This is a genomic window from Phenylobacterium sp. LjRoot219, from assembly GCF_964252995.1.
Lineage (GTDB): Bacteria > Pseudomonadota > Alphaproteobacteria > Caulobacterales > Caulobacteraceae > Phenylobacterium.
Genome location: NZ_CAXUQI020000001.1, coordinates 1,597,546 through 1,652,868, shown reverse-complemented (window position 1 = coordinate 1,652,868; position 55,323 = coordinate 1,597,546). Strand labels below are relative to the sequence as shown.

53 protein-coding genes and 1 pseudogene (1 of these 54 only partly in view) are annotated in these 55,323 nt (G+C 70.5%); 22 read left to right on the top strand and 32 right to left on the bottom strand.

What is annotated here, in order from left to right; genetic code table 11:
- From ACSQ14_RS08175 to ACSQ14_RS08165, 3 genes are all read right to left on the bottom strand, one after another.
- Window positions 1-49, bottom strand: the start of a protein-coding gene (locus ACSQ14_RS08175) for a hypothetical protein (protein ID WP_436011518.1). Its footprint begins 149 nt before the window's first position; only the first 49 of its 198 coding nucleotides appear in the window; its start codon is at window positions 47-49; its stop codon lies beyond the left edge, outside the window.
- Window positions 50-113: 64 nt separating this feature from the next.
- Window positions 114-299, bottom strand: coding sequence for a hypothetical protein (locus ACSQ14_RS08170; protein ID WP_436011516.1), 186 nt, complete (start codon window positions 297-299; stop codon window positions 114-116).
- A 29-nt stretch (window positions 300-328) separates the two neighbouring features.
- Window positions 329-1,330 (bottom strand): helix-turn-helix transcriptional regulator, encoded by a 1,002-nt coding sequence (locus ACSQ14_RS08165; RefSeq protein WP_436011514.1) that lies wholly within the window; start codon window positions 1,328-1,330, stop codon window positions 329-331.
- 73 nt (window positions 1,331-1,403) lie between these two features.
- Here ACSQ14_RS08165 and ACSQ14_RS08160 point away from each other — a divergent pair, with 73 nt between their 5' ends.
- Window positions 1,404-1,715 carry a hypothetical protein gene (locus tag ACSQ14_RS08160; RefSeq protein ID WP_436011512.1) on the top strand — a complete coding sequence of 104 codons (312 nt, stop codon included), beginning with the start codon at window positions 1,404-1,406 and terminating at the stop codon, window positions 1,713-1,715.
- A gap of 160 nt (window positions 1,716-1,875) precedes the next feature.
- On the opposite strand, the gene ACSQ14_RS08155 is transcribed toward ACSQ14_RS08160, so the two are convergent.
- The 10 genes from ACSQ14_RS08155 to fabD form a co-directional block, all read right to left on the bottom strand.
- Window positions 1,876-3,291 carry a Mur ligase family protein gene (locus tag ACSQ14_RS08155; RefSeq protein WP_436011510.1) on the bottom strand — a complete coding sequence of 472 codons (1,416 nt, stop codon included), beginning with the start codon at window positions 3,289-3,291 and terminating at the stop codon, window positions 1,876-1,878.
- Window positions 3,292-3,459: 168 nt separating this feature from the next.
- Window positions 3,460-4,854 (bottom strand): aromatic ring-hydroxylating oxygenase subunit alpha, encoded by a 1,395-nt coding sequence (locus tag ACSQ14_RS08150; protein ID WP_436011508.1) that lies wholly within the window; start codon window positions 4,852-4,854, stop codon window positions 3,460-3,462.
- 90 nt (window positions 4,855-4,944) lie between these two features.
- Window positions 4,945-5,478 (bottom strand): MarR family winged helix-turn-helix transcriptional regulator, encoded by a 534-nt coding sequence (locus tag ACSQ14_RS08145; RefSeq protein WP_436011506.1) that lies wholly within the window; start codon window positions 5,476-5,478, stop codon window positions 4,945-4,947.
- Between the two features lie 64 nt (window positions 5,479-5,542).
- Window positions 5,543-6,193 carry a guanylate kinase gene (gene gmk / locus ACSQ14_RS08140; RefSeq protein ID WP_436011504.1) on the bottom strand — a complete coding sequence of 217 codons (651 nt, stop codon included), beginning with the start codon at window positions 6,191-6,193 and terminating at the stop codon, window positions 5,543-5,545.
- 9 nt (window positions 6,194-6,202) lie between these two features.
- Window positions 6,203-7,084, bottom strand: coding sequence for a YicC/YloC family endoribonuclease (locus tag ACSQ14_RS08135; RefSeq protein WP_436011502.1), 882 nt, complete (start codon window positions 7,082-7,084; stop codon window positions 6,203-6,205).
- A complete protein-coding gene (gene mltG, locus ACSQ14_RS08130) occupies window positions 7,084-8,148 on the bottom strand; it encodes an endolytic transglycosylase MltG (protein WP_436011500.1) in 1,065 nt (354 codons plus the stop codon). The genes ACSQ14_RS08135 and mltG overlap by 1 nt, the downstream gene beginning before the upstream one ends.
- On the bottom strand, window positions 8,145-9,428 hold the full coding sequence (fabF, locus tag ACSQ14_RS08125; protein WP_436011498.1) for a beta-ketoacyl-ACP synthase II: 1,284 nt from the start codon (window positions 9,426-9,428) through the stop codon (window positions 8,145-8,147). The genes mltG and fabF overlap by 4 nt, the downstream gene beginning before the upstream one ends.
- An 87-nt stretch (window positions 9,429-9,515) precedes the next feature.
- The gene (locus ACSQ14_RS08120) at window positions 9,516-9,755 is read right to left on the bottom strand and encodes an acyl carrier protein (RefSeq protein ID WP_012522113.1); all 240 of its coding nucleotides are present in this window, start codon (window positions 9,753-9,755) and stop codon (window positions 9,516-9,518) included.
- A gap of 123 nt (window positions 9,756-9,878) precedes the next feature.
- Window positions 9,879-10,619 carry a 3-oxoacyl-[acyl-carrier-protein] reductase gene (fabG, locus tag ACSQ14_RS08115; protein WP_436011495.1) on the bottom strand — a complete coding sequence of 247 codons (741 nt, stop codon included), beginning with the start codon at window positions 10,617-10,619 and terminating at the stop codon, window positions 9,879-9,881.
- A gap of 10 nt (window positions 10,620-10,629) precedes the next feature.
- Window positions 10,630-11,577, bottom strand: a complete 948-nt coding sequence (gene fabD, locus ACSQ14_RS08110; RefSeq protein ID WP_436011493.1) for an ACP S-malonyltransferase — start codon at window positions 11,575-11,577, stop codon at window positions 10,630-10,632.
- A 177-nt stretch (window positions 11,578-11,754) separates the two neighbouring features.
- Here fabD and ACSQ14_RS08105 point away from each other — a divergent pair, with 177 nt between their 5' ends.
- The 4 genes from ACSQ14_RS08105 (at window position 11,755) to rplI (ending at window position 13,915) form a co-directional block, all read left to right on the top strand.
- Window positions 11,755-12,318 (top strand): peroxiredoxin, encoded by a 564-nt coding sequence (locus tag ACSQ14_RS08105; RefSeq protein ID WP_436011491.1) that lies wholly within the window; start codon window positions 11,755-11,757, stop codon window positions 12,316-12,318.
- A 342-nt stretch (window positions 12,319-12,660) separates the two neighbouring features.
- Window positions 12,661-13,044 (top strand): 30S ribosomal protein S6, encoded by a 384-nt coding sequence (rpsF, locus tag ACSQ14_RS08100; protein ID WP_436011489.1) that lies wholly within the window; start codon window positions 12,661-12,663, stop codon window positions 13,042-13,044.
- Entirely contained in the window at window positions 13,045-13,320 is a 276-nt protein-coding gene (rpsR, locus tag ACSQ14_RS08095; protein WP_436011487.1) for a 30S ribosomal protein S18, read from the top strand. It begins immediately after the preceding gene.
- 13 nt (window positions 13,321-13,333) lie between these two features.
- Window positions 13,334-13,915: a 50S ribosomal protein L9 gene (gene rplI / locus ACSQ14_RS08090; protein WP_436011485.1), complete on the top strand. Its 582-nt coding sequence runs from the start codon at window positions 13,334-13,336 to the stop codon at window positions 13,913-13,915.
- Window positions 13,916-14,120: 205 nt separating this feature from the next.
- Here the strand turns inward: rplI and ACSQ14_RS08085 are convergent, their stop codons facing one another.
- Window positions 14,121-15,569: an NAD(P)H-hydrate dehydratase gene (locus ACSQ14_RS08085; protein ID WP_436011483.1), complete on the bottom strand. Its 1,449-nt coding sequence runs from the start codon at window positions 15,567-15,569 to the stop codon at window positions 14,121-14,123.
- A gap of 468 nt (window positions 15,570-16,037) precedes the next feature.
- On the opposite strand from ACSQ14_RS08085, the gene ACSQ14_RS08080 reads away from it, so the two are divergent.
- From ACSQ14_RS08080 to ACSQ14_RS08045, 8 genes are all read left to right on the top strand, one after another.
- Window positions 16,038-16,376, top strand: coding sequence for a P-II family nitrogen regulator (locus ACSQ14_RS08080; RefSeq protein WP_436011481.1), 339 nt, complete (start codon window positions 16,038-16,040; stop codon window positions 16,374-16,376).
- Between the two features lie 40 nt (window positions 16,377-16,416).
- Entirely contained in the window at window positions 16,417-17,826 is a 1,410-nt protein-coding gene (gene glnA, locus ACSQ14_RS08075) for a type I glutamate--ammonia ligase (RefSeq protein ID WP_436011479.1), read from the top strand.
- A 125-nt stretch (window positions 17,827-17,951) separates the two neighbouring features.
- Entirely contained in the window at window positions 17,952-19,877 is a 1,926-nt protein-coding gene (locus tag ACSQ14_RS08070) for a M61 family metallopeptidase (protein WP_436011477.1), read from the top strand.
- Between the two features lie 80 nt (window positions 19,878-19,957).
- Window positions 19,958-22,015, top strand: a complete 2,058-nt coding sequence (parE, locus tag ACSQ14_RS08065; RefSeq protein WP_436011475.1) for a DNA topoisomerase IV subunit B — start codon at window positions 19,958-19,960, stop codon at window positions 22,013-22,015.
- Between the two features lie 187 nt (window positions 22,016-22,202).
- Window positions 22,203-22,622 (top strand): hypothetical protein, encoded by a 420-nt coding sequence (locus tag ACSQ14_RS08060; protein WP_436011473.1) that lies wholly within the window; start codon window positions 22,203-22,205, stop codon window positions 22,620-22,622.
- A 175-nt stretch (window positions 22,623-22,797) separates the two neighbouring features.
- Entirely contained in the window at window positions 22,798-24,387 is a 1,590-nt protein-coding gene (locus ACSQ14_RS08055) for a DEAD/DEAH box helicase (protein WP_436011471.1), read from the top strand.
- A 98-nt stretch (window positions 24,388-24,485) separates the two neighbouring features.
- Window positions 24,486-25,541, top strand: coding sequence for a GGDEF domain-containing protein (locus ACSQ14_RS08050; protein WP_436011469.1), 1,056 nt, complete (start codon window positions 24,486-24,488; stop codon window positions 25,539-25,541).
- A gap of 38 nt (window positions 25,542-25,579) precedes the next feature.
- Window positions 25,580-26,281, top strand: coding sequence for an MBL fold metallo-hydrolase (locus tag ACSQ14_RS08045; protein ID WP_436011467.1), 702 nt, complete (start codon window positions 25,580-25,582; stop codon window positions 26,279-26,281).
- 117 nt (window positions 26,282-26,398) lie between these two features.
- On the opposite strand, the gene ACSQ14_RS08040 is transcribed toward ACSQ14_RS08045, so the two are convergent.
- The 13 genes from ACSQ14_RS08040 to ACSQ14_RS07980 all read right to left on the bottom strand — a co-directional run bounded on the left by ACSQ14_RS08040 (window position 26,399) and on the right by ACSQ14_RS07980 (window position 39,771).
- Window positions 26,399-29,584: an efflux RND transporter permease subunit gene (locus ACSQ14_RS08040; RefSeq protein ID WP_436011465.1), complete on the bottom strand. Its 3,186-nt coding sequence runs from the start codon at window positions 29,582-29,584 to the stop codon at window positions 26,399-26,401.
- A 1-nt stretch (window position 29,585) separates the two neighbouring features.
- Entirely contained in the window at window positions 29,586-30,143 is a 558-nt protein-coding gene (locus tag ACSQ14_RS08035) for an efflux RND transporter periplasmic adaptor subunit (RefSeq protein ID WP_436011463.1), read from the bottom strand.
- Between the two features lie 590 nt (window positions 30,144-30,733).
- The gene (locus ACSQ14_RS08030; protein WP_436011461.1) at window positions 30,734-31,975 is read right to left on the bottom strand and encodes a TolC family protein; all 1,242 of its coding nucleotides are present in this window, start codon (window positions 31,973-31,975) and stop codon (window positions 30,734-30,736) included.
- A 53-nt stretch (window positions 31,976-32,028) separates the two neighbouring features.
- Complete coding sequence (locus ACSQ14_RS08025; RefSeq protein WP_436011459.1) at window positions 32,029-32,427, bottom strand: hypothetical protein; 399 nt, start codon at window positions 32,425-32,427, stop codon at window positions 32,029-32,031.
- A 140-nt stretch (window positions 32,428-32,567) separates the two neighbouring features.
- Complete coding sequence (locus ACSQ14_RS08020; protein ID WP_436011457.1) at window positions 32,568-32,963, bottom strand: HesB/IscA family protein; 396 nt, start codon at window positions 32,961-32,963, stop codon at window positions 32,568-32,570.
- 5 nt (window positions 32,964-32,968) lie between these two features.
- On the bottom strand, window positions 32,969-33,334 hold the full coding sequence (locus ACSQ14_RS08015; protein ID WP_436011455.1) for an SUF system Fe-S cluster assembly protein: 366 nt from the start codon (window positions 33,332-33,334) through the stop codon (window positions 32,969-32,971).
- A gap of 5 nt (window positions 33,335-33,339) precedes the next feature.
- Window positions 33,340-34,554: a cysteine desulfurase gene (locus ACSQ14_RS08010; protein WP_436015383.1), complete on the bottom strand. Its 1,215-nt coding sequence runs from the start codon at window positions 34,552-34,554 to the stop codon at window positions 33,340-33,342.
- Window positions 34,555-34,563: 9 nt separating this feature from the next.
- Window positions 34,564-35,586, bottom strand: a complete 1,023-nt coding sequence (sufD, locus tag ACSQ14_RS08005; protein WP_436011453.1) for a Fe-S cluster assembly protein SufD — start codon at window positions 35,584-35,586, stop codon at window positions 34,564-34,566.
- Window positions 35,583-36,329 (bottom strand): Fe-S cluster assembly ATPase SufC, encoded by a 747-nt coding sequence (sufC, locus tag ACSQ14_RS08000; protein WP_436011451.1) that lies wholly within the window; start codon window positions 36,327-36,329, stop codon window positions 35,583-35,585. Before sufC ends, sufD begins: the two co-directional genes overlap by 4 nt.
- A gap of 12 nt (window positions 36,330-36,341) precedes the next feature.
- The gene (locus ACSQ14_RS07995; RefSeq protein WP_436011449.1) at window positions 36,342-36,704 is read right to left on the bottom strand and encodes a hypothetical protein; all 363 of its coding nucleotides are present in this window, start codon (window positions 36,702-36,704) and stop codon (window positions 36,342-36,344) included.
- The gene (gene sufB, locus ACSQ14_RS07990) at window positions 36,704-38,173 is read right to left on the bottom strand and encodes a Fe-S cluster assembly protein SufB (RefSeq protein ID WP_436011447.1); all 1,470 of its coding nucleotides are present in this window, start codon (window positions 38,171-38,173) and stop codon (window positions 36,704-36,706) included. Before sufB ends, ACSQ14_RS07995 begins: the two co-directional genes overlap by 1 nt.
- 6 nt (window positions 38,174-38,179) lie before the next feature.
- Window positions 38,180-39,340, bottom strand: a complete 1,161-nt coding sequence (locus ACSQ14_RS07985) for a cysteine desulfurase family protein (protein ID WP_436011445.1) — start codon at window positions 39,338-39,340, stop codon at window positions 38,180-38,182.
- On the bottom strand, window positions 39,337-39,771 hold the full coding sequence (locus tag ACSQ14_RS07980; RefSeq protein WP_436011443.1) for an Rrf2 family transcriptional regulator: 435 nt from the start codon (window positions 39,769-39,771) through the stop codon (window positions 39,337-39,339). The genes ACSQ14_RS07985 and ACSQ14_RS07980 overlap by 4 nt, the downstream gene beginning before the upstream one ends.
- Before the next feature lie 160 nt (window positions 39,772-39,931).
- On the opposite strand from ACSQ14_RS07980, the gene ACSQ14_RS07975 reads away from it, so the two are divergent.
- The 4 genes and pseudogenes from ACSQ14_RS07975 to ACSQ14_RS07960 all read left to right on the top strand — a co-directional run bounded on the left by ACSQ14_RS07975 (window position 39,932) and on the right by ACSQ14_RS07960 (window position 42,014).
- Window positions 39,932-40,582 carry an alpha/beta hydrolase gene (locus ACSQ14_RS07975; protein ID WP_436011441.1) on the top strand — a complete coding sequence of 217 codons (651 nt, stop codon included), beginning with the start codon at window positions 39,932-39,934 and terminating at the stop codon, window positions 40,580-40,582.
- Window positions 40,583-40,596: 14 nt separating this feature from the next.
- A pseudogene (locus ACSQ14_RS07970) lies at window positions 40,597-40,702 on the top strand (hypothetical protein); the annotation flags it as partial.
- A 6-nt stretch (window positions 40,703-40,708) separates the two neighbouring features.
- The gene (locus ACSQ14_RS07965; protein ID WP_436011439.1) at window positions 40,709-41,083 is read left to right on the top strand and encodes a YybH family protein; all 375 of its coding nucleotides are present in this window, start codon (window positions 40,709-40,711) and stop codon (window positions 41,081-41,083) included.
- 133 nt (window positions 41,084-41,216) lie between these two features.
- Window positions 41,217-42,014: a TauD/TfdA dioxygenase family protein gene (locus ACSQ14_RS07960; protein WP_436011437.1), complete on the top strand. Its 798-nt coding sequence runs from the start codon at window positions 41,217-41,219 to the stop codon at window positions 42,012-42,014.
- Between the two features lie 167 nt (window positions 42,015-42,181).
- Here the strand turns inward: ACSQ14_RS07960 and ACSQ14_RS07955 are convergent, their stop codons facing one another.
- Window positions 42,182-43,171 carry a M23 family metallopeptidase gene (locus ACSQ14_RS07955; RefSeq protein WP_436011435.1) on the bottom strand — a complete coding sequence of 330 codons (990 nt, stop codon included), beginning with the start codon at window positions 43,169-43,171 and terminating at the stop codon, window positions 42,182-42,184.
- A gap of 100 nt (window positions 43,172-43,271) precedes the next feature.
- Here ACSQ14_RS07955 and ACSQ14_RS07950 point away from each other — a divergent pair, with 100 nt between their 5' ends.
- Entirely contained in the window at window positions 43,272-44,288 is a 1,017-nt protein-coding gene (locus tag ACSQ14_RS07950) for a mechanosensitive ion channel family protein (RefSeq protein ID WP_436011433.1), read from the top strand.
- Here the strand turns inward: ACSQ14_RS07950 and ACSQ14_RS07945 are convergent.
- Window positions 44,285-45,394, bottom strand: coding sequence for an anhydro-N-acetylmuramic acid kinase (locus ACSQ14_RS07945; RefSeq protein ID WP_436011431.1), 1,110 nt, complete (start codon window positions 45,392-45,394; stop codon window positions 44,285-44,287). The two genes, ACSQ14_RS07950 and ACSQ14_RS07945, sit on opposite strands and share 4 nt — an antisense overlap.
- 176 nt (window positions 45,395-45,570) lie before the next feature.
- Here ACSQ14_RS07945 and tyrS point away from each other — a divergent pair, with 176 nt between their 5' ends.
- The 4 genes from tyrS to ACSQ14_RS07925 all read left to right on the top strand — a co-directional run bounded on the left by tyrS (window position 45,571) and on the right by ACSQ14_RS07925 (window position 50,094).
- Window positions 45,571-46,893 carry a tyrosine--tRNA ligase gene (tyrS, locus tag ACSQ14_RS07940; RefSeq protein WP_436011429.1) on the top strand — a complete coding sequence of 441 codons (1,323 nt, stop codon included), beginning with the start codon at window positions 45,571-45,573 and terminating at the stop codon, window positions 46,891-46,893.
- A gap of 34 nt (window positions 46,894-46,927) precedes the next feature.
- On the top strand, window positions 46,928-48,268 hold the full coding sequence (locus ACSQ14_RS07935) for a hypothetical protein (RefSeq protein WP_436011427.1): 1,341 nt from the start codon (window positions 46,928-46,930) through the stop codon (window positions 48,266-48,268).
- Window positions 48,269-48,297: 29 nt separating this feature from the next.
- Entirely contained in the window at window positions 48,298-48,759 is a 462-nt protein-coding gene (locus ACSQ14_RS07930) for a peroxiredoxin (protein WP_436011425.1), read from the top strand.
- Between the two features lie 204 nt (window positions 48,760-48,963).
- Complete coding sequence (locus ACSQ14_RS07925; RefSeq protein ID WP_436011423.1) at window positions 48,964-50,094, top strand: M23 family metallopeptidase; 1,131 nt, start codon at window positions 48,964-48,966, stop codon at window positions 50,092-50,094.
- Between the two features lie 137 nt (window positions 50,095-50,231).
- On the opposite strand, the gene prfB is transcribed toward ACSQ14_RS07925, so the two are convergent.
- The 3 genes from prfB to ACSQ14_RS07910 all read right to left on the bottom strand — a co-directional run bounded on the left by prfB (window position 50,232) and on the right by ACSQ14_RS07910 (window position 55,231).
- The gene (gene prfB / locus ACSQ14_RS07920) at window positions 50,232-51,353 is read right to left on the bottom strand and encodes a peptide chain release factor 2 (RefSeq protein WP_436011421.1); all 1,122 of its coding nucleotides are present in this window, start codon (window positions 51,351-51,353) and stop codon (window positions 50,232-50,234) included.
- A 63-nt stretch (window positions 51,354-51,416) separates the two neighbouring features.
- The gene (locus ACSQ14_RS07915) at window positions 51,417-53,807 is read right to left on the bottom strand and encodes a penicillin-binding protein 1A (protein WP_436011419.1); all 2,391 of its coding nucleotides are present in this window, start codon (window positions 53,805-53,807) and stop codon (window positions 51,417-51,419) included.
- Window positions 53,808-54,061: 254 nt separating this feature from the next.
- Complete coding sequence (locus ACSQ14_RS07910; RefSeq protein WP_436011417.1) at window positions 54,062-55,231, bottom strand: N-acetylmuramoyl-L-alanine amidase family protein; 1,170 nt, start codon at window positions 55,229-55,231, stop codon at window positions 54,062-54,064.
- Window positions 55,232-55,323 lie beyond the last annotated feature (92 nt).

The following is a 55,323-nucleotide window of genomic DNA, read 5'->3' as shown; positions in this document are numbered from 1 at the left end:
ACAACCCCGCCAGCGCGGCGGCGCCCAGAGAGACGAGGCTCGTCGACATGTGGCCCTCCGGACCGCAGGCGGCGCAGCAGGCTGACCCTTCCGTCCGCTCCGGCCACGAAGGGTCACCGGCTCAGGCCGGCGCCGCAATCGGGGCGATCCCTGAGGATCTGCAGGGCGAGCCGCGGGCGGATCAGGAACAGCCCGGCCCAGAGGGCGTAAGCGGCGAGCTTGCGCACCCGCCGGTCGAGGCGGCGGCGCGGGCGGATCTCGGTCTCGAACAGCTGGGCGTAGTCGGCGCAGGCGGTCATGGGGATCTCCTCGTTCACGAGGAGAAGGCTTAGGTCTCCGCTGCGACAGAATCGGACGCATGCGCGCGGCGAGCGGTCTCCAGCTCGTCCAGCAGGGTCCGGCGCAGGAGGTCGGGCGCCACCACCCGCACCTTGTCGCCCCAGGTGAACAGGTGCCAGGCGAGCTCGCGCATGCCGCTGGCGCGGAAGCGCACGATCACCGAGCCGTCGCTCATCGCCTCGACCTTCTGGTTGGCGTGGAAGCGCCAGCGCAGCGCGTCCTCCGCCCCCTCCGGCGTGACCGCCAGCACCACGTCCTGCACCGCGTCGTGATAGATGCCGAAGCTCTCGTCGGCGTAATCCTGCAGCGAGAAGCCCGCAGGCACCGCCGCCGGCGCGGCCAGCACCTCGACGTCGTGCACGCGGTCGAGCCGCCAGTTGCGCGGGCCGGACTCCGCGTCTTCCTGGGCGACCAGATAGTTGGCGCGGCCGAACAACAGGCCGAACGGCGCGACCTCGCGCACCCGCCCGGGCGTCGAGCCGCCCTCGTAGCGGAAGCGCAGCCGCGACATCGACTTCAGCCCCTCGCGCACCGCCGACAGCACCGTCTCGTCCTCGAACGGCCTGGGGCCTGCGTTGACCGCGATGGTCTCGGCCTGCAGCAGCGCCTCCAGGTCCGGCGCGAGCCGTCGGCGCGCGGCGGCGCGCGTGGCGGCCAGCACCTTCTGCTCCAGGCTCCTGAGCGCCCCGGCCCGCGCCTGGGCGCCCTGCGCCGCCAGCATCTCGGCGGCGGCCTTCACCGCCGCCAGCTCCTCGGCGGTCGGGGCCTGGAACAGGCCGTCGAGGCCCGCAGGGATGCGGAAGCGGCGGGTTGGCGGGTCGTCCACCTCCTCGAGCTGCGGGAACACCTCGCGCACCGCGTCGCGCATCCGCTCGACCGTGCGCCGGCCGACACCGAGCCGCTCGGCCATCTCATCCAGGGTCAGCCCCTCGGCGGTGCTGGCGAGCAGCCGCGCAAGCTCCAGCAGGCGGCCAGCTTTTTCGTGGCGCATCAGGCATACGTCCGTTTTTGTCGCATCCAGGGATCAGAACCCAAGCAGCCCCGCTCTGCAACGGAGATCCCCGATGCGCCGCCGTTTTTCCGCCTCCCGCTCGTTCGCCCCGAAGACCGCCCGGGTCGTCCGCGCCGCGATGGCGCCCGCGCCCCTGCCCGGCTGCGTCGTCGACGCGGTGCTGCGCTATCACGACGAGGTGCAGGACCAGGGCTGCGGCCGCTCGCTGCTGCGGCTCAGCGCGCGCCGCCTGCGCGACGCCGAGGTCGAAGCCGCGCTCGGCGAACTGGCCTCCCGCGCCGCCGGCGTCTCGATCCTGTGGAACGAGCGCGAAGGCGAGATCATCCGCGTGCTGGAAGCCGCCGCGCCGCGGCTGGCGGCGTAACTCGGCGCCATAGGCGCTCCCCCTCAGGGGGAGCTGTCGCGAAGCGACTGAGGGGGTTTCCGCTCAGAAGCTTGGGTCTCGCCACACTGAAACGTCTGAGTGGAATCCCCTCCGGCCCCTCCGGGCCACCTCCCCCTGAGGGGGAGGATCTGGTGACCGTTTAAGCCGCAGCTTCCTGCCGGCCGTAGAGGTCATCGAACACCCGCGGCAGCAGGTCCGGCAGGCCCAGCAGCGGGCCCGACGACAGCAGCAGCACGACCTCGTCGCCGCGCAGGCCGCTGAGCCGGCCGATGGTCTGGTCGGCGGAGCGCACGGCGGCGACCGGGATGCCGGTCGCGGCGGCGCGCTCGAGGATCTCGGCGTAGCTCGACTGGTTGTGGCTGTCGGCCCCGTGGCTCGGCGGCGGCACGATCAGCACCTTGGCCGCGCCAGCGAACACGGTGTCGTACCAGGACAGCGCGTCGCGGCTGCGCCAGGAGAAGGTGTGCGGCTCGAACACCACCACCAGCGGCCGGTCGGGATAGTGCAGCAGCATCGCCTCGATGGCGGAGCGGGCCTTCTCGTAGGACGAGCCGAAGCCCTCGATCACCGGGATCTGGCTGTCGAGCGTCAGCCGGTCCAGCCGCCGGCGGATGCCGCCGAAGCTCGCCACCGCGGCGGCCAGCGCGCGCTCAGTGACGAGGCCGCGCTCCAGCAGGTAGGCGGCGACGCCGACGATGTTCTCGATGTTGTGCTCGCCCAGCAGGCCGGTCGCCAGCGCCAGCTTGCCGCCGTCCGGCGCCACCAGAGTGAAGCGGGTGGTCTCGCCATAGACGATGTTCTCGGCGCGCCAGCCGTCGAGCGCCTCGGTGTCGTACCAGACCACCTTGGCCCGGGTCTCCGCGGCGATCGCCCGGATCGCCGGATGGTCCTTGGCGACGAGCAGCCCGTCGGCGGGCGTCAACCGCAGCAGTTCGCGGAACGGCGCCTCGTAGTCTGCGAAGGTCGGGAAGACGTTGACGTGGTCGTGCACCAGCGAGGTCAGCAGCACGTCGCGCGGATGGTAGAGCACGAACTTCGAGCGATGATCGGCCGGGCCGACGATGTACTCGTCGCCCTCCAGCACCACCTCGGGGGCCTGGCCCCAGTGGCCGGTCGCCGGCAGCGACGGCGAGATGGCGCCGATCATCCAGCCGGCGTCGTGGCCGGCCGCGCGCAGGATGTGCGCCATCAGCGCCGAGCAGGTCGACTTGCCGAACGAGCCGGCGACGACGGTATTGCGGCGGCCTTCGGTGGTCTCGCCGACCAGTTCCGGGAAGGTGGTGATGCGCACGCCGCGCCGGCGCGCCTCGGCGACCTCCGGATTGGCCTCGCCGCCCAGCTTGGCGCTGGCCCCCAGCACCAGCAGGTCGAGCCCGTCCGGCAGGTTGGCGGCGTCGAACCGGCGATGGAACGGAAAGCCCAGGCCTTCGACGTAGGTCGACATCGGCGGGAACACGTCCTCGTCCGAGCCCGACACCTCGTGGCCCGCGTCGCGCATCATCAGGGCCGCTGCGCTCATGCCTGCGCCGGCGATCCCGGTGAAATGGATGCGCATCCGGCGATCCTCCCTGACCTGACAAAACCCTGACTAGCGGAACCGCGGCCGGCGTGCAGCGCGACACGCCGCCGCCGGCCTCCGCGCGCGAGGCGGCATCAGACCATGAACATGGTTTCCAGCGGGTTGCCGACGGCGACGCGGAGCACGTCCGCGCCGCCGTCAGGCTCACAGGCCCAGGTTGTGGATCGGGCCGTCGAAATTGCCGCCGAGCAGGTGGGTCGCCTTGGCCAGCTTGGCGGGCGCAGCGCCCTTCAGATAGCCGTCGATGATCTGATGGTAGTTGCCGATCAGCCCTTCGATCTCCTTCGACAGGCGCATGAACTCGAAGCCGTCGGCGTGCAGGCCAAGCTGCTGATCAGGGATGTTCGAGTAGTCCTGACGCGGGATCGGCGGGAACTCGTCGCTGTCGTACGGCAGCACCACCGGGTCCATCACCGGCGGCGGCTCCTGGCCCTCCGGGAACTGGGTCAGCGACCAGATCTCGAACAGGCAGCTTTCCGGGCCGAGCGGACGGATTCGGTAGGCCGAGAAGCTGGAGAGGAACGGCAGCAGGAAGTAGTGCGGGAAGAGGAACTCCACGGCATTGACCGGATCGCTGACCGCCAAGGCGAGGAGATCGGGCGTGGACTCACCTCGGGCGCGGCCGTCCTGGACGACCTGATGGGCGACCATGCCGTACCAGGCCTTCATCGCCTCCATCGGATCCTCCGGCAGGTCGACGTCCAGCAGCTTGCGGGCGGTCTCGACGTCCTTGGCATGGCACATCCCGGCCATGCCTTCGCTGAGCAGTTCCATGCCTCGGAACTGCGCCTGGATGTTCTCGCGGATGGTGGCGCGCGGATCGAGCGTGCGCCCCAAGCCGCCGGTGTCCTGGCCGTACCTCGAATTGGTCAGAGCGGGGTTCGCGTGATGCAGCTGCGGATGGGTGCGCATCACATGGTAGCCCTCCATGAAGGCCTCCATCGCAACCTTCCAGTTGGCCGGCAGCACCGTGGCGTAGCACCACTCCGCACGCGTCTGGTCGAGGCCGTACTTCTCCAGCCGCTCGGCCAGGGGCCCGATGCTCTCGCGGAACGACGGCGCGTCGTCGTCGTGGTTGATGAAGGCGCAGCCGCCCCACAGCTCCACTCGGCACGGGGCCAGCGCCAGGTCGGCCTGGTCCAGCTGGTGCTCGCTGAACATGTGCTTGCCGTAGACGAAGGTGTTCTTGCCCTCGATGTTCCAGCGCCAGCCGTGGAACGGACAGGTGAAGCCCTGGGTCTCACAGCTGCCGTGGCCCTTGGCCAGTTGCACGCCGCGGTGGCGACAGGCGTTGTGGAAGGCCTTCACCCCGTCCTTGGTGCGGACGACGATCACCGACTTGCCGAGGTTCGAGTATTCGATCCAGTCGCCGACTTCGGGGACCTGCTCCAGCCGGCAGGCCATCTGCCAGACGTGCGGCCACAGCCGCTCGCACTCCAGCCGGTAGAATGCCTCGTCGTAGTAGCGCGGTGCGGGGATGCGTTCCGGGTCGACCACCGGGAACGGCGTCGGGCTGACGAGAGAGTTCCCCTCGGCCATCTGTATCCTCCCTCAACATGTTCTCGTTGATGAGAGGCTAGTCCCCGGCCTCAGCCGCGCAAAGACCAAGTTGTTTTAGGGGCTTAACAACTAGCGGGGCGCGGCGACGAAGTCGCGATCCATCAGGTCGTGCAGATCGCCGAGGATGCGTGCGACCGCCGCGCGATCCTCGGCGGCGAGCCGGCGGTGCCAGCGCGCGACCTGCCCGTCGCGGCTGATGTCGGCGATCGCCGCGTCGACCGTCGCCACGCCGTCGGCCGACACCGTGAGGCCGAAGGCGCGCCGGTCGGAGGGGTCCGGTTCTCGATGAAGCAGGCCCGCCCGTTCGAGCCTTGCGACACGCGTGGTCAGCACCGCATTGGAGACGCGCAACATGTGGGCGAGGTCGGTCGCCCGGAGCGATTGCGGATGCCTGACGCGCAATCCGCCGAGCAGCATCAGGTCGGCCATGGAAAGCCCATGCCGCCGGGCGATCCGGTCGAGATCGGTGGCGACGAGATGACCGAGGCTGAGGAGATGCCACATGGTCGCCGAGTGGCTGACGTCCACGTCGGGCGCGATCTCGGCGTAGGTGGCGCGGCCGGATTCGGCCTCCTCGGCAGGACGTAGCTTCTTCATGGCCATCAGGGCTCTGCGGGCGCGCTGGGGTCGCTCGGCCCAAGCATACGCCCAAGGCCCGCCCCCGCGACTAGGCCTTCTCCGCCAGCAGCCCCTCGACGAAGGGCTCCGCCCAGCTCTGCCGGTCCCGCTTGAGGCGCTCGGCGTGGTAGATGTGGGCGAGGTCGGCGTAGGCGTGGTCGTAGTCGAGGTTGACGATCACGTAGTCGTAGGCGCGCCACTGGGCGATCTCGCCATAGGCGCGCTCCAGCCGGCCCTCGATGACCTTCTGGCTGTCCTGGGCGCGGGCGTGCAGCCGCCGGGCCAGCTCCTGCATCGACGGCGGCAGGATGAACACCCGCACCGCGTCGGCCGGCAGCTTGCCCGCCACCTGCTCGGCGCCCTGCCAGTCGATGTCGAACAGCACGTCCTTGCCCTCGTCGAGCGCAGCCGCGACCGACGCGCGCGGCGTGCCGTAGCGATTGCCGTGGACATGCGCCCACTCGAGGAACTCGTCGCGCTCGACCATGCCGTCGAACTCGTCCGGGGTGACGAAGAAGTACTCGCGCCCGTGCTCTTCGCCCGGCCGCGGCTTGCGGGTCGTCGCCGAGACCGACAGCGCCAGGTCGGCGTGGTCGGCCACCAGCCGCCGCGACAGCGAGGTCTTGCCCGCGCCCGAGGGCGAGGAGACGATCAGCAGGAGGCCCCGGCGCTTGCGCGGATGTTCCAGGTGAACGCTCATGCCGCCGTCCTACTCCACATTCTGAACCTGCTCACGGAACTGCTCGATCACGGCTTTGAGGTCGAGGCCCACCGCGGTCAAGCCGGACAGCGCCGACTTCGAGCACAAGGTGTTGGCCTCACGCATGAACTCCTGGGTCAGGAAGTCCAGCCGGCGCCCCACCGCCGCGTCCGCCGCCAGCAGGCTGCGGGCGGCGTCGATGTGCCCGCCCAGCCGGTCGAGTTCCTCGCGCACGTCGGCCTTCACGGCCAGCGCCGCGGCCTCCTGGACGACGCGGTCCTCGCTGACCGCCTCGCCGGCGAGTTCGGCCATCCGCCGCTGGAAGCGCTCCTTGATCGCCGTCGGCTGGCCGGCGGCGAGGTCCTGCGCCTGGCCGACCAGTTGCTCGATCCGGTCGACCAGCCCGCCCAGCACGCCGCCCAGGGCGACGCCCTCTTCGCGCCGCGCCGTCAGCAGGCCGTCGAGCGCCAGGACGATCGAGGCGACGATGGCGGCCTCCAGCGCCGCCTGGGCCTCCGGGTCCTCGACCGCGTCGGCGGCCTCGATCACGCCGCGCAGCGACAGCAGGCCGTCGAGCCGCGGGGCCGTGGCCATGCCGGTCGCCACATAGGGCGCGCCGGCGGCCAGATAGCGCTCCAGCTGCTCGACGTTGACCTTGACCGCGGCGGCGGTCTCGGCGCGCTTGGCCTGGACGCCGATGGTCACCTGGCCGCGCTGGAAGCGCGACTGCGACCCCTCGCGCGCGGCGCGCTCGAGCCCTTCCAGCCCCGGCGGGCCGCGGAAGCGGATTTCGAGGTTGCGGCCGTTCACCGAGCGGGCTTCGACGGCCCAGCTCCACGGGCCCGCAGCGCCTTCCGCCCGGCCGAAGCCGGTCATGCCTGAGATCGCCATCAGCCTCCCCTTCCCTGCGCGCCGGCGACGGCGGCGGCGCCCGCCTCCGCCGCCAGACGCTGGCGCTCGATCTCGCGCCAGCGGGCGACGTTCTTCAAGTGCTCGTCATAGGTCCTGGCGAAGGCGTGGCCCCCGCCGCCGTCGGCGACGAAGAACAGGTCCTCGGTCTTCGGCGGATTGAGCACCGCCTCGATCGCCGCGCGGCCCGGATTGGCGATCGGCGTCGGCGGCAGGCCGGCGATCCGATAGGTGTTGTAGGGCGTCTCGGCGGCCAGCTCCGCGCGGGTGATGCCGCGGCCCAGCGCCCGGCCCTTGGAGATGCCGTAGATGGTGGTCGGATCGCTCTCCAGCCGCATGCCGGCCCGCAGCCGGTTGACGTAGACCGCGGCGATCCGCGGCCGCTCGGCCGCGACGGCGGTTTCCTTTTCGACGATCGAGGCCAGCGTCAGCGCCTCGGCCTGGGTGGCGAACGGCAGGCCGGGCTGGCGCGCCGGCCACAGCTTGGCCATCAGTTCGTCCTGAGCCTCGGCCATGCGCGCGAGCACCGCGACCCGGCTTTCGCCGCGGCGGACCTCATAGGTCTCCGGCAGCAGCGAGCCTTCCGGCGGCGCGACCGCCAGGCCAGTCAGCACCGGCGAGCGGCCCACCGCTTCGGCGGCCATCTCGCTGGTCCAGCCTTCCGGCACGGTGACCAGGTGGCGCACCACCCGGCCGGCGCGCAGGTCGGCGAGCACCTTGCGCATCGAGGCGCCGGAGGCGAACTCGTACTCGCCGGCCTTCAGGGTGCTTCCGCCCAGCTTGGCGGCGAACATGAACACCGGCTTCGAGCGGATCACGCCGGCCTCGGCCAGCTGATCGGCGATGCCGGCGACGCCGGAGCCCTTCTTCAGCTCGACGGCGGTGACCGCCGCCGGCGCCTCAGGGCCCGGCCCGGCGTAGGTCCAGATCGCCCAGCCGGCGGCGAGCACCGCCAGCAGGAGAATCAGCAGGCCCAGACCCGGTCGGCGCGCGCGCTTCGGCGGCTTGGCCGGCGCCCGTCGACCGGAGCGGCGCTTGGCCGTCACGCGACTTTCTTGAAGACCACGGAGGCGTTGGTGCCGCCGAAGCCGAAGGAGTTGGACAGGGCCACCTCGATCTTCATCGGCTTGGCCTCATGCGGGACGAGGTCGATCTCGGTCTCGACGGAGGGGTTGTCGAGGTTGATCGTCGGCGGGGCGATCTGGTCGCGGATCGCCAGGCAGGTGAAGGCCGCCTCGATGGCGCCAGCGGCGCCCAGCAGGTGGCCGGTGGCCCCCTTGGTCGAGCTCATCACCATGTTGGCGGCGGCGTTGCCGAGCAGCCGCTCGACCGCGCGCAGCTCGATCTCGTCGCCGAGCGGCGTCGAGGTGCCGTGGGCGTTGATGTAGTCGATATCCGACGCCTGGATGCCGGCGTCCTTGATCGCCGCGCGCATCGCGCGGTAGCCGCCGTCGCCGTCCTCGGCCGGAGCGGTGATGTGGTAGGCGTCGCCGGCCATGCCGTAGCCCACGACCTCGGCGTAGATCTTCGCGCCGCGGGCCTTGGCGTGCTCGTACTCCTCGAGCACCAGGACGCCCGCGCCCTCGCCCATGACGAAGCCGTCGCGGTCCTTGTCGTAGGGCCGGCTGGCCTTCTGCGGCTCGTCGTTGAACGCGGTGGAGAGCGCGCGACAGGCGATGAAGCCGGCGATGCCGACCGGCACCACCGCCGATTCCGCCCCGCCGGCGACCATCACGTCGGCGTCGCCGTACTTGATGATGCGGGCGGCGTCGCCGATCGCGTGCGCGCCGGTGGCGCAGGCGGTGACCACCGAGTGGTTCGGCCCCTTGAAGCTGTGGCGGATCGAGACCTGGCCGCTGGCCAGGTTGATCAGCGCCGACGGGATGAAGAACGGCGACACCCGGCGGGGGCCCTTCTCCTTCAGTTCGATAGCGGTGTCGGCGATGGGGCCAAGCCCGCCGATGCCGGAGCCGATCATCACGCCGGTGCGCTCGCGACCCTCGTCGTCTTCGGGGGCCCAGCCGGAATCACGCACCGCCTCGTCGGCCGCGGCGATCGCATAGAGGATGAAATCGTCGACCCGCCGGCGGTCTTTCGCCGACATGGTCTGGTCGGGATCGAACGAGCCCGCCACGTCCGGACCGCCGCCGCCGCGACCGTCGACCCGCGGCACTTCGCAGGCGACTCGGCAGGCGTAGTCCGTGGTGTCGAATGCGGTGATGTTCCCCGCGCCGGACTTCCCGGCGAGGATCTGCTTCCAGCTGTGCTCGGTCCCCTGCCCCAGTGGGGTGACCAGACCGATCCCAGTGACGACGACACGACGCATGCGCACACCTCAAACGAAAGCCGCCGCGGCCAGGGAGTTTAATCCCAGCGTCGCGGCGGCCAAAAGCTTCAGAGAATCAGTGCGCTCTTAGGCGCCCAGGCGCTCCTGGATGAACTTCACCGCGTCGCCGACGGTCTGGATGTGTTCGGCGGCGTCGTCGGGGATTTCGATGTCGAATTCCTCTTCGAAGGCCATGACCAGCTCGACGTTGTCGAGGCTGTCGGCGCCGAGGTCGTCGATGAAGCTCGCCTTCTCGGTGACCTTCTCCGGATCGGCGTCGAGGTGTTCGATGACGATCTTACGGACGCGCTCTAGAACGTCGGACATTCGGTAGGTCCCTCAAGGCTTGGTAGTGCAGTTGCATCGGCGACAGCGACGGTGAAGTCAACTGCCGCGGTGAATTCGCGGTTTCGGCCGCCGGGTAGCATGTTCCTCTGAGGTTAGCGAGCCTCAGATCATGGCCATCCCACCGTTGATGTGCAGCGTCTGGCCGGTGACGTAACCGCCCTCGGCGCTGGCGAGATAAACGCAGGCCGCGGCGACGTCGCCGCCGCGGCCCAGACGCCCCGTCGGAATCGTCGACAGGATGCCCGCTTTCTGCTGCTCGTTGAGCGCGTCGGTCATCGGACTCTCGATGAATCCGGGCGCCACGCAATTCACGGTGATTCCCCGGCTGGCGACCTCCTGGGCGAGCGCCTTGGAGAAGCCGATCATGCCGGCCTTGGAGGCCGCGTAGTTGGTCTGGCCGGGGTTGCCGGTGACGCCGACCACCGAGGTGATGCCGATGATCCGCCCGTAGCGGCGCTTCATCATCCCCTTCATGGCGGCGCGCGAGAGCCGGAAGTAGCTCTCCAGGTTGACCTTGATCACCTGCTCCCAGTCGTCGTCCTTCATGCGCATCAGAAGGCCGTCCTTGGTGATGCCGGCGTTGGCCACCAGGATGTCCAGCGGTTGGCCGGCGGCGGCCTCGGCCGCCCCGATCAGCCCGTCGACAGCGGCGGGATCGGAGAGATTGGCCGGGACCGTCGAGGTCCGCTCGCCGAGCTGGGCGGCGAGCTCCTGCAGCACCGCCTCGCGCGTGCCGGACAGCACGACATGGGCGCCTTGCGCGTGCAGCGCGCGGGCGATCTCGGCCCCGATGCCGCCGGTGGCCCCGGTGACGAGGGCGGTCTTGCCGGTCAGGTCAAACATGGGCGCGTCCTTAGATAGTCTTGGCGAAGGCTTCGAGGTCGGCCGGCGCGTTCAGCGCCAGCGCCTCGGCGTCGGGGGCCAGGCGCTTGACCATGCCGGTCAGCACCTTGCCGGCCCCGGCCTCGGCGAAGCGGGTCACCCCGCCCTCGCTGCTGGCCATCCACTGCACGCTCTCGCGCCAGCGGACGCGGCCGGTCACCTGCTCGACCAGCAGGCGGCGGATCTGTTCCGGGTCGTGCACCGGGCGGGCGGTGACGTTGGCCACCACCGGCGCGCGCGGCGCGACGATCAGCGCTGCGGCCAGCGCCTCGGCCATCTCGTCGGCGGCCGGCTGCATCAGCGGGCAATGGAAGGGGGCGGAGACGTTCAGCGGGATCGCCCGCGCGCCCAGCTCCTTGGCCTTCTCGATCGCCTTGTCCACCGCGGCCTTGTCGCCGGAGATGACGACATTGCCGGCGTTGTTGTCGTTGGCGACGACGCAGACGCCGAACTCGGCGCCCGCCGCGGCGGCCTGTTCGGCCAGCGCCACGTCGGTCTTCGGCCCGATCAGCGAGGCCATGGCCCCGGCCCCCACCGGCACGGCGCGCTGCATCGCCTGGCCGCGCAGCTTCAGCAGCCGGGCGGTGTCGGCCAGGCTGATCGCGCCAGCGGCGGCGAGTGCGGAATATTCCCCGAGGCTGTGGCCGGCGACGAAGGCGGCCTTGTCGATCGCGACGCCGAACTCCCGGTCCAGCACCCGCATGACCGCGACGCTGACCGCCATCAAGGCCGGCTGGGCGTTTTCGGTCAGGGTCAGCTGGTCTTCCGGCCCCTCGCGCATCAGCTTGGACAGGTTCTGGCCGAGCGCGTCGTCGACCTCCTGAAAGACCTCGCGGGCGCTGGCGAAGGCCACCGCCAGGTCCTGGCCCATGCCCACGGCCTGGCTACCCTGGCCGGGGAAGAGGAAGGCAAGGCTCATGTCGCGCGCTCCGCTTCGACGAATCCGAAGCGGCGAGGGTTAGGGAATTTGTTTCACACTCGCAAGGCAGGGCGATTTCCTAGGGCCCGGTCCGGGCCGTGACGGACGACTGCAACTGAACCTGTCGCGCGCGTCGCGTAGCGCTATAGTTCCCGCCGCACCGAAGTGAGGATCGCCATGAAGACGCGCGTCGCCGCCGCAGCCGCCGCAGCCCTGATCGCCGCCGCCGCCCCGGCCTGGGCCGACCTGCAGCCAGGGGCCAAGGCGCCGGACTTCCAGGCCCAGGCCTACATGGCCGGCAAGCCCTTCACCTACCAGCTGTCGAACGCGCTGAAGAAGGGGCCGGTGGTGGTCTACTTCTTCCCCTCGGCGCACACCAAGGGCTGCAACATCGAGGCGCGGCTGTTCTCCGAGGCGATCGAGCAGTTCAAGGCGCAGAAGGCCACGGTGATCGGCGTCACCGCCGGCAAGGTCGCCGAGCTGGCCGAGTTCTCGAAGGAGGGCGAGCACTGCGCCGGCAAGTTCCCGGTCGCCGCCGACCCCGGCGCGAAGATCGCCAAGCAGTACGACACCCGCCTCCAGATGGCCGGGGTGAAGATGCCGGGCGAGTTGTCGGGCCGCACCTCCTACGTCATCGCGCCCGACGGCAAGGTGGTGTTCGCCTACTCCGACCTCGCGCCCAACGACCACGTGACCAAGACGCTCGACGCGGTGACCGCCTGGCGGGCGAAGCACCCGTAAGCTGGGCCCAGCCCCCCTATCCATCCGTCACGGCCCGGCTTGTCCGGGCCGCCCAGCCCAAGGCGCCGGCCTTCAACTGTCGCGGGACGACCTCCGGCTGGGTCGCCCGGACAAGCCGGGCGATGACGGAATTTGCCAGACGCGGGCCGGCGCGACCCCGCGCGGCCGAAAACCCTTGCTCCAGCAAGGCTTTTCCACTAAAGGCCCGCCTCTTCACGGAATGCGGTCTCACGCGGAACGCGAATGGGCCGGGAAACCCCCGGCCGCCGCGCTGAGAGCCATCGTATCTGACGGACCTTCCGCCGCCGGACGCGCCGCATTCCAGACCGGAAGAAGGAAACTATGGCTCTATACGAACACGTGGTCATTTCGCGGCAGGATATCTCGCCGCAACAGGCCGAAGCGCTTAACGACCAACTCAAGGCTCTGATCGAGCAAGGCGGCGGCGCCGTCGCGAAGATCGAGTACTGGGGTCTGCGCAACCTGACCTACCGGATCAAGAAGAACCGCAAGGGTCACTACTCGCTGCTCGCCATCGACGCTCCCGCGGATGCGGTGAAGGAAATGGAACGCCAGCTGTCGATCAATGAAGACGTGCTGCGCTACCTGACCGTTCGCGTCGAGGAACTCGACCTCGAGCTCTCCCCGATCCTCGCCCGCCGCGATCGCGACCGCGATCGTCCGCGTGACGACAGCTTCCAATCTTCCGAAAGGGAGGCTCGCTAGATGACCGACGAAACCTCCGCGGCTCCGGCTCCCGCCGCCGCTTCGGGCGGCCAACGCCGTCCCTTCTTCCGCCGCCGCAAGGTGTGCCCGTTCTCCGGCGCCAACGCCCCGAAGATCGACTACAAGGACGTGAAGCTCCTGCAGCGCTACGTCTCTGAGCGCGGCAAGATCGTCCCGTCCCGCATCACCGCGGTGTCGGCCAAGAAGCAGCGTGAGCTGGCCAAGGCCATCAAGCGCGCCCGCTTCCTGGCGCTGCTCCCCTACGTCGTGAAGTAAGGGAGCTAGGCACATGAAAGTCATTCTGCTCGAACGGCTCGAAGGCTGGGGCGGCCTGGGCGACGTGGTCACCGTCAAAGACGGCTACGCGCGCAACTTCCTCCTGCCGCGCCAAAAGGCGCTCCGCGCCAACAACGCGAACCTGAAGGTTTTCGAAGCTCAGCGCGCTGAGATCGAAGCCCGCAACGCCAAGGCCAAGGAAGCGGCGGGCCGCGCCGGCGAAAAGCTGGACGGCTCCTCCTACATCCTGATCCGTCAGGCGGGCGAGAGCGGCCAGCTGTACGGTTCGGTCTCCGGCCGCGACGTGGCCGACGCGGTCAACGCCGAAGGCGGCAAGATCGAACGCGCCATGGTCGCCATGGACAAGCCGATCAAGACGCTCGGCGTCCACGAGGTGAAGGTTCGCCTGCATGCGGAAGTGGCGGTCACCATCTCGGTGAACATCGCCCGCAGCCAGGACGAAGCCGAGCGCCAGGCGCGCGGCGAGAACGTCATCTCCAGCCAGTTCGAAGAGGAACGCGCGGCCGCCGACGAGGCCGCCCAGGACCTCCTCGCCGGCGGCGCTGGCCAGATCGAAGGCGACTACGTCGAGTAGTCAGCCGAACGATCGGTTCGAATGATCAGCGGCGCGGGAGCCATCCCGCGCCGTTTTTCTTTGGGCAACATCCGCTCATCCCGGCGAAGGCCGGGACCCAGGTCCAGCCGCTGAGATCGCTGGCTCGACGCGGCGCTCATCGCGCCCTTTGCCGCGGGCGCGAACTGGGTCCCGGCCTTCGCCGGGATGAGCGGGAAAATGGACCCTACCGCTCCTCCCACAGCCGGCGCAGCACCGCCGGGGCGAGACCGGGCAGGTCCTCTGAGATCAGCCCCGGCCCGTGCAGTTCGCCGGCCTCGGCGTGGATCCAGGCCGCCGCGCACGCCGCCTCGAAGCTCTCCATGCCCTGGGCGATCAGCCCGCCGATGAACCCTGCCAACACGTCGCCGGAACCGGCGGTGGCCAGCCACGGCGTACCGTTGACGTTGACCGCGGCGCGGCCGTCGGGCGAGGCGACGACCGTGTCGGCCCCCTTCAGCAGGACCACCGCGCCGGCCCGCTGGGCGGCCTTGCGCGCCGCGGTGATCCGCTCCGGCGCGGCCGCCAGGACCCCGCGGAACAGCCGCTCGAACTCGCCCGGGTGCGGGGTCAGCACATCGTCGCGATCGAGCACCGAGAACAGCTCCTCGGGATCGTCGCGGAACACGCTGATCGCGTCGGCGTCGATCACCAGCGCCGCGCCGGTCCGCGCCAGCGCCAGCACGTTGAGCAGCGTCGTCTCGGTGACCCCGGCCGCCGGTCCGATCACCGCGGCGTCGACCTGGGCTGCGCCCTCCTCCAGCTCGAGGTCAGTGTCGAAGCCGCGCAGCATCACCGCCTCGAGGTGCTGGGCGTTCGACGCCAGCGCCTCGCGCGGCGAGAAAATGGTGACGAGGCCCGCGCCGATGCGCAGGCCGCCGCGTGCGGCCAGCCGCGCCGCGCCGGTGCTCCAGGCGTCGCCGCTGATCACGATCAACCGGCCGCGCGCGTGCTTGTGGGTGGTCGCCGCCGGCCAGGGGAAGCGCGCGCGCCAGAGCTCGGGCCCGTTCTCGAACAGCTGCGTCTGGGTGTCGCCCAGGCCGATGTCGGCGACGACGATCTCGCCGCAGCGGCCGCGCCCGGGCTCCAGCACGTGCGCCGGCTTCTTGGCGTGGAAAGTAACGGTGAGGCCGGCGGCGACGCTGGGGCCGAGCGCCAGGCCGGTGTCGCCGGGCACGCCGCTGGGGATGTCGATCGCGACGACCTTCTCCGGCGTCTGGGCGAGCCGCTGAGCGGCCGCGCCAGCTGCGCCCTCCAGCGGCCGCGCCAGACCCGCGCCGAACATCGCGTCGATGTAGAGCCCGGCCGCCGGCAGCTCGCCGTTCAGCGCCGCCACCGGACCGTCCCATTGACCGGCCGCGGCCTTGGCGTCGCCGGCGCTCGGCGCGGACAGCGCGCACACCTCGACCGGCCAGCCGCGCGCCTTGAGCAGCCTGGCGACGACATAGCCGTCGCCGCCGTTGTTGCCCGGACCGCACAGCACCACCGTCGGCTCAGGGCGAAAGCGCGCGCTGACGGCGTCGGCGACCGCAGTCCCCGCGCGTTCCATCAGCACGGTCCCGGGGGTTCCAGCGGCGATGGCCGCCGCGTCGGCCTGGCCCATCTCGGTGACGCTGAGGATCTGACGCGCGCTCAAAGGGACCGTCTCCTGACCAGCTTGACGCTAGGGGCGCGCACCGAGCGGCCGCCAGCGTCGGGCTGCCCTCCTCGATGCCATCGGCGCGCGCCGGCGAAAAGCCCTCTCGCTCCGCGACGCCCCGCGGATTGCGCCGCAATCTTCAGCAACCGCGGAAAATTCGTTTCACGCCCGCAAAACAGCCCGCCGCGGTTCTGGAGCCAATTTGCGACGTTTTGACCACCCGCGCCGGTCCTGCGACGCGAATGGACCGCAACCCGCGGCGATCTCCAAGCGTCGCCGAACCGAAGTACGGCACATCTCGACGTGTCCGATTTTTGATCGTATTCAGCCTTTTTTTTAGGCGCCTGCTCATTCCGGCCTCTTCAACGCCGAATGGCGGGCGAGACTCGCTTGCCCCGAAGCGCTCCGCCGTGCTCCGTCCGGCCACCGCCGGGGCGGGGCCAGTTTCACAACGCCGACGAGGCCATGAAAAAGATCGAAGCCGTCATAAAGCCGTTCAAGCTGGACGAAGTGAAGGAAGCCCTGCAGGAGCTGGGCGTCCAAGGCATGACGGTCATCGAGGCCAAGGGCTACGGCCGCCAGAAGGGCCAGACAGAGCTCTACCGTGGCGCCGAGTACGTCGTGGACTTCCTGCCCAAGATCAAAATCGAAGTCGTCGTCGCCGACGACCAGCTGGATCCCGCGCTGGAGGCCATCGCTGGCGCCGCGCGCACCGGCCGCATCGGCGACGGCAAGATCTTCGTCTCCGACATCATCGACGTGATGCGCATCCGGACCGGCGAGACCGGCCCGTCTGCCGTCTAACGTCACAACACTATCGATAAGCTCAGAAGGGGAGCATCTAATGCCCACCGCCAAAGACATTCAGGCGATGATCAAGGAAAAGGACGTCAAATACGTCGACGTCCGGTTCACCGACATCCGCGGAAAGATGCAGCACGTCACCTTCGACATCGACCTGGTCGATGACGAATTCCTGACCGACGGCACGATGTTCGACGGCTCCTCGATCGCCGGCTGGAAGGCGATCAACGAGTCCGACATGAAGCTGCGTCCGGACCTGAACAGCGCGATCATCGATCCGTTCTATCAGCAGACCACGCTGGCGCTGTTCTGCGACGTCGTGAACCCGGACACGGGCACGCCCTACAACCGCGACCCGCGCTCGATCGCCAAGGCGGCGCTGAACTACACCAAGGCCGCCGGCATCGGCGACACCGTGTACTTCGGTCCGGAAGCCGAGTTCTTCATCTTCGATGACGTGCGCTGGAACACCTCCGCGCACGACACCGGCTACTCCTACGACTCGTCCGAGCTGCCGGTGAACACCGGCAAGGTCTATCCGGAAGGCAACATGGGCCACCGCCCGGGCCCGAAGGGCGGCTACTTCCCGGTGAACCCGGTCGACTCCGGCCAGGACCTGCGCGGCGAAATGCTGGCGGTCATGGGCGAGCTCGGCATGAAGCCCGAGAAGCACCACCACGAAGTCGCCCCGGCGCAGCACGAACTTGGCCTCAAGTTCGACGAGCTGATCACCATGGCCGACCGGATGCAGCTGTATAAGTACGTGATCCACAACGTGGCCCACGCCTACGGCAAGACCGCGACCTTCATGGCCAAGCCGATGTTTGGCGACAACGGCTCGGGCATGCACGTGCACCAGTCGATCTGGAAGGACGGCAAGCCGCTGTTCGCCGGCGACAAGTACGCCGGCCTGTCGGACATGTGCCTGTGGTACATCGGCGGCATCATCAAGCACGCGAAGGCCATCAACGCCTTCTCGAACTCGACCACCAACTCCTACAAGCGTCTGGTGCCCGGCTACGAAGCCCCGGTGAAGCTGGCCTACTCGGCCCGCAACCGTTCGGCCTCGATCCGCATCCCGCACGTGGACAGCCCGAAGGCCAAGCGGATCGAAGCCCGCTTCCCCGACCCGATGGGCAACCCGTACCTGACCTTCGTGGCGCTGCTGATGGCCGGCCTCGACGGCATCGAGAACAAGATCGATCCGGGCGCCGCGGCCGACAAGAACCTCTACGACCTGCCGCCGCGCGAGCAGAAGAAGATCCCGGAAGTCTGCGGTTCGCTCCGCGAGGCTCTCGAGAACCTCGACAAGGACCGCGCCTTCCTCAAGAAGGGCGGCGTGATGGACGACGACTTCATCGACGCTTACATCGAGCTGAAGATGGGTGAAGTCATGCGTCTGCAGCTCCACCCGCACCCGGTGGAATTCGACATGTACTACGCGTGCTAGTCGACGCTGCTTAAAGCAAAGGATGAGGGCCGCGGATGCTTCCGCGGCCCTTGTTTTTTGTGGTCATGCGGCCCGGCTTCAGGCCAAGCTCGATGCAACCGTAACAACGGAAGCCCGAGTCTCGCTTGCCCCGCGCCCTCCTCGCCCTCGCCTCCGCCCTGGTCCTGGCGAGCGCCGCCCAGGCTCAGCCCTCCCCCGGCCCGCAACCGTCGCCGCCCCAGGCGCCCGTCGCCGCGCCGAAGGACGTCGCCTATCCCGGCGTCATCCAGCTGGCGGTGGACGCCACCGATCTCGACCGGCGGATCTTCCGCGTCCGCGAGACGATTCCCGTGGCCCAGGCCGGGCCGCTCACCCTGCTCTATCCCGAATGGCTGCCGGGCCACCACGCCCCGCGCGGACCGATCAACCAGATCGCCGGCCTGACGGTGCGCGCCAACGGCCAGGCGATCCCCTGGCGGCGCGACCCGGTCGACGTCTTCGCCTTCCACATCGACGTGCCGGCCGGCGCCGACGCCGTCGAGGTCGAGTTCCAGTTCCTCTCGCCGACCGCCGGCGCCCAGGGACGGGTCGTCGCGACGGCCGAGATGCTGAACCTGCAGTGGAACCAGGTGGTGCTCTATCCGGCCGGCTATTTCACCCGCCGGATCAAGGTCGAGCCGCGCGTCCGGCTGCCCGGCGGCTGGGGCTTCGCCGCGGCGCTCGACGGGGCCGCCCGCAGCGGCGACGAGGTGCGCTTCAAGCCGACCGACCTCGAGACGCTGGTCGACTCGCCGATGTTCGCCGGCCGGCATTTCAAGCGCATCGAACTCGACGGCGGCCGCTGGCCGGTCCGGCTGAACGTCGTCGCCGACAGCTCCGAGCTGCTGAACGCCCAGCCCGAGCAGATCGCCCTGCACCAGGCGCTGGTGAAGCAGGCCGACAAGCTGTTCGGCGCCCGCCAGTTCGACCATTACGACTTCCTGCTGGCGCTGACCGACCGGATGGGCGGCATCGGCCTGGAGCACCACCGCTCCAGCGAGAACGGCACGACCCCCGGCTACTTCACCGAGTGGAGCAAGACCGCGGCGGCGCGCGACCTGCTGCCCCACGAGTACGTGCATTCCTGGAACGGCAAGTTCCGCCGGCCCGCGGACCTGTGGACCGCCAACTACGCCGTGCCGATGCGCGGCGACCTCCTGTGGCTCTACGAGGGCCAGACCCAGTACTGGGGCCAGGTGCTGGCCGCCCGCTCCGGCCTGTGGTCGCGCGAACAGACGCTGGAGGCGCTGGCCATGACGGCGGCGCTGTACGGCGGCCGGCCCGGGCGCAGCTGGCGCTCGGTCGAGGACACCACCTACGACCCGATCATCAACGCCCGCCGGCCGATCCCCTGGAGCAGCTGGCAGCGCTCGGAGGACTACTACTCCGAAGGCATGCTGGTCTGGCTCGACGCCGACACCCTGATCCGCGAGCGTTCCGGCGGGAAGCGCTCGCTCGACGACTTCGCGCGCAGCTTCTTCGGCCTCGAGGACGGCAGCTGGACGCCGGTCACCTACACCTTCGACGACATCGTGGCGGCGCTGAACCGAATCGAACCCTACGACTGGGCCGGCTTCCTGCGCACCCGGTTCGTCGAGGTCGCCCCGCAGCCGCCGCTCGACGGCCTTGCCCGCGGCGGCTGGCGGCTGACGTTCAGCGAGGAGCCGACCTCGTTCTGGAAGGACAACGAGGCGCGGCGGCGCAGCAACGACCTCAGCTATTCGATCGGCCTGACCCTGGGCCGCGACGGCTCGATCGACGGGGTGCTGTGGGACGGTCCGGCGTTTAAGGCGGGGCTGACGGTCGGCGGCAAGCTTCTGGCGGTCAACGGCCTCGCCTACGAGGCCGACGGCCTGAAGCAGGCGATCACCGCGGCCAAGTCCGGCCGCGAGCCGCTCCAGCTGCTGGTGCAGAACGGCGTCCACTTCAAGACGGTGTCGATCGATTACCACGGCGGCCTGCGCTATCCGCGGCTGGAACGCATCCCGGAGCGGCCTGACCGGCTTTCGGCCATCCTGGCGCCGCGCAAGTAGCCCGGACGCTGGACCGCATTGCCTTCGCCGCTCGGGGAATTCATACGGGCCCCCAGAATCGCGGCACCCTCGGCGAGATCATGTCCAGCAAAGCCAGCCCCCAAGCTTCGCTCTTCGACGACGCGCTGAACCCCGCGCCGGCGGCGCCGCTCGCCGAGTCGCACGAGCCCCGCCCCGATCCGGAGACGATCGGCCTGAAGCCCGTCTCCGGCTACTCGGCCGCCGACATCGAGGTGCTGGAAGGCCTGGAGCCGGTGCGCAAGCGGCCGGGCATGTACATCGGCGGCACCGACGAGCGGGCGCTGCACCACCTGTTCGCCGAAGTGCTCGACAACTCGATGGACGAGGCCGTCGCCGGCCACGCCAAGGTCATCGAGGTGACGCTCGACGCCGAGGGCATGCTGACCGTGCGCGACGACGGCCGCGGCATCCCGGTCGACCCGCACCCGAAACATCCGGGCAAGTCGGCGCTGGAGGTCATCATGACCGTCCTGCACTCCGGCGGGAAATTCTCCGGCAAGGCCTACGAGACCTCTGGCGGCCTGCACGGCGTCGGCGTCTCGGTGGTCAACGCGCTGTCGGAGCACGTCGACGTCAACGTCTTCAAGGACGGCTTCGAGTGGCGGCAGAGCTTCAGCCGCGGCAAGCCGCTGGGCGCGATCGAGAAGCTCGCGCCGACCCGCAAGAAGGGCACGGCGATCAGCTTCCGGCCCGACGAGCAGATCTTCGGCGAGGGCTGCGCCTTCAAGCCGGCGCGGCTCTACCGCATGGCCCGCTCCAAGGCCTATCTGTTTGGCGGCGTAGAGATCCGCTGGAAGTGCGATCCCTCGCGCATCCACGACCAGACCCCGCCGGAAGCGACCTTCCGCTTCCCCAACGGCCTGGCCGACTTCCTGGCCGAGCGGGTCAAGGAGATCGAAACCGTCACGCCTGAGCCCTTCGCCGGCCGCTACGAGCGTCCGGGCGAGACCGGCAAGGTCGAATGGGCCGTCACCTGGACCCCGGCCGGCTTCGGCGAGGCCGACGGCTTCATGCAGTCCTACTGCAACACCGTGCCGACGCCCGAGGGCGGCACCCACGAGGCGGGCCTGCGCGCGGCGCTGACCCGCGGCCTCAAGCAGTACGCCGAGATGATCGGCGAGAAGCGCGGCGCCATCCTCACCGCCGAGGACGTGGTGGCCCAGGCCGGCGCTCTGATCAGCGTCTTCATCGCCAACCCGGAGTTCCAGGGCCAGACCAAGGAGAAGCTCTCCACGGCCGACGCCGGACGGCTGGTCGAAAAGGCCCTGGCCGACCCGTTCGACCATTGGCTGATCGCCCAGCCGAAGGCCGCCAGCGCGCTGCTGCAGTTCGTCATCGAGCGCGCCGAGGAGCGGCTGAAGCGCCGCAAGGACAAGGAGGTCGCCCGCGCCAGCGCCACCCGCAAGCTGCGGCTGCCGGGCAAGCTCGCGGACTGCTCCGGCAACGCGATCGACGGCGCCGAGATCTTCCTGGTCGAAGGCGACTCGGCCGGCGGCTCGGCCAAACAGGCGCGCAACCGCAAGACCCAGGCGATCCTGCCGCTGCGCGGCAAGATCCTCAACGTCGCCTCCGCCTCGCTCGACAAGACCGGCGGCAACAAGGAGCTCGCCGACCTGATGCTGGCGCTCGGCGTCCAGGGCGGGTCGAAGTTCAAGGAAGAAGAGCTGCGCTACGAGCGCGTGATCATCATGACGGACGCCGACGTCGACGGCGCCCACATCGCCAGCCTGCTGATCACCTTCTTCTACCGCACCATGCCCGATATGATCCGCTCGGGCCGGCTCTATCTGGCGCTGCCGCCGCTCTACCGGCTGAGCCATGGCGGCAAGGCGGTCTACGCCCGCGACGACGCGCACCGCGACGAACTGCTGGCCACCGTCTTCAAGGGCAAGAAGCCGGAGATGAGCCGGTTCAAGGGCCTGGGCGAAATGATGCCGGCGCAGTTGAAGGAGACCACCATGGATCCTTCGCTGCGCACCCTCGCCCGCGTCACCCTGCCCCGGGCCGAAGAGACGGTCGCCGACCTGGTCGAGGCGCTGATGGGCCGCAAGCCCGAACTGCGCTTCCGCTTCATCCAGGAAAACGCCGAGTTCGCCGCCGCGGACCTGGACGTCTGATTTCCCGCTTCCCGTCATCCCGGACGGCCTGAAAGGCCGAACGGGATCCCGGGCCGCCGTCCTGCAGAACCTCCTGGGCCCGGTCCCGGCGCTCCGCTCCGCTGCGGCCGGGATGACGACGCTAAGTGGGGACGGCCTTCCCCGGAACGGCGCCGAACGGCGCGGCGTTCTGACGGCGGAGGTTTCCATGGCCAAGAACAAGCGCCCGGCCCTGCTTCCCAAGCGGATCGGCGGGGTGAAAGTGCCGAAGTCCGCGCGCAAGGGTCGCTTCGGCGAGCTGCTGGCCTCGCACACCGGCCGCACCCTGCTCGCCGAGGCGGTGCTGACCGAAGGCGCCGACGGCGCGCGGCCGACGGTCACGATCGCCGATCCCGGCTTGCGCAGCTTCGCCGAGCATATCGCCGAACGGCTCGAGCCGCCGGCGGATCGCGAAGCGGCGAGCGCGGCGCTCGCCTTCGCCCTCGGCGAGGCGGCCCGCGTGTTCATCACCGCGCTGGACGAGCACCAGAAGGCGCAGGCCAAGGCCGCGAAAGCCTCGGCGCCGCGCACTCAGACCGCCGGCGGTTCGAAACAAAAGCGCAGCTCGCCCGCGGCGATCCCGCCGTGAATCCGCGCGTATTGCCACGCGACGGGGCCCAGCATGAACCGCGAATACCGGGAAACATTGACTTGCTGACAGCTGACCGTATCTTCCGCGCGCGCGGCGATCTCCGTCCGCGCCGCCGCAGGAACGCCAGCCCCTCCTTTTAGGATACGGCGGGCCCCCGCTTCAATCGTAACTGATGACCGAATTTTCCGAACTGGGCCTTTCGCCTGCGACCCTGCAGGCCGTCGCCGACACCGGCTACACCACGGCCACCCCGATCCAGGCTGAAGCCATCCCCGTCGCCCTGCAAGGTCGCGACGTCCTGGGGATCGCCCAAACCGGCACCGGTAAGACGGCCGCCTTCACCCTGCCGATGATCGACCGGCTGGCTGCCGGCCGGGCCAAGGCGCGCATGCCGCGCGCCCTGGTGATCGCGCCGACGCGCGAGCTCGCCGACCAGGTCGCCTCCTCCTTCGAGAAGTACGCCAAGGGCCAAAAGCTCTCCTGGGCGCTCTTGATCGGCGGCGTCTCCTTCTCCGACCAGGAGCAGAAGCTCGATCGCGGCGTGGACGTACTGATCGCCACTCCGGGCCGCCTGCTCGACCACTTCGAGCGCGGCAAGCTCTTGATGACCGGCGTGCAGATCATGGTCGTCGACGAAGCCGACCGCATGCTCGACATGGGCTTCATCCCGGACATCGAGCGGATCTTCAAGCTCACCCCGCCGAAGCGGCAGACGCTGTTCTTCTCGGCGACCATGCCGCCGGAGATCACCCGGCTCACCAAGCAGTTCCTCAACGATCCGGTGCGGATCGAGGCCTCGCGTCCGGCGACCACGGCCGAGACCATCGCCCAGCACCTCGCCCGCATCCCGACCTCCGATCCGAAGGCCAAGCGCACGGCGCTGCGCGCCCTGATCGAGCGCGCGGACGTCAACAACGGCATCGTCTTCTGCAACCGCAAGTCGGAAGTCGATATCGTCGCCAAGTCGCTGCAGAAGCACGGGCTCGACGCCGCGGCGATCCACGGCGACCTCGACCAGCAGACGCGCATGCGGACGCTGGAGAACTTCCGCAAGGGCGAGCTGAAGCTGCTGGTGGCCTCCGACGTCGCCGCCCGCGGGCTCGACGTTCCGGCGGTGAGCCACGTTTTCAACTATGACGTGCCGCACCACGCCGACGACTACGTGCACCGCATCGGCCGCACCGGCCGCGCCGGCCGCACCGGCGAAGCCTTCATGATCGTCACCCCGGGCGACGCCAAGAACCTCGACAAGGTTCTGAAGCTGATCGGCAAGACGCCGGACGAAGTCACGCTCGACCTCGACTGGGCGAACATCAAGGACGAGCCCCGCCGCCCGCGCAACGACCGCTCGCCGCGCGGCCGCGATCGCGATCGGGACCGCGCCCCGCGCGCCGCCCACACGCGTCGTCCGGAGCCCGAGGCCGAGATCCAGGCGGCTCCGCCGGTGAGCGAAGAAGCGCCGCGCCCGCGGCGCGCGCGCAACGCCCGCCCGCCCGAGCCGGTCGCCGCCCCGGAAGCGGTCGCCCCGGCGCCCGCGCCCGCCGCCCGGCCGCCGCGTGAGCGGCTGCTGCGCTCCGAACGCGCTGATCGTTCCGAACGCGAGCGCCCCGAGCGCGAACGTCCTGAGCGTGAACGTCCTGAGCGTGAACGGTCCGATCGCGACCGTCGTGGCCGTGACGATGGCGACCGCGTGGTCGGTTTCGGCGGCGACACGCCGGCCTTCCTGACCCGGGCCGTCGCCCCCCGTCCCGCCGAGGATTAACTCTGCCGATTTACCGGCCGTTTGGCGGCGGCCGGTAGCTTGCTTTCCTAGAGACAGGATCCGGCTCGATGTGGCCGGTCCCGCTTGAGGAAGATCGAATGTCCGCCGACCTCGAAGTCCTGCTACGCGGTCCGAAGGCCTCCGGCCTCGCCCGCAAGGCGTTGGACGCGATGGAAAACAACTGCGTCTGGCCGACCCCGCTCAACTTCGAGCTCTGGCTGCACTATGTCGCGGCCAAGGAGTCGCCGGTCGGCAAGGCGATCGCCCGGATGCTCGAAGCCGGCGAGCCGTTCACCGACAGCGCCGCCGAGACCCTGGCCGCCCAGCACCTGCCGCGGGTCCGCCTGAACGGCGAACTGCTGACCGCCGGGAACGCCCTGTCGAAGGAATTGGATACGGTTTCGCGGGCCATCGAGTCGGCGCGCGAGAGCAGCGAGGCCTACGGCGAACAGCTGGCCAGCGCCAACCAGTCGCTGGACGACACCGCGCCGCCGGCGATCAAGGCGATGGTCGAAACTCTGGCGAACGCCACCCAACGGGTGCAGCGCGAGAACAAGACCCTCGAGGACAAGCTGGCCGACACGACGGCGGAGGTCACCCGGCTGCGCGAGCACCTGGAGATGGTCCGCCGCGACGCGATGACCGACGGGCTGACCAACCTGGCCAACCGCAAGGCCTTCGACGAGGCGCTGGAACGCGCGGTGGACGCCGCCGACGTGAGCGGCGAGCCGCTCACCCTGGCCGTGCTCGACATCGACCACTTCAAGACCTTCAACGACTCCTGGGGCCACCAGACCGGCGACCAGGTGATCCGCTTCGTCGCCGGCGTCCTCGCTCGCGCCGGGGGCAGCCCGCGGACCGCGGCGCGCTACGGCGGCGAGGAGTTCGCCCTGATCCTGCCCGGCGTCGACGCCGTCGCCGCGATGGCCATCCTCGAGGAGATCCGCGAGGAAGTCGGCTCGCGCATGCTGAAGCGCCGCTCGACCCAGCAGGACCTGGGCGCCGTGACCGTCTCGGTCGGCCTGGCCGAACGCCTGGCCGGCGAACCGCAGTCGAGTCTGATCGAGCGGGCCGACGCGGCGCTCTACGCCTCGAAGCGCGCCGGCCGCAACCGGACGACCAACGCGGAAAAGCGGATCTCCGCCGCCGCCTAGGTGCTAGGCTTCCGGCCTCGCTCCGCCGAGGAGGTCAAATGAAGTTCGATTGGCTGCCGGTCACCCGCTTCGAGCAGAACTGCTCGATCCTGTGGTGCGAGGCCACCCGCAAGGCCGCCGCGATCGACCCCGGCGGCGACATCGACCAGATCCGCGACTTCCTCGAGTGGGAAGAGCTGGAGTTGGAGGTCGTGCTGGTGACGCACGGCCATTTCGACCATGCCGGCGGCGCGGCGGCGCTCGCGGCCGCCACCGGCGCGCGGATCGAGGGGCCGCACCAGGGCGACCAGCACCTGATCGAACGGCTCGCCGAACAGGGCAAGCGCTACGGCGTCCGCGCCGAGGCCTATACGCCGGCCCGCTGGCTGGCCGACGGCGACCAGATCCACTTCGGCCAGGAGACGCTGCAGGTGCTGCACTGCCCCGGCCACACCCGCGGGCACGTGGCCTATTTCCACGCGGCCAGCCGCTCGGCCTTCGTCGGCGACATCCTGTTCCGCCACGCGATCGGCGCCTGGGAGCACGGCGACGGCGACCTGGTGCAGCTGGTGGAGTCGATCCGCAACAAGTTGTTCGCCCTGGGCGACGACGTGCGCTTCCTGCCGGGCCACGGCGAGACCTCGAACTTCGGCCACGAGCGGGCGGCCAATCCGTTCGTCGGCGACGAAGCGCTGGCCCAATGGTGGCCGCCCGGCAGCCGCGGCTCGCCGCCGAAACGCCCCGCCGACCTGCCGTTCTGAAACGCCGCACGACGTCATTCCGGACGGCCTGAAGGGCCGCTGCGGGACCCAGGCGCGGTGCGCACGCCCCTGGGTCCCGGCTCTCCACTGTCGCTCCGGCCGGGATGACGGTGGGATTTAGTCGCCGCGAGCTCCCCTTCCCCGCCCCAGCACCCGGCCGGCGAAGGTCGGCAGCACGATCAGGGTCAGGATGGTGGCGGTGAGCAGGCCGCCGATCACCACGGTGGCCAGCGGCTTCTGCACCTCCGCGCCGGGCCCGTGGGCGATCGCCATCGGCAGGAAGCCGAGGATCGCCACCAGGGCGGTCGTCAGCACCGCCCGCAGCCGACTCATCGCGCCCTCGACCGCGGCGGCCAGCGGCGCGGTCCCCGCTTGCAGCCGCTCGCCGATCGCCTGCAGCAACACCAGCCCGTTCAGCGTCGCCACGCCGGAGACGGCGATGAAGCCGACCGCGGCGGACACCGAGAACGGCATGCCGCGCAGCAGCAAGGCCACTGCCCCGCCGACCAGCGCCAGCGGCACGCAGGCGAACACCAGAGCGGCCTGAGTCACCGAGCCGAGGGCGAAGTAGAGCAGCACCGCGATCAGGGCGAACACCACCGGCACCAGCAGCCCCAGCCGGGCCTCCGCCCGCTTGAGGTTCTCGAATTGCCCGCCCCAGTCGAGCCAGGCGCCGGCCGGCAGCCGCACCTCGCGGTCGACCGCCGCCTGGGCGTCGGCGACGAAGCCGCCGAGGTCGCGGCCGCGAACGTTGGCCTGGACGACGATCCGGCGTTTGCCGTTCTCGCGGCTGATCTGGTTCGGCCCCTCGCCTTCGCGGAACCGCACCACCGAACCCAGCGGCACGAAGCGGGTCCCGTCGTTCACGGCCAGCGGCGTCTGCGCCACCGCCGCCAGGTCGTTGCGCGCGGCGTCCGGCAGCCGCACCACCACGTCGAAGCGGCGATCGCCTTCGAACACCCGACCGGCCTCGCGACCGGCCAACGCGATCTGCACCGCGTCGGCGGCGTCGGCCGCATGCAGGCCGTAGAGCGCCGCCGCCGCGCGGTCGACCTCGGCGGTGATCATCGGCAGGCCGGAGACCTGCTCGACCTGCACGTCGGCAGCGCCGCGGACGCCGCGCAGCACGCCGGCGATCTGGTTGGCGGTCTTGGTCATTGCGGCGAAGTCGTCGCCGTAGACCTTCACCGCCACATCCGAGCGCACCCCGGACATCAGCTCGTTGAACCGCATCTGGATCGGCTGGGTGATCTCGTAGGCGGCGCCGATCTGCGTCGCCGCGGCCCGCTCGATCTTCTCGACCACCTCGGCCTTGGAGGCGCCGCGGTCCGGCCAGTCGCGCTCCGACTTCAGGATCACGAAGGTGTCGCTGATGCTGGGCGGCATCGGGTCGGTCGAGACCTCCGCCGTCCCGGTCTTGGAGAAGACGAACGCCACCTCCGGGACCTTCAGCAGCGCGGTCTCCAGCCGTCCCTGCATCTCGATCGACTGCTCCAGCGAGGTGCTGGGCACGCGCAGCGCCTGCACCAGCACGTCCTTCTCGTCCAGGGTCGGGATGAACTCGCGGCCGAGGGCGAAAAAGGCGATCAGCCCGATCAGCACCGCGGCCAGCGCGCCGGCCCCGACCTGCCGCGGCCGATCGGCCGACCAGCGGATCGCCGGCTCGAACCAACGCCGCGCCAGGGTCTCGGCGCGCGTCGCATGCCCGACTGGCGGCGCCTGGACCAGCAGCGCGGTCATCGCCGGCACGAAGGTGAAGGTGAGGACGAAGGCCGCGCCCAGCGCCAGCATGACGGTGCCGGCCATCGGCTGGAACATCTTGCCTTCGACGCCCTCGAGCGCCAGCAGCGGGGCGTAGACCAGCAGGATGATCGCCTGGCCGAAGGCCGCGGGGCGGATCATCTGCCGGGCCGCGCCGGCGGCTTCGTCGAGCCGCTCGGCCAGCGTCAGGTCGCGACCGACCGCGGCGCGCCGCAGGCCCATCCGGGTCAGGGTGTTCTCGACCACCACAACCGCCCCGTCGACCAGCAGGCCGAAGTCGAGCGCGCCCAGGCTCATCAGGTTTCCGCTGACGCCGAAGCGGTTCATGCCGATCACGCCGAGCAGGAAGGCCAGGGGGATCACCAGGGCGGTGATGATCGCCGCCCGCACATTGCCCAGCAGCAGGAACAGCACCAGCACCACCAGCAGCGCGCCCTCGGCGAGGTTCTTCTGCACCGTTCGGATGGTGCGGTCGACGAGGTCGGTGCGGTCGAGCACCGGCTTCACCGCCACCCCCGGCGGCAGCGACGGGGCGATGGCCTTGAGCCGGTCGCCGACGGCGCGCGCGACGGTGCGGCTGTTCTCGCCGGCCAGCATCAACGCCGTGCCGATCACCACCTCGTGGCCGTTCTCCTGCGCCGCGCCGAGCCGGACCGCCTGGCCGAGCTCGACCTGGGCCACGTTGGAGACGCGGATCACCAGGCCGTTGCGGGTGGCGACCGGCGCGGCGGCGAGATCGGCCAGCGAACTCACCCGCGCGTCGGCGCGCACCACGAAGGCCTCGCCGCCGCGCGAGACAGAGCCCGCGCCGGCGACGGTGTTGGCGTGCTGCACGGCCTCCACCAGCTCGTTCAGGCCGACGCCGTAGGCCGCCAGCCGCGCCGGAACGGGCCGGACGGCGTACTCCTTCACATAGCCGCCGATCGCGTCGATCCCCGCGACCCCGGGCGTGGTCCGCAGCTGCGGCGTAACGATCCAGTCCTGGACGGTGCGCAGATAGGTCGCCTTCTGCCGCTCGGTGACGAGGCGATCACCCTCCGGCGTCAGATAGGCGCCGTCGGGCTGCGGCCCCGGAACGCCTGCGCGGGCGCCCGGGGTCGGCCGGAACTCCACCGTCCACATCATCACCTCGCCGAGGCCGGTGGTGATCGGGGCCATCTCCGGGCGGGCGTTGGCCGGCAGCTCCTCGCGCACCGCCTCAAGGCGCTCGTTGACCTGCTGCCGGGCGAAATAGATGTCGGTGCGGTCGGTGAAGACCGCGGTGATCTGGCTGAAGCCGTTGCGCGAGATCGAGCGCGTCTCGACCAGCCCCGGGATGCCGCTCAAGCCGGTCTCCAGCGGGAAGGTCACCCGCTGCTCGACCTCCTCCGGCGACAGGGCGGGAGCGACGGTGGTCACCTGCACCTGCTTGTTGGTGATGTCCGGCGTCGCGTCGATCGGCAGCCGGAACAGTTCGAACACGCCGATCCCCGCCGCCAGGAGGGTGATCAGCACGACGGCGATGCGGTGGCGCACTGAGAAGGCGACGATCCTGCTCAGCATCTCAGTGCCCCGCGTGCTCGGCGGCGCCCTTGGAGAGCTCGGCCTTAAGGACGAAGGCGCCGCGGCCGGCGATCTTCTCGTCGCCGGACAGCCCGGCGACGATCTGGGTCATGCCGGCGCCCGACCGGCCCGGCGTCACCGGCCGGGCGCGGAAGCCGTCCGGCCCGGCGATGAACACCACCGGCCGGCCGTTCAGCGACTGCACCGCCTCGGCGGGCACGGTCGGCAGGCCGCCGGCCTCGGTCGCCACCGCCGCGCTGACCGCGGCGCCCGGCGTCAGCCGCCCATTGCGTGGCCGGGCGCGCACGGCGGCGGCCCCGGTCGTGTCCTGCGCCATCGGCGCGACGCCGACGATCTCCGCTTCGGCCTCGCTGCCGTCCGGCCCGATCACCTTCAGCACCGCGCCGACGCGCAGCTTGGCGGCGGCCTCGGCCGGGGCCTGGAACACCACCTCGACGGCGGCCGGGTCGGCGACCGTGGCGACCGCCCCGCCCTGAGCGATGAAGCCGCCGGGGGCCGCCTGCACGGCGGTGACCACACCGGCGATCGGGCTGCGCACCACCGTCAGTCCCGAAGCCGCAGGGCCGCCCGCCGCCGCCGCCCGGGCGCGAGCCGCCCCGGCCTGGGCGTCCGTGCGTGCGGCCGTGGTCGCGGGCCGCCTCCCAGTCCTGGCGGGCGGTGACGCCGGCGCGGAACAGCCGCTCTTCGCGCGCCAGGGCGGCGCGCGCCGCCTCGGCGTCGGCCGCCGCCGCGCGGGTTTCCGCCGCCACCGAGGCGCCGTCGGCGCTGCGGATCAGCACCAGCCCTGCGCCGGCCGCGACGCGGGCGCCCGGGGTGACCAGCAGCCGCTCGACCACGCCGGCGAGCGGAGCCGCCACCGCGGCGCGCGCGCTCGGCGCGGCCTCGACCCGGCCGGTCAGCCGCAGGTCGCCGGCCCCGCCATGGGTCACCGAAACCACCGCGACGCCGGCCACGGCGGCCTGCTGCGGCGTCAGCCGGACGAGATCGCCGCCAGCCTCCGCGTGCTCGTCATGCTCTGCTTCAGCAGGCGGATCCGCACGGTCGGTGAACTTCGCCAGGCCGAAGCCGGCGCCCAGCGCGGCGGCCAGCGCCGCGGCGGTCAGAAGGGTCTTCTTGTCGACAGGCATTTCAGCCTCCGAAGGGGGTGCGGCCCGTCAGGCGGGCGATCTCGGCGGCGGCGCGGACCTGCGCCAGGCGCGCGTCGAGGGTGCGGATCTGGGCGGCGGCCAGGGCGCGGCGCACGCTGCTGAGCTCGAGCAGCGGCAGGCGGCCGGCTTCGTAGCCGAGCCTAGCCAGGCGGTAGGCTTCCGCCGCCGCGCCCTCCCCGGCCGTCGCGGCGTCGACCCGGGCGGCGGCGCTGCGCGCCTGCGACTGAGCGGCGCGCAGATCGGCGGCGGCGTCGAGTTCGGCCTGGCGCAGCCGGGCCTCCACGCCGGTCAGCTCGGCCCGGGCGGCCTGCGTCGCGCCACGGTTGCGGTCGAACAGCGGCAGCGGCACGGACACCCCGGCCACCAGCGCGGTGGCGTCGTCCCCAGCCAGCCGCCGGACGCCCGCCTGGACCGTCACGTCGGGCGCCGCCTTGCGCGCTTCCGCCCGCACCCGCGCCGTCGCCGCCTGGCGCTCGGCGCGCGCGGCGAGCACCGCCGGCGTTTCCGCGATCTCAACTGAGACGGCGACGGGCGACCGGCGGCCGAGCAGGCTCTCGCCCACCGCATCGTAGACCACTGTCGAGCCGGCCAGCGCCGAGAGCCTGGCGAACGCCGCATCGGCAGCGGCGCGCGTCTCGTCGCGATCGGCCGCGGCCGCCTCCCGCTCAGCGGCGGCCTGCAGGGCGCGCAGCTCCGCCTCGCGGCCGGCGTCAACCAGCTCCCGCGCGGCGCGCGCGTCGGTCTTTGCGGCGCTCAGCTGGTCCTCGGCCAGCGCGACCTTGGCCGCGGCGGCCTCCGCCTCGGCGTAGGCGACGGCGAGCTGTGCCGCGAAGTCGGCGCGGGCCAGCGTCGCCTGGGCGCGGGCGGCGGCGACCCCGGCCTGGCCGGCGGCGATCCGCGCCGGCCGTTTGCCGCCGAGCTCCAGGGTCTGCTCCAGCCCCGCAGTGGTCTCGGCCAGGTCAAGGCCCTGGTACGGGCCCGAGCCGGCGAAGTTCTCCACCTCGAGGCCGAGGACCGGATTGGGACGGGAGGCGGCCTGCTGCGCCAGGCCCTGGGCCTGGGCGACGCCGGCCTCGGCCTGGGTCAACCGCGGCGCCTCGGCGGCCTGGGCGAGCAGAAGCGCGTATGGCGGCGCCGGCGCAGCCAGGGCGGCGGGCGCAGCCGTGAGACCGGCCGCGCCAAGCAGCGCCGCGAGACGCGGCCTGCGGAATAAGGATGACATGGAAGTCCCTCGTGACGTGACGGTGCGTAGCGCGCGCTAGGCGCGCGAAGCCGTCAGTCTCTCGGGGGACGCAGCAGGCCGAACTTCGGGTCTGAGGTGGGCACGCGGGCCCGGATCAGGCCGTGGCGGTCACGCAGGGTCGCGGGCGTGACGCTCGCAACGGTCGTGGCCGGCGCGGAGGCGGCGGCGTGGTGGCAATGGCCATGCACGCAGGCGCTGCGGTCGTCGTCGGAATGGCCTGCGTTGGAATGATCCGGCGCGACGGTCGTGGACAGTTCGGCCGCGGCAGCGGCGAGACCGCCTTCGTCGCTGCAGACCAGGCCATCGAGGCCGGGGCCGAAGGCGAGCACGGCGACCACCAGCGCGGCGAGCGCCGCGCCAAACCTGCGCCACCATGACGGGGTCCGGACCATGACGGGCTGTATAGCCGGAGGAAGCTCGACCGGGAACAAAAGATCCTCCCCCTCAGGGGGGGGCCTGAAGGGCCGGAGGGGGTTTCTGCTCAGACGCCAATGAAGGCTGTTCCAACCTTCTGAGTTGAAACGCCCTCACCGCCTTCGGCGGAGCTCCCCCTGAGGGAGAGCATCTCGGCTCAGTCCGGCTTGGCCGGCTCGATGGTCACGCTCTCGCCGCAGCCGCAGGCGTCGGTCTCGTTGGGGTTCCTGAAAACGAACTTGGCCGAGAGCTTGGAGACCTCGTAGTCGATCTCGGTGCCGACCAGGAACAGCACCGCCTTGGGCTCGACCAGGATGGTGACGCCCTTGTCCTCGACCACCTCGTCCAGCGGTTCGGCGGCCTCGGCGTAGGCCAGCACATACTCCTGGCCGGCGCAGCCGCCGTTCTTCACGCCCACCCGCAGGCCGGCGTAAGGCTTTTCGGACTTGGCCATGATCTCGCGCACGCGCTCGGCGGCGCGCTCGGTGAGCGAGACGACCTTCGGCCGGGGACGGCGGGCGCGGGGCTGGGGGGTGAGCGAGAGTTCGGCCATTTCCGTCAGAACATGTTCAGTTGCAGCTTGGCCTCGTCGGACATCCGCGACGGGTCCCACGGCGGATCGAACACCAGCTCGACCGTCACCTTGTTGACCTCCGGGATCGTCCTGATCGCCTCTTCGACCCAGCCCGGCATTTCGCCGGCGACCGGGCAGCCCGGGGCGGTCAGGGTCATCTCGACCAGCACGTCGCGGTCGTCGGACACGTCGACCTTGTAGACCAGGCCCAGCTCATAAATGTCGACCGGGATTTCCGGGTCGTACACGGACTTGAGCTTCTCGATCAGCTGATCGGTCAGCTGGTCGAGCTCGGCCTGAGACAGGGCCGTCGCAGCCTTTTGGTCGTCGATGGGAGCGGCGTCATCCATGGGCATTACGAAAAGAAGGCCTGTGTCTTGGTCAGAGCTTCGACGAAGGCGTCAGCCTCCGCCTCGGTGTTATATAGGGCGAAGGAAGCCCGCGCGCTCGACGTCAGGCCGAAACGACGCATCAAGGGCTCGGCGCAGTGGGTGCCGGCGCGCACCGCCACCCCGTAGCGATCGAGGATCTGCGCCACGTCGTGGGCGTGCGCCCCCTCGACGATGAACGAGAAAATCGCGCCCTTGTCCGGGGCCTGGCCGAGTTCCTTCAGCCAGTTGGCGCCGGCGAGCCCCTCGCGGACCCGCTGGTAGAGCCTGTGTTCATGGCGGGCGACTTCGATGCGGTCGAACTGGCCGAGCCAGTCGATCGCCGCGCCCAGGCCGATCGCCTCGATGATCGCCGGCGTGCCGGCCTCGAAGCGGTGCGGCGGATCGGCGTAGGTCACCGTCTCCAGCGTCACCGTGCCGATCATCTCGCCGCCGCCCTGATAGGGGGGCAGGGCGGCCAGCCGCTCGGCCTTGCCGTAGAGCACGCCGATGCCGGTCGGGCCGTACAGCTTGTGGCCGGAGAAGACGTAGAAGTCGGCGTCGATCTCCTTCACGTCGACCGGCTTGTGGACGACGCCCTGGCAGCCGTCGATCAGCACCAGCGCGCCGGCCTCGTGGGCCATGCGGGTGATCTCGATCACCGGATTGATGGTGCCCAGCACGTTCGACATGTGGCTGACCGCGACCATCCGGGTCTTCGGGCCCAGCAGCCGCTGGAAGGCCGCCAGGTCGAGCTCGCCGTCGTCGCTGATCGGCACGTACTTCAGCACCACGCCCTTGCGCTCGCGCAGGAAGTGCCACGGCACGATGTTGGCGTGGTGCTCCATCTCGGTGAGCAGGATCTCGTCGCCTTCGACCAACGAGGCGCCGAACGACGAGGCCACCAGGTTGATCGCCTCGGTCGCGCCCTTGGTGAAGATGACCTCGCCTTCGGCGGCGCCGATGAAGCGGGCCACCTTCTGGCGCGCCGCCTCGTAGGCGTCGGTCGTCTCGTTGGCGAGCGTGTGCAGGCCACGGTGGACGTTGGCGTAGGAGTGCTCCATCGCCCGGGTCATGGCCTCGACCACCGCCCGCGGCTTCTGCGCGGACGCGGCGCTATCGAGATAGACCAGCGGCTTGCCGTTCACCTGGCGGCCCAGGATCGGGAAGTCGGCGCGGACGGCTTCGGCGTTGAAACTCATCTTACTCACTCAGCCCCTCAGCCGCGCGACCGCCCAGGCGCGAGCCGCCTCGCGGGCACCCTCGTGCTCGATGCGGTCGATCACCTCGCCGATGAAGGCTTCGGTCAGCATGGCGCGGGCCTCCGGCTCCGGCACCCCGCGCTGGCGGATGTAGAACAGCGCCTCGTCGTCGAGCGCACCGACCGTGTTGCCGTGCGCGCAGGAGACGTCGTCGGCGTAGATCTCCAGCTCCGGCTTGGCGTCGACCTCGGCCTGATCCGACAGCACCAGCGCATGGTGGCCCATCCGCGCCTCGGTATGGTCGGCGCCCTCGGCGACGACGATGCGGCCCTGGAAGACGCCGCGCGCCTGATCGCGCACCACGCCCTTGGTCAGTTGGTCGGTCTCGCCGTGCAGGCCGGCGTGGGTCACCGAGGTGGTGAGGTCGCCGTGACGCTTGTCGAACAGCAGATAGGCGCCGTCGAGCCGCAGCTTGGCGTAGCTGCCCGGATGACGCACCCGGGTCTCCAGCCGCTGGCGCCGCGCGCCGCTGGTCAGGGTGGTCTGCACGAACTCGGCCTGGGGCGCGAGCTCGACCGCGGCCTGGCTCACCGCCACGCCCTCGGCGTCGTCGGCGGCCAGTACGATGCGCTCCAGACGCGCGCCTTCGCCCAGGTCGATCGCCAGCGCGGTGTGGGCCAGGTAGTTGCCCTGCCCGCGGTAGCTCTCCAGCAGGGTCGCGCGCACGCCCGGCGCGACGACGATGCCGATGCTGGCGGCGTGCGAGCCGTCACCTTGGGACACCACGTCGAGGGCCACCACCGCATCGGCGGTGATCTCGATGCTCGCCTCGCCGCGGCCGTTGGCGATCTGCACGCTGCGCTGCGCCAGGGCCGCGAACGGCCCCTCGCCCGCCGCAGCGGCGCTCAGCGGCGCGGAGGCTTCGGGCACGGTGCGGATCAGGCCGCGCAGGTCGGTCCAGCGCCAGTCCTCGTCCCGGCGGCTGGGCAGCGCGTCGGCGTCGCGTGCGGCGATGGCGGTCGCCAGGTTCATGCGGCCCTCGCGTAGCGGTCGTAGCCTTCGCGCTCGAGCTCGAGCGCCAACTCCGGCCCGCCGGAGGCGACGATGCGGCCGGCGCTCAGCACGTGCACCCGGTCGGGTTTGATGTAGTCGAGCAGCCGCTGGTAGTGGGTGATCACCAGCATCGAACGGTCGGGGCTGCGCAGCGCGTTGACGCCTTCCGAGACGATCCGCAGCGCGTCGATGTCGAGGCCGGAGTCGGTCTCGTCGAGGATCAGCAGCCGCGGCTCGAGCACCGCCATCTGCAGGATCTCCATCCGCTTCTTCTCGCCGCCGGAGAAGCCGACGTTCAACGGCCGCTTCAGCATCTCGAAGTCCATCTTCAGAGACGCCGCCTTCTCCTTGATCAGCTTGAGGAATTGCGGGGCGGAGACCTCCGCCTCGCCGCGCGCCTTGCGCTGGGCGTTGAGCGCGGTGCGGATGAAGGTCAGGGCCGGAACGCCCGGAATTTCCAGTGGATATTGGAACGACAGGAACACCCCGCGCGCGCCGCGTTCGTTCGGCTCGAGCGCCAGCAGGTTCTCGCCGTCGAGCGTCGCCTGGCCGTTCGTCACCTCGTAGCCGGAGCGGCCGGTCAGCACGTAGGACAGCGTCGACTTGCCAGCGCCGTTCGGCCCCATGATGGCGTGCACCTCGCCGGTCGGAACCTCGAGGGACAGGCCCTTGAGGATTTCCGTTTCACCGACGGTGGCGTGGAGGTCTTGGATCTTCAGCATGGTCTTTAAGGTTCAATCCCGCTGGCGTGCGTATTGGATGAGGAGGTTGGCGATCGCCTCCTCGATGTCGGGGATGGACTTCACCGGAACGTCGATGATTTCCGGGTCGTCGTTCGCCTTGATCTCGTAGGTCATGTGGTAGTCGCCGGCCTGGTCCACCGCGACGCGGATGAAGATCGGGCCGGGGTCGATCTGCAGCTCGTCGCCGTTCAGCTCCACCTCGGCGAGGATGTGATCCAGCAACTGACGGTCGCCCATGATCTCGTGGAACAGCGCCTTCAGCCGCGCATAGGCCTCGTCGTGGGGCCGTCCGGCGGCCTCCTCGGCTTGCTTCTTGCGCTCCAGCTTCGAAAAATAGGCGTCTCGCAGCGCCATCAGCCCACGCTCCCCTCGAGTGAAATCGCCACCAGCTTCTGGGCCTCGACCGCGAACTCCATCGGCAGTTCCTGCAGCACGTCCTTGACGAAGCCGTTCACCAGCAGCTGCACCGCCTCTTCCTCCCCGAGGCCGCGCTGCATCACGTAGAACAGCTGGTCCTCGGAGAGGCGGGTGGTGGTGGCCTCGTGCTCGAACACCGCCTGGCCGTTGCGCGCCTCGACGTAGGGCACGGTGTGGGCCGCGCAGTGCTTGCCGATCAGCAGGCTGTCGCACTGGGTGAAGTTGCGCGCGCCCTTGGCCTTCGGGTGCGCCGAGACCAGCCCGCGGTAGGTGTTGGACGAACGCCCGGCGCTGATCCCCTTGGAGATAATCCGCGAGCGGGTGTTGCGCCCCAGATGGATCATCTTGGTGCCGGTGTCGGCCTGCTGGCGGCCGTTGGTGATGGCGATGGAGTAGAACTCGCCCGAGCTCCCCTCCCCGCGCAGCACGCACGACGGGTACTTCCAGGTGATCGCCGAACCGGTCTCGACCTGGGTCCAGGAGACTTTCGAGCGGTCGCCGCGGCAGTCGGCGCGCTTGGTGACGAAGTTGTAGATGCCGCCCTTGCCGGTCTCCGGATCGCCCGGGTACCAGTTCTGGACCGTCGAGTACTTGATCTCCGCGTCGTCCAGCGTGACCAGCTCGACCACCGCGGCGTGCAACTGGTTCTCGTCGCGCATCGGCGCGGTGCAGCCTTCCAGGTAGGAGACGTAAGCCCCCTTGTCGGCGATGATCAGGGTGCGTTCGAACTGGCCGGAATTCTCCGCATTGATGCGGAAATAGGTCGACAGCTCCATCGGGCAGCGCACGCCCGGCGGCACATAGACGAAGCTGCCGTCGGAGAAGACCGCGGCGTTCAGGCAGGCGTAGTAGTTGTCGCTGACCGGCACCACGGTGCCGAGGTACTGCTTCACCAACTCCGGATGCTCGCGGATCGCCTCGCTCATCGAGCAGAAGATCACCCCGGCCTCGGCCAGCTCCTTCTTGAAGGTGGTGACCACCGAGACGCTGTCGAACACCGCGTCGACGGCGTAGCGCGGCGCGCCCTCGACGCCGGCCAGCACTTCCTGCTCACGCAGCGGAATGCCGAGCTTCTTGTAGGTCTCCAGCAGCTCCGGATCGACCTCGTCGAGGCTCTTCGGCCCCTCCTTCTGCTTCGGCGCCGCGTAGTAGTGGGCGTCCTGGTAGTCGATGCGCGGGAAATAGACCTTGGCCCACGACGGCTCCTCCATCGCCAGCCAGCGACGGAACGCGTCCAGGCGCCACTCGAGCATCCACTCGGGCTCGTCCTTCTTCGCCGAGATGAAGCGGACGATGTCCTCGTTCAGCCCCTTCGGCGCGAACTCCTGGTCGATCTCGGTGACGAAGCCATGCTTGTACTTCTCGAGATTCTCGACGTGTTCGACGGTCTGTTGGACAGCGGCCATCTGACTTCAAACTCCTGCGGCGGCAGCGGGCGCGCGACGACGAGCCGCGCGCCGCTCATGCGCGGCCAACCAGGCTTCGGCAAGCCTGTTCCAGTCTTCTTCACAACTCGCCCAGCCGCCTGAGACGCGGATCGCACAGTCGGCGAGCGCGCCGTGGCCCATCGCGGCCAGGACGTGGCTGGGCTTCACCTTGCCCGACGAGCAGGCCGAGCCGGCGCTGACCATCAGGCCTTCCAGATCGAGCGCCATGACCTGCAGCTCGGACGGCGCGCCGGCTTCGCCGACGCACAGGGTGTTGGGAACCCGCGGCGCGCCCTCGCCCAGCACGACCGCGCCTGCGGCCTTCAGCCGCTGGGCGGCGGCGTCACGCCAGGCGGCCTGGGCGGCGAGGGCCTCCAGGCCTTCGAGCGCCGCCTTCGCAGCTGCGCCGAAGCCACTGATTCCCGGAACATTTTCGGTTCCGGCGCGACGACCGCGCTCCTGCCCGCCGCCGTGCAGCCGGCGCGCCAGGGTCGCCCGCGGTCCGAAGGTCAGCGCGCCGACGCCCTGCGGGCCGCCGAGCTTGTGCGCCGAGACCGACAGGGTGTCGGCGCCGAGACCGCGACTGTCGACGGGGATCTTGCCGGCCGCCTGGATGGCGTCGACATGCAGCCAGCCATCGGCCGCGCGGACCAGTTCGGCGGCCTGCGCCACCGGCTGGATCACGCCGGTCTCGTTGTTGGCCAGCATCAGCGCCACGAACGGCCGGCCGTCGGCCGCGTCCCAGGCGGACAGCCGCGCAGCCAGCCAGCCGAGATCGACGACGCCATCCGCGTCCACCGGGGCCCGCTCGACGTCGACGCCGGAGGCCTTGGCGGTCTCCAGCACGCTGTCGTGCTCGATCGCCGAGACGATCAGCCGGCGCGCGCCGGCCGCCACGGCGCTGTCGATCGCCAGGGCGTTGGCTTCGGTGCCGCCGGAGGTGAAGATCACGGTCGAGGCCGGCGCGGCGATCAGCGCCGCCACTTCGGCGCGGGCCTGCTCGACGCGGGCGTGCGCGGCGCGGCCGGCGGCGTGCACCGACGACGGATTGCCGCCCGCCAGCAGCGCCTCGGCGACCGCCGCGGCCGCCTCCGGCCGCACCGGAGCGGTGGCGTTATAGTCAAGATAGATGGCGGACCGGGTCATGCCGCCTGCCTGCCGGCCGACAGCCGGCCATGGATCACGTCGGCCAGGCTGACCGAGGCCAGGTAGGACTCGATGTGCTGGCCGAGGTCCTCCCACAGATCGTGCGTCAGGCAGCGCTCGCCCTTGGTCATGCAGCCCTTGGATTGGGCGCAGCGGGTGGCGCGCAGCGGCTCGTCGACCGCGTGCACGATGTCGGAGATCTTGGTGTCCTCGGCGCTCCTGGCCAGGCGATAGCCGCCGCCGGGGCCGCGCGCGCTCTCCACCAGCCCCTCGCGGCGGAGCCGGGCGAACAGCTGCTCGAGATAGGAGAGCGAGATCTCCTGACGGTGGGCGATTTCCGCCAGCGCGGTGGCGCGCTGAGCGCCGCCCTCCGACCGCGCGAGGTCGGCCATCGCCATCACAGCGTAGCGTCCTTTGGTAGAGAGCCGCATGGCCTTGACACCCAATGCAGTTTTCCCGCGCATCACGGACGGGCTGTGCTAAAAGCCGCCGCCTTGCGCGGGGCGACACGACCGGTCATGGCCGGACGTGAGCGACTTAGGAAGACCGAGCGCAGCAGTCAAGTATTCGAGGTTCGGGAGAGGGATCTGAATGCCAGAGGTGGTGCTGACCGGTGCGGCCGGCCGGATCGAAGGCCGCTATACCCAGGGCAAGAGCGAGACGGCTCCCGTCGCGCTGATCCTGCACCCGCACCCGAAGGCGGGCGGCCAGATGAACAATCCGGCCACGGTGCAGCTCTATCACCTGTTCATGAAGCGCGGCTTCTCGGTCCTGCGGTTCAATTTCCGCGGCGTCGGCCGCAGCCAGGGCGAATTCGACAGCGGCATCGGCGAACTGGCGGACGCCGCCACGGCGCTCGACTGGCTGCAGTCCACCAACCCGGCGGCCTCGCAGTGCTGGGTGGCGGGCTACTCGTTCGGCGCCTGGGTCGGCATGCAGCTCTTGATGCGCCGGCCTGAGACCGACGGCTTCATCTCCGTCTCGCCGCCGACCAACGCCTACGACTTCTCCTTCCTCGCGCCCTGCCCGGCGTCGGGCCTGATCCTGCACGGCAGCGCCGACACCGTGGTGCCGCCGGCGGACGTCGAGAAGGTGGTCTCCAAGCTGCGCACCCAGAAGGGCATCGTCATCGACTACGAGGTCGTCGATGGCGCCAACCACTTCTGGGCCGAGAACATGCCCGACCTCGAGCGGCACGTCGGCTCCTACCTCGACAAGCGCCTGGCGGCGAACCCGGCGTAAAAGCCCATCCCCGTCATCCCGGCCGAAGCGAAGCGGAGAGCCGGGACCCAGGGGGTTCTGCAGTGCGGCGGCCCCTGGGTCCCGGATCGGCCTGCGGCCGTCCGGGATGACAGAGGTTGAGTGTCCATGACCACGCCTGAAGACGCGATCCGCGCGCGGCGGCGGCTGACCAACAAGCTGATCGCCGCCCACGAGGCGACGCGCCTGAAGCCCTTCTTCGCCACCGATGTGCGGCTGATCGTCGGCGACGGGGGCCTGGTCCTCGGCGCGGATGCGGTGGTCGAGGCCTTCGCCGGCCAGTTCGCCGACCCGGACTTCGTCACCTACGTGCGCACCACCGAGCAGGTGGAGCTCGACGCCGCCGGCCTGCGCGCGGCGGAGCACGGCCGCTGGGTCGCCGACTGGAAGGGCTCGGAAATGGCCGGGAGTTACCTCGCGGTCTGGCGCAAGGCGCGCGGCCAATGGGTGATCGAAAGCGAACTCTACGTCACGCTGAGCTGACCGCGCCGCCGATTGCCTGCGCAAGCATCGCAGCGGCGGAAAACGCCCTGCGAATGGACGCCCGCCCCCCTACCGGCGCGCGGGTCGAGCCATCACGTGTTAGCCTCGCGCCAAAAGAACGTGTGAGGCGAGGATGAACGACTGGACCTGCGAAGACGGCCTGAAATGGCGGCCGCTGTCGCCGTTCGGCGTCGAAATCGACCACGACCTGGCTGAGCCCCTGACCGGCGCCACCAAGGAGCGCTTCTACGCCCTGCTCAGCCGGCACGGCTACGTGCTCGCCCGCGGCCAGGCGCTGACCATGGATCAGCAGACGGCGCTGATGCAGCGGATCGGCCCGATCATCCGGCGGCCGCAGGAGAACGGCTACATCTCCACCGACGTCGGCGTCCCGTCGTCGCGCACCGAGCTCAGCTTCCACGCCGACGCCGCCTACACCGACGCGCCGTTCGCGGCGATCTCCCTGCATGCGGTCGACGTGGTGGACGACGCCTCGGGCACGCGTTTCGTCAGCGCCGAGCGCGGCTACGCCACCATGCCGCCCGACCTGCGCGCGCGGCTCGACGGAACCTGCGCCGAGATGATCTCGCCGACCCTGGAAGGCGTCGGCGTCCGCGCCTGCGACCAGCGCGAGCCCGGGGCCACCGAACGCGCCAAGCATCCGGCCGTGCGGGTCAATCCGCGCACCGGCCGCCCCTGCATCGGCGTCAGCGAGATGCACACCGCGCGGCTGTGCGGCATGGGCTGGGACGAGAGCCGCGCGCTGCTGGGCGCCGTCTATGACCACCTCTACGCGCCCGGCAACCACACCGAGCACCTGTGGCGGCGCGGCGACATCGTCATCTGGGACAACCTCACCCTGCAGCACGCCCGCGGCTCGCTGGACAACGCCGGCCGGCGGGTGCTGCAGCGGGTCGTGGCGGGGGCTTAGGGGAAACGCCCCCTCCGTCTCCCGCCTTCGGCGGGATCCACCTCCCCCGCTACGCGGTGGAGGATCTGAGCGCCAAGATGCTCCACCGCGGAGCGGGGGAGCTGTCAGCGAAGCTGGCTGAGGGGGCGTTCACCGCATATCGACATCACCGCCGTCGGGAAGACGGCTCACAGCGTCATCTCGACCCGCCGGACCAGGGCCGGCTTACCGCCGCGCAGGACCTTCAACTCGGCGACGTATTTGCCGGCGGGCCAGCCGCCCGGCGGCGGCTTGCGCTGCAGGCTGGCGAAGAACTGCGACTTGTCGCGGTCGAGCGGCGGCAGGCGCTGGGGCGGGCGCTCGCGGCCGCTGGGATCGCGCAGCGCCATCTCGATCACGTCGCCCTTCTGCGGGCCGATCACCAGCATGTAGACGGCGATCACCGGCGAGTTGCGGGTCGCCGGCGGGACCCGGCCGTCCTCGACCTCCAGGTAGCTCACCGGCGCGCCGGCGAAACCGGCGTTGAAGATCACCCCGGCCTTGTAGGCCAGCGCCTTGGCCGCCTGCGGTGTCCACATCGCGCCCTTCGCCGCGCAGGCGTTCGCCGGCCCGGCCGGCGCGAACGGATCCACCACTTGGCCGGCGTGGCGCACGGTCATGTGCACGTGCGGGTATTCTGTGTCGCCGGACAGGCCGACCCGGCCGATCGGGGTCCCGGCCTTGACCTCATCGCCCGGCTTCACCCGCACGCTGCCCCGGGCCATGTGGCAGTACTGGGTCTCCCAGCCGTCGCCGTGGTCGATCACCACGCCGTTGCCGCACTCCGTGCCCCTGACGCTGGGCGCGTCCGGGGCGCGCACCGAGATGTCGGCCACCCCGTCGCGCACCCGCGCCACCCGGCCTGGCGCGGCCGCCAGCACGTCGACGCCGCGGCGCTGGGCGGCCATGTCCGGCACCCGGATGTCAATGCCGCTGTGCTTGTCGTAGGTGCGCCCGCCGCAGCGGTAGTCGCGCGCCTCCGGCCCGGGATCGCGATCGACATAGTGCTGCACCTCGCAGGTGCGGCCGACCTCGCAAGCGATCGGCACGGACAACCGCGGCCCCTCGCCGGCCGCGCGGGGCGCCTGCGGCGCGCACGCGGCGACGGCGACGACGGAGGCTAGGACGCGCAGACGCATGGGCAGGGCTCTCCTCGAGGCGGCTAGATGAGCCTAGCCGGATGGCGCGCCTGTGGCGTCCGGAACGCGATGCGGGGCGGTTACGTTCGCTCTGCCGCCAATGCCAGAGCTGCCCGACCTTCGAGGCTTCGTCCTCTTCGTCATCGGCCGCACCCCAGTCACCCTGGGCGGGGTGCTGGCGGGCTTCGCGGTGGCGCTGGTCGGATTCGCCCTCGCCCGCCTCGCCGGAATCGCGCTGCGACGCCTGCGGACCCGGGCGCGGCACGGCCGCGAGGCGCTCTACATCGTCGAGAAGGTGATCACCTACGGCCTAGCGATCCTGGCGGTGATCGCCGGCCTGTCGACCCTGGGGCTAAACCTCTCGTCGCTGGCGGTGTTCGCCGGCGCGCTCGGCGTCGGCTTGGGGCTCGGCCTGCAGGGGGTGGTGAAGGAGTTCGTCTCCGGCCTGCTGCTGATCTTCGACCGGGTGCTGAACGTCGGCGACTATGTCGAGCTGGCCGACGGCAAGCGCGGCCTGATCCAGGAGATCGGCCCGCGCGCGGTGCACATCCGCACCAACGACAACATCGACCTGATCGTCCCGAATTCGGCGTTCACCGCCGGGCCGGTGATCAACTGGACGCTGCACAACCGAACCAGCCGGATCCACATCCCCTTCACCGTCGCCACCGACAGCGACCGGCGGAGAGTGCGCGAGGTGGTGGTGGCCGCAGCCCGCGGCGTGCCCTTCACCCTGCCCGAGAGCGACAGCCACAAGACCCAGGTCTGGCTGACCGGCCTCGGCGGCGACGGGCTGCGGTTCGAGCTGGTGGTGTGGCCGACCCTGGAGGCGGTGAAGCGCCCCGCCGCCATGTCCGCGGCCTACACCTGGGCGATCGCCGACGCCCTCGACGCGGCGGGGATCGAAGTGCCCTACCCGCAACGCGAGCTGCGGGTGCGCAGCATCTTCGGCCAGGAGGGCGACGAGGCGCTGGCCGCCCTCGACCTGCAGCCGCGGGCGGCCAAGGCGCATCCGGCCGAGCCCGCCGGAGCCGACAACGACGCGGCCGAAGAGCTGTCGCGGCCGTTCGCCGACCCGGAGCCCGACGAGCCGGAGGATCACGCCCGGAAGGTCTAGTCCGGCCGGACGATCCGCCCGCCGCCCATCGCCTTGGAGACCGCCGTGGTTTTCGGGAACGAGATCGGCAGGCCGCGCGCGGTGCGCGCCGCCAGATAGGCGAAGGCCTCGGCCTCGATCGCGTCGCCGCGCCAGCCGTGGGCGTCGGCGTCGCTGACCCGGCACGGCAGCCGTTCCGCCAGCGCGCGCATGATCTGCGGGTTGCGCCGCCCGCCCCCGGCGACGATCACCTCGCCCGGCGTCTCGCCCATCAGCACGAAGGCCAGGCGCACCGCCTCGGCGGTGAAGGCCACCAGGGTCGCGGCGGCGTCCTCCAGCGACAGCTGCGCCAGCGGCACCAGCGAGAAGTCGTAGCGGTCCAGCGACTTGGGCGCCGGCGCCTGGAAATAGGGGTGCGCGAGAAGATCCCGCAGCACCGACGCGTCGGCCCGGCCGGCGGCGGCCAGCCGGCCGTCCTCGTCGAAGCGCAGGTCGCTGCGCGCCTGCACCAGGAGGTCGATCATGCCGTTGCCCGGCCCGGTGTCGAAGGCGGCGATCTCGCCGTCCGCGCCGATGAAGGTGATGTTGGCCACGCCGCCGACGTTCAGCACCGCGAGCGGCGGCTCCAGCCCCGAAGCCCGCGCCCGGGCCAAGTGGTAGATCGGCGCCAGCGGCGCCCCTTCGCCGCCGGCGGCGACGTCGGCGGTGCGGAAGTCGAAGGCCACCCGCACGCCGGTCTTGCGCGCCAACAGGCCTGCGTCGCCGAGTTGCACCGTGCGGCCCGCCACGCCGGCCTTCGGCCGCTCGTGCAGCACCGTCTGGCCGTGCATGCCGATCAGGTCGATGTCGGCCCAGGTGAGACCGTTGGCGGCGAGGAATTCCTCGGCGGCGGCGAAATGCTCTTCCGCCCCAGCGCGGGCGGCCTCGTCGAACACCGCCGGCGCCGGCGCGCCGCGCGGCCACTGCAGCGCCGCGTGGGTCGCCGCCAGCATGACCGCGCGGGTGGCGTCGGTCAGCCTGCGCTCGCCGGCGGGCCCGAAGGCCTGGATGGTTTCACCGTCGGTCTCCAGCACCGCCATGTCGACGGCGTCGAGCGAGGTGCCAGTCATGAAGCCAAGGACACGCATGTTGGTTGACTGCCATGCGTCGCCGGACCTAGCTAGCCGGATGTTCGGCAAGACCGCCCTCACCGGCCGCTATTACCGCCCGCTGATCTAGCGGGCCGCCGAACACGCGCCCGCCTCCCGGCCGGCGCCCTCCTGAACCCATCACGCCGGCCTCCTCAATCGACAGGAGCCCCGCCATGTCCCTCGAAAACGCCTCGCCGCCCGTGCTAGACGCCGGGCGCCGAAATTCCGAGAGCCCCCAGATGTCCGACGCGCCCTTCAAGTCCGAATTCCTCAAGACCCTCCAGACGCGCGGCTACATCCACCAGGTCAGCCATCCGGAAGAGCTGGACGCCGCGGCCACGGCCGGCCCGATCAGCGCCTACATCGGCTTCGACGCGACCGCGCCGTCGCTGCACGTCGGCAGCCTGATCCAGATCATGATGCTGCGCCGGCTGCAGCAGGCCGGCCACAAGCCGGTGGTCCTGATGGGCGGCGGCACGACCAAGGTCGGCGACCCGACCGGCAAGGACGAGAGCCGCAAGATGCTGACCGACGCCGACATCGCGGCGAACATGGCCGGCATCCGCACCGTCTTCGAGAAGTTCCTGACCTTCGGCGACGGCCCCACCGATGCGGTGATGGTCAACAACGACGACTGGTTGTCGAAGCTCGGCTACGTCGAGTTCCTGCGCGAGTACGGCCCGCACTTCACGATCAACCGCATGCTGACCTTCGACTCGGTCAAGCTGCGGCTCGAGCGCGAGCAGCCGATGACCTTCCTCGAGTTCAACTACATGCTGATGCAGGCCACCGACTTCCTGCACCTGCACCGCAACATGGGCGTCCAGCTGCAGATGGGCGGCTCGGACCAGTGGGGCAACATCATCAACGGCATGGAGCTGGTCCGGCGGATGGACCAGAAGGCGGCGTTCGCGCTGACCACGCCGCTGTTGACCACCTCCTCCGGCGCCAAGATGGGCAAGACCGCGTCGGGCGCGGTCTGGCTGAACGCCGACATGCTCAGCCCCTACGACTACTGGCAGTTCTGGCGGAACACCGAGGACGCTGACGTCGGCCGGTTCCTGCGGCTGTTCACCGACCTGCCGCTGGATCAGGTCGCGGTGCTGGAGTCGCTGCCGGGCGCGGAGATCAACGAGGCCAAGAAGGTGCTGGCCAACGAGGCCACCCGCCTGCTGCACGGCCAGGACGCCGCCGACTCCGCCGCCCAGGCCGCCCTGGCGGCCTTCGAGCAGGGCAAGCTGTCCGCCGACCTGCCGACCCACGAAACGCCGCGCGCGGATCTCGAGGCCGGGATCGTGCTGGCGGCGCTGGCGACCGACGCCGGTCTCGCCGGCTCGCGCGGCGAGGCGCGGCGGCTGGCCCAGGGCGGCGGCCTGCGGGTCAACGACAAGGCCGAACCGGACGCCAACCGCACGGTCACCACCGCCGATCTGGTCGACGGGGTGATCAAGCTGGCGGCGGGCAAGAAGAAGATCGTTCTGATCAAGCCAGTGTAGGCTTCTTCCGACATCCGATTCGGGGGACGCCAGCATGGGTAAGACGGCGCGCGCGCAGGGCCCGGCCCTTCCACCCTGGCTGCGCGGTCTGACCTTGGCGCTCCTGGCGCTATACCTCGCGCTGTCGGCCTATGTGCTGTGGCGCGCGGCGGTGCTGACGCCCTACTCGGACGAGATCGACTGGATCCAGCGCTGGAGCGATTTCCAGGCGCTCGGCGGCAGCTGGGCGCACTATCTGCTGACGCCGATCAACTTCCACCGCATGCCGCTGACCTTCGGGCTGCTGGCATTCGACCTGCAGACGCTCGGCGGGACCAACCTTCCGCTGATCGCCTCGGGCGCGCTGGCCGTCGGCGGCATGGCCTGGCTGCTGGCGCGCGAGGCCGGCAAGGCCGCGCCGCCGCCGCTCGCCCTGCCGGCTGCGACCCTGGCGGCCATGCTGGCGCTGATGGCTGGCAACCTGCTCGACGCCGCCACGCCGATTTGCGTCAACTACACCCACGGCGTGGTCTTCGCGGTGCTGGCGATGATCCTCGCCGAAGGCGGCGAGCGTCGCGGCCTGACCCCGCGCCGCGTCTTGGCGCTGATCGTCGCCATGCTCGCCGGCCTGGGCGACGCCGTGGCCCTCGCCGTCTGGCCGGTGCTGGCGTTCAACGCCCTGCGTCGCCGCGACTGGCTGTGGCTGACGGCGCTGCTGGCGGCCGGCGCGGCCTTCCTCGTCCCCTACGCCTCCGGCCAGGGCGGCGACGCGCGCACCAGCACCGCCGGCGCGCTCGCCGACCCGCTCGGCGCGCTGCGGCTGGCGCTGAACTACCTGATGCTGCCCTGGACCCGGCTGAACCTCGGCTTCGCCTGGATCGGCGGCCTGGTCGTCGCCACCCTCGGCCTCGCCGCCGTCGCCCACGGCAGCCGCCGCGACGCGCCCCGGGCCGAACGCGTCGCCGCCAGCTTCATCTTCTTCACCCTCGGCACCGCGGCCATGGCCGGGCTCGGGCGCTACGGGCTTCCCGACGCGCTGAACGTGCCGCTGCGCTACGGCGTGCTGGTCGCCCCGCTGCACGTCGGCTTCCTGATCTTCGCCCTGCCCTACGCCGGCGTGCTGTGGCGCGCGAACCGCACCGCAGCCCAGGCTCTCATCGCCGCCGCCCTGCTGCTCGCCACGGCCCAGAACGGGGTGATGGCGCTGAAGGTGATCCGCGCCAGCGACGTGGTGCGCACCGCCATCGTTGACTTCAAGGCCGGGGTGCGGACGCCGGAGATGCTGACCTTCATCCACCCCAATCAGGCCTACGCCGCGGGGGTGTACGGCTGGCTCGCCGAGCACGGCTACTTTCAGCGCGAGCTGCACTTGAAGCGGCTGGCGCCGGCGCGTTAAGCCCGAGGCCAACCCAAGGGAGACTGGCGATGAGCGGACCGGCGGAAGGCGACAAGGCCCCCGACTTCGAGTTGGAGACGGCGGGCGGGCCGATCCGGCTGGCGGACTACGCCGGCAAGACGCTGGTGCTCTACTTCTATCCGAAGGACGACACCACCGGCTGCACCCGCGAGGCGCAGGACTTCACCGCGCTCGCCGCCGACTTCGCCCAGGCCGGCGCGGCGGTGGTCGGCGTCTCCAAGGACACGGTCGCCAAGCACCAGAAGTTCACCGCCAAGTACGACCTCGGCGTGGTCCTCGGCTCGGACCCCGACGGGGTAGTGATCGAGCGCTACGGCTCGTGGGTGGAAAAGACCCTCTACGGCCGCCAGTACATGGGCATCGACCGTTCCACCTTCCTGATCCGGGACGGCGTCGTCCGCCGGATCTGGCGCAAAGTGAAGGTCGCCAACCACGCCCAGCAGGTGCTGGACGCTGTGCGCCAGGGCTGAAGCCCGCCACGCCGTCCTGTGGCTCGGCGTCCCCCACCCATGCGAGTGCCTGACGGTCGACTTCCTCGAGCGCAACAATCCGCCGAACTGAGGATTCGCCAACAAGCTTGACCATATGAGACCCTGCGACTCGTCGCCCGCTTGCGACTGGTTAAATTTCGGTCAAGATCTCGCCGTTTTTCGGGGCCGGACCTGGGGGTCGTTTTGCAGCAACTGCAGCGCTGGCGCGCGCGCGTCGAGGGGTGGTTTCCCGAACGGCACCTCTATGTCCGCCAGGGCGGCGAGATGCGCGCCTTCGTGCTCTCCCAACGCAAGCAGATGATCATGGCCGGCGGCTTGGCCGGCGCGGCGCTGTGGATGGGGGTCTGCACCGCGGCGATGCTGGTCGGCCTGGTCCAGGGCTCTGCCGCCGACCGCCAGGTGGCCGAGGCCCAGGCCAAGTACGAGCGCTGGACCGCCGATCGGCAAGCGCGGATGGCCGGCGCCGGCGCGCCCGAACTGGCCGCCACCGTCGAGCGCCGGCATGCGGCGCTGGCCCTATTGCTGGCCGACGCCAGCCGCGCGCCCGGCGCGGCCCAGGCGCTCAGCCCGCCGATCGCCCAGGCGCTGACCGCCGCGACCACCAGCGCCGATCCGGTGCGCCGGCTGCAGGCCGTACACGCCAGCCAGGACGAGGTGCTGCGCGCCGCCGACGCCTACGCCCAGGAGCGCGCCCAGCGGCTGCGCACCGCCCTGCGGCTGGCCGGCGTGCGTCCCGTCTCCGCCGCGACCGGCGCGCCGGTCGGCGGTCCGCTGGTCGAGATCGACGACCCTGAGATGCTCGCCACCATGCTCGACGTGGATCCCGACTTCGCCATCCGCATCCAGCGAACCGCCGTCGACCTATCGGAGGTGCAGTTGCTGTCGGCGACCGCCGAACGGCTGCCGCTCGCCCGCCCCACGGCCGGCAGCCGCCAGACCAGCGGCTTCGGCGTGCGGGTTGATCCGTTCACCCACCGCGCGGCCTTCCACACCGGCCTCGACTTCGCCGGGGCGCGCATGACCCCGGTGCTGGCGACGGCCCCTGGCAAGGTCACCTTCACCGGCGTGCGCTCGGGCTACGGCAAGACCGTCGAGCTCGATCACGGCGGCGGCTTCAAGACCCGCTACGCCCACCTGGCGAGCATCGGCGTGCGCCCCGGTCAGACCGTGGCCGCCGGCGCCCGGCTGGGCGGCATGGGCTCGACCGGCCGCTCGACCGGCACCCACCTGCACTACGAAGTCTGGGTCAACGGCCGGGCGCAGAACCCCGCACGCTTCGTGCGCGCGGGCGGCTACGTGCCGCAGGGCGGCTAGCGCCGAACGCCCCCTCCGTCTCCCGCCTGCGGCGGGATCCACCTCCCCCGCTTTGCAGGGGAGGAGCCGAGGACAGGCGCTGCTCCCCCGCCTGCGGGGGAGCTGTCAGCGAAGCTGACTGAGGGGGCGCTTCGCCCCTACGCCTCGACTTGGTCGCGGGTGGCGCCGACCCGCTGGGCCAGGGCCGCGCCCATGAAGGCGTCGAGGTCGCCGTCGAGCACGCCCTGGGTGTCGGAGGTCTCCACCTCGGTGCGCAGGTCCTTCACCATCTGGTACGGCTGCAGCACGTACGAGCGGATCTGGTGGCCCCAGCCGATGTCGGTCTTCTGGTCCTCCAGCGCCTGCTGCGCGGCCTCGCGCTTCTCCAGCTCCAGCTCGTAGAGCCGGGCCTTCAGCATCTTCCAGGCCTGGTCGCGGTTCTGGTGCTGCGAGCGCTGGTTCTGACAGGCCACGGCGATGCCGGTCGGGATGTGCGTCAGGCGCACCGCGGAGTCGGTCTTGTTGACGTGCTGGCCGCCGGCGCCGGACGCCCGGTAGGTGTCGGTGCGCACGTCGGCCGGATTGATCTCGATCTCGATGGTGTCGTCGACCACCGGATAGACCCAGACCGAGGCGAAGCTGGTGTGCCGCTTGGCCGCCGAGTCGAACGGCGAGATGCGCACCAGGCGGTGGACCCCGGCCTCGGTCTTCAGCCAGCCGTAGGCGTTGGGCCCCTTGACCTGCAGGGTCACCGACTTGATGCCGGCCTGCTCGCCCGTGGTCTCTTCGAGGAAGTCGACGGTCATGCCGTGGGCCTGGGCCCAGCGGGTGTACATGCGCAGCAGGATGCCGGCCCAGTCGTTGGACTCGGTGCCGCCGGCGCCGGAGTTGATTTCCACGAAGGCGTCGTTGCCGTCCGCCTCGCCGGAGAGTAGCGCCTCCAGCTCGGCCCGGCCGGAGCGCTCCCTCAGCGCCTTGAGCTGGGCGCGGGCCTCCTCGAGCGAGGCCTCGTCGCCTTCCTCCTCGGCCATTTCGGCGTAGCCGAGGGCGTCGGCGAGGTCGCTGGCCAGCCCCTTCACCGCGTCGATCTGCCCGCCCAGCCGCGCGCGCTCGCGGCTGACCGCCTGCGCCTCGTCGGGATTGTTCCACAGGGTCGGATCCTCGACCCGGGCGTTCAGTTCGTCGAGTTTCCGGAGCGCCAGATCCCAGTCCAGACGCCTCTTGAGCAGCTCGATCGACTGCTCGATGTCAGCCTTCGCGGCCTCGACATCCGCTCTCATGGGACAATTCCAATTACGACAGGCGCGGGAGGTAGCGTGCGCCCCTTCCCACAACAAGGGGGCTCAGTACAAGCCGGTGACGTCCTCGGTCGGGCGTTTCGGCGGGGCGGCCGCCGCAGCGTTGGGCGCGCCGGTGACTCCATTCTGCCAGACCTGATTGTAAGGCTGCGGGCCGACCGGCATGCCGCCCTCGCCGCGCGGCGCGATCACCACCCGCGGCTCGGTGCCCGGCCGGAACGCCTCGCGGATGCCGCGGACCATGGCGAACTTGGCGTCCTTCGGCGCGACGAAGTCGTCCTTGGGTTCGGTCTTCAGCGCCTCCTGCATGAACTGCACGAAGATCGGCACCGCCGCGACGCCGCCGGTCTCGCCCTTGCCAAGGCTGCGGTTGTCGTCGAAGCCGACATAGACCCCGACGACCAGCTTCGGGGAGAAGCCCATGAACCAGGCCGATCGATAGTCGTTGGTCGTGCCGGTCTTGCCGCCGAGCGGGCGACCGAGCGACGACGCCTGAGTGGCGGTGCCGCGCTGGACCACGCCCTGCAGCATGCTGGTGATCTGGTAGGCGGTGATCGGATTCCAGATCTGGTCGCCGGTCAGGCCGATGCGCGGGCTCTCGTCGCCGCTGAAGCCAGCGTCGCAGCGGTCGCAGTCGCGCTTGTCGGCCTTGAAGATGACCTTGCCCTCGCGGTCCTGCACCAGCTCGATCAGGTGCGGATCGACCTTGCGGCCGCCATTGACGAAGGTCGAATAGGCCGAGGCCATGCGGAAGACGGTGGTCTCGCCCGAACCCAGCGCCATCGCCAGCACCGGGTCCATCTGCTTGGTGATGTCGAGCTTCTCGGCGTTGGTGGCGATCTTGCGCATGCCGACGCCCTGGGCGAGGCGCACGGTCATGGTGTTCCGCGACAGCTCGAGGCCTTTGCGCAGCTGCAGCGCGCCATAATACTTGTGCTCGTAGTTCTCCGGCGACCAGGCCTGGCCGCCGGCGCCCGGCAGGGTGATCGGCGAGTCCATCACCACGCTGGCCGGGGTGTAGCCGTTCTCCAGCGCCGTTGCGTAGACGATCGGCTTGAACGCCGAGCCCGGCTGACGCATCGCCTGGGTGGCGCGGTTGAAGCTGGACAGCGAGAACGAGTAACCGCCGACCATGGCCACCACCCGGCCGGAGTCGGGCTCCATGGCGACCAGCGCGCCGTTGACCTGCGGGATCTGCTTCAGGCGCAGCTTCGCCGGATCAGCGTCGTCGGGCGCGACGAAGATCAGATCGCCGGTGCCGATGCCCTTGCCGGCCCGCGCCCAGGTGACGTCCTCCGGGGCGAGCACGCCGGTCGCGGCCTCGATGGTGCGCACCCGGACCACGCCGCCGCCGACGTCGGTCACCACGGCCGCGCGCCAGGTGCGGCGCTCGGCCGGCTTGGCGGTCTTCTTGGCGACCTGCTCCCAGCCGGCCAGGGTGGTCACATGGCCCCAGGCCCCGCGCCAGCCGTGCCGGCGGTCATAGGCCTCGAGGCCGGCCATCAGCGCCGTCCGCGCCGCGCTCTGCATCTGCGGATCCAGCGTGGTCCGCATGTAGTAGCCGCCCTCGTTCAGCCGGTCGCCGAGCGTGGCCAGCCCGCGGCGGCGCACCTCTTCGACGAAATAGTCGGCGTCGCGGTAGCGCGCGCGGCTCGGCTCGGGCTGGACCTTGAGGTCCTCGCGCTTGGCCGCCTCGACCTCGGCGCGGGTCGCCCAGCCCATCTCCGCCATCTGGTCGAGCACCCAGTTGCGGCGGATGATCGCCTGCTTCTTGCGGCGCATCGGATGGTAGTTGTCCGGGCCCTTCGGCAGGGACGCCAGATAGGCGGACTCGGCGAGCGTAAGGTCGGTGATCGACTTGCCGAAGTAGTTGTAGGCCGCCGCGCCGACCCCGTAGGAGCGGTAGCCTAGCCAGATTTCGTTCAGATAGAGCTCGAGGATCCGCTCCTTGGTCAGCACCTGCTCCAGGCGCCCGGCGAGGATCCCCTCCTTCAGCTTGCGGCCAAGAGTCTGATCGCTGGTCAGCAGGACGTTCTTGGCGACCTGCTGGGTGATCGTCGAGCCGCCCTCGAAACGGCGCCCCTGGGCGGCGTTGACGACGTTGCGGGCCATCGCCCGGCCAAGGCCGCCGACGTCGATGCCGCCGTGCTTGAAGAAGTTGTGGTCTTCGGCCGCGAGGAAGGCCAGCGCCAGCTTCGGCGGCATGGCGTCGTAGGGCACGAAGATCCGCCGCTCGCGCGAGAACTCGCCGATCAGCGTGCCGTCCCAGGCATAGGCGCGGGTCGCCGTCGGCGGGTGGTAGTCGGCCAGGTCGGTCGCGTCGGGCATGTCGTGGAACAGCCACGCCGCCCAGATGGCCGCGCAGAATCCCGCAACCGCAATGGCGCTCAGCACGGCCACACCGGCCGTCGCGACCCACTTCTCAGGGGGATTCAACTTGCGCTCGCCTCCAGGGGACGCCCCGCTCCCCTGCCCCGTCTAGCGCGCGTTGCGGCGGGCGCCAACGCCCGCCAGTGTCGCGATTCCGAAGTTCGTCGGCGTTTGATGGCCAGGTCGAACGAACTTCGGAATCGATCACGACACTGGCGAATTTGGGTTTTCCAGCGTGCTTTACGGATCTGAAGTTCGCGCGAGCTGTCGATCCTGGCGCCGGCGACCTTCAGACCCAGCACGCTGCCGGGCTCTTCGCGTCAGCGCGCCGCAAGCTTGCCGGTCTGGGCGAAATGCTCGTCGATGGCCGCCGCGACGCCGTCGATCAGCCGGTCGCGCTGTTCCGGATCGCGCAGCCGCTGCTCGTCTTCGGCATTGGAGATGAAGCCCATTTCCAGCAGCACCGCCGGCACGTCGGGGGCGAGCAGCACCATGAAACCGGCGCTGCGGTGGCTGCGCCGCAGCAGCGGCGTGCGCCCGTCGAGCTTGGCCATCAGGGTCTCGGCGAAGGTGGCCGAGCGGTTCTTCGTCGCCCGCTGCGTGAGGTCGAACAGGATGTCGCTGACCCCGGGATCGGAGGTCAGGCTGGCGCGCATGAACCAGTCGTCGGGCTTCACGAACCGGCTGGCGCGGGCGAAGGCCTTGTCGGACAGGGTGTAGACGCTGGCGCCGCTGAGGTTCGCCTCGGCGGCGGAATCCGAGTGCAGCGAGATGAACAGGTCGGCGTCGGCGCGCTGGGCGATCCGCACCCGGTCTTCCAGCGGGACATAGACGTCCGCCTCGCGGGTCATCACCACCTTATAGCGGCCGGAGCGTTCGAGCCGCGCCTTCAGCGCCTGGGCGGCGATCAGGTTGAGGTCCTTCTCGATCGCCAGGGCGCCGCGCGCCCCCGGATCATTGCCGCCATGGCCGGCGTCGATCACCACCACCTTCTTCAGCGGCAGCGGCGCGCGCAGCTTCACCGGCGGGGCGTTCGCCGCCTTGGTCAGCCGCACCGCGCTTGCATCCAGCGGCGCCACGTCGATCACATAGCGGTAGTGATCGACGCCGTCGGCCGGCGGCAGCAGGAAGCGACGCTTAATCCGTCCATCGGCCGACAGGTCGATCCGCAGGCGGGCGCCGCCCGAGGTCTGATCGGCCACCCAGGCCTTGACCAGCCCGACCCCGGCCCCCTGCGCCCCCTCGGTGGAGGCGCCCTGCAGCAGCAGCACAACGCGCCGATCGTCGGCGCCGTCAGCGATCACCTTGCCCGTCGTGGCGTGATCGAGGTCCACGACGATCCGCGTCTGAACGGCGTCGCCGCCGAGCCGGACCCGCAGCAGGTCGGCGGCGATCGGCGCGGCGTGCGAGGCGGCGACCGCCGCCAGGCCGAGCACGGCGATGGCCGCGACCGCGAGGACGCGCGCCTTTCCGCCAAAAACCTGCCGCAAACGCCTAAACATCGCCGCAAACCTAAACGGGCCGTCGATCGACAGAAGAACTCATTTAGCCGCACGGGCGTAGCCAAGCGGTTAATGAGACC

Bases quoted from the DNA above. Each gene is read 5' to 3' on its own strand.
- ACSQ14_RS08120 (WP_012522113.1), bottom strand. From the start codon at position 9,755: ATGTCCGACGTTCTAGAGCGCGTCCGTAAGATCGTCATCGAACACCTC.
- sufC (WP_436011451.1), bottom strand. From the start codon at position 36,329: ATGCTGAAGATCCAAGACCTCCACGCCACCGTCGGTGAAACGGAAATC.
- ACSQ14_RS08055 (WP_436011471.1), top strand. From the start codon at position 22,798: ATGACCGAATTTTCCGAACTGGGCCTTTCGCCTGCGACCCTGCAGGCC.
- ACSQ14_RS07945 (WP_436011431.1), bottom strand. From the start codon at position 45,394: ATGCGTGTCCTTGGCTTCATGACTGGCACCTCGCTCGACGCCGTCGAC.
- ACSQ14_RS08150 (WP_436011508.1), bottom strand. From the start codon at position 4,854: ATGGCCGAGGGGAACTCTCTCGTCAGCCCGACGCCGTTCCCGGTGGTC.
- ACSQ14_RS08135 (WP_436011502.1), bottom strand. From the start codon at position 7,084: ATGGCGATCTCAGGCATGACCGGCTTCGGCCGGGCGGAAGGCGCTGCG.
- ACSQ14_RS07960 (WP_436011437.1), top strand. From the start codon at position 41,217: ATGAACGACTGGACCTGCGAAGACGGCCTGAAATGGCGGCCGCTGTCG.
- sufD (WP_436011453.1), bottom strand. From the start codon at position 35,586: ATGAACCTGGCGACCGCCATCGCCGCACGCGACGCCGACGCGCTGCCC.
- ACSQ14_RS08170 (WP_436011516.1), bottom strand. From the start codon at position 299: ATGACCGCCTGCGCCGACTACGCCCAGCTGTTCGAGACCGAGATCCGC.
- rpsF (WP_436011489.1), top strand. From the start codon at position 12,661: ATGGCTCTATACGAACACGTGGTCATTTCGCGGCAGGATATCTCGCCG.
- ACSQ14_RS07930 (WP_436011425.1), top strand. From the start codon at position 48,298: ATGAGCGGACCGGCGGAAGGCGACAAGGCCCCCGACTTCGAGTTGGAG.
- ACSQ14_RS08105 (WP_436011491.1), top strand. From the start codon at position 11,755: ATGAAGACGCGCGTCGCCGCCGCAGCCGCCGCAGCCCTGATCGCCGCC.
- fabF (WP_436011498.1), bottom strand. From the start codon at position 9,428: ATGCGTCGTGTCGTCGTCACTGGGATCGGTCTGGTCACCCCACTGGGG.
- ACSQ14_RS07975 (WP_436011441.1), top strand. From the start codon at position 39,932: ATGCCAGAGGTGGTGCTGACCGGTGCGGCCGGCCGGATCGAAGGCCGC.
- gmk (WP_436011504.1), bottom strand. From the start codon at position 6,193: ATGAGCGTTCACCTGGAACATCCGCGCAAGCGCCGGGGCCTCCTGCTG.
- fabD (WP_436011493.1), bottom strand. From the start codon at position 11,577: ATGAGCCTTGCCTTCCTCTTCCCCGGCCAGGGTAGCCAGGCCGTGGGC.
- ACSQ14_RS08030 (WP_436011461.1), bottom strand. From the start codon at position 31,975: ATGTCATCCTTATTCCGCAGGCCGCGTCTCGCGGCGCTGCTTGGCGCG.
- ACSQ14_RS08020 (WP_436011457.1), bottom strand. From the start codon at position 32,963: ATGGCCGAACTCTCGCTCACCCCCCAGCCCCGCGCCCGCCGTCCCCGG.
- ACSQ14_RS07995 (WP_436011449.1), bottom strand. From the start codon at position 36,704: ATGGCGCTGCGAGACGCCTATTTTTCGAAGCTGGAGCGCAAGAAGCAA.
- ACSQ14_RS08010 (WP_436015383.1), bottom strand. From the start codon at position 34,554: ATGAGTTTCAACGCCGAAGCCGTCCGCGCCGACTTCCCGATCCTGGGC.
- ACSQ14_RS08040 (WP_436011465.1), bottom strand. From the start codon at position 29,584: ATGCTGAGCAGGATCGTCGCCTTCTCAGTGCGCCACCGCATCGCCGTC.
- tyrS (WP_436011429.1), top strand. From the start codon at position 45,571: ATGTCCCTCGAAAACGCCTCGCCGCCCGTGCTAGACGCCGGGCGCCGA.
- ACSQ14_RS08160 (WP_436011512.1), top strand. From the start codon at position 1,404: ATGCGCCGCCGTTTTTCCGCCTCCCGCTCGTTCGCCCCGAAGACCGCC.
- rpsR (WP_436011487.1), top strand. From the start codon at position 13,045: ATGACCGACGAAACCTCCGCGGCTCCGGCTCCCGCCGCCGCTTCGGGC.
- parE (WP_436011475.1), top strand. From the start codon at position 19,958: ATGTCCAGCAAAGCCAGCCCCCAAGCTTCGCTCTTCGACGACGCGCTG.
- ACSQ14_RS08050 (WP_436011469.1), top strand. From the start codon at position 24,486: ATGTCCGCCGACCTCGAAGTCCTGCTACGCGGTCCGAAGGCCTCCGGC.
- ACSQ14_RS07935 (WP_436011427.1), top strand. From the start codon at position 46,928: ATGGGTAAGACGGCGCGCGCGCAGGGCCCGGCCCTTCCACCCTGGCTG.
- ACSQ14_RS08015 (WP_436011455.1), bottom strand. From the start codon at position 33,334: ATGGATGACGCCGCTCCCATCGACGACCAAAAGGCTGCGACGGCCCTG.
- ACSQ14_RS08145 (WP_436011506.1), bottom strand. From the start codon at position 5,478: ATGGCCATGAAGAAGCTACGTCCTGCCGAGGAGGCCGAATCCGGCCGC.
- ACSQ14_RS08045 (WP_436011467.1), top strand. From the start codon at position 25,580: ATGAAGTTCGATTGGCTGCCGGTCACCCGCTTCGAGCAGAACTGCTCG.
- sufB (WP_436011447.1), bottom strand. From the start codon at position 38,173: ATGGCCGCTGTCCAACAGACCGTCGAACACGTCGAGAATCTCGAGAAG.
- rplI (WP_436011485.1), top strand. From the start codon at position 13,334: ATGAAAGTCATTCTGCTCGAACGGCTCGAAGGCTGGGGCGGCCTGGGC.
- ACSQ14_RS08060 (WP_436011473.1), top strand. From the start codon at position 22,203: ATGGCCAAGAACAAGCGCCCGGCCCTGCTTCCCAAGCGGATCGGCGGG.
- ACSQ14_RS07950 (WP_436011433.1), top strand. From the start codon at position 43,272: ATGCCAGAGCTGCCCGACCTTCGAGGCTTCGTCCTCTTCGTCATCGGC.
- fabG (WP_436011495.1), bottom strand. From the start codon at position 10,619: ATGTTTGACCTGACCGGCAAGACCGCCCTCGTCACCGGGGCCACCGGC.
- ACSQ14_RS08155 (WP_436011510.1), bottom strand. From the start codon at position 3,291: ATGCGCATCCATTTCACCGGGATCGCCGGCGCAGGCATGAGCGCAGCG.
- ACSQ14_RS07985 (WP_436011445.1), bottom strand. From the start codon at position 39,340: ATGACCCGGTCCGCCATCTATCTTGACTATAACGCCACCGCTCCGGTG.
- ACSQ14_RS07955 (WP_436011435.1), bottom strand. From the start codon at position 43,171: ATGCGTCTGCGCGTCCTAGCCTCCGTCGTCGCCGTCGCCGCGTGCGCG.
- glnA (WP_436011479.1), top strand. From the start codon at position 16,417: ATGCCCACCGCCAAAGACATTCAGGCGATGATCAAGGAAAAGGACGTC.
- ACSQ14_RS08165 (WP_436011514.1), bottom strand. From the start codon at position 1,330: ATGCGCCACGAAAAAGCTGGCCGCCTGCTGGAGCTTGCGCGGCTGCTC.
- ACSQ14_RS07965 (WP_436011439.1), top strand. From the start codon at position 40,709: ATGACCACGCCTGAAGACGCGATCCGCGCGCGGCGGCGGCTGACCAAC.
- prfB (WP_436011421.1), bottom strand. From the start codon at position 51,353: ATGAGAGCGGATGTCGAGGCCGCGAAGGCTGACATCGAGCAGTCGATC.
- ACSQ14_RS07980 (WP_436011443.1), bottom strand. From the start codon at position 39,771: ATGCGGCTCTCTACCAAAGGACGCTACGCTGTGATGGCGATGGCCGAC.
- ACSQ14_RS08080 (WP_436011481.1), top strand. From the start codon at position 16,038: ATGAAAAAGATCGAAGCCGTCATAAAGCCGTTCAAGCTGGACGAAGTG.